This is a genomic window from Sediminibacterium sp. (assembly GCF_030695065.1).
Classification (GTDB): domain Bacteria; phylum Bacteroidota; class Bacteroidia; order Chitinophagales; family Chitinophagaceae; genus Sediminibacterium.
Map to the genome: position 1 here is coordinate 115343 of NZ_JAUYTR010000016.1, position 57671 is coordinate 173013.

General features: G+C 35.0%; 52 protein-coding genes and 1 tRNA gene (2 of these 53 running past the window's edge). 38 read left to right on the forward strand and 15 right to left on the reverse strand.

The genetic code is table 11. The features are described 5' to 3' along the window. On the reverse strand, positions 1-1148 hold the 5' portion of the coding sequence (locus Q8S25_RS07405) for a DUF1343 domain-containing protein (RefSeq protein WP_305536334.1). Its footprint begins 25 nt before the window's first position; 1148 of the gene's 1173 nt are visible here — the first part of the coding sequence; its start codon is at positions 1146-1148; its stop codon lies off the left edge, out of view. A gap of 13 nt (positions 1149-1161) precedes the next feature. Beyond that, positions 1162-1689, reverse strand: coding sequence for a YkgJ family cysteine cluster protein (locus Q8S25_RS07410; protein WP_305536336.1), 528 nt, complete (start codon positions 1687-1689; stop codon positions 1162-1164). A gap of 146 nt (positions 1690-1835) precedes the next feature. On the opposite strand from Q8S25_RS07410, the gene Q8S25_RS07415 reads away from it, so the two are divergent. Genes Q8S25_RS07415 through Q8S25_RS07440 form a run of 6 tightly spaced genes read left to right on the forward strand, consistent with a single transcriptional unit; the run spans position 1836 to position 9531 of the window. Then, on the forward strand, positions 1836-3716 hold the full coding sequence (locus Q8S25_RS07415) for a DNA topoisomerase IV subunit B (RefSeq protein ID WP_305536338.1): 1881 nt from the start codon (positions 1836-1838) through the stop codon (positions 3714-3716). An 11-nt stretch (positions 3717-3727) separates the two neighbouring features. Beyond that, positions 3728-4537, forward strand: coding sequence for a DUF1835 domain-containing protein (locus tag Q8S25_RS07420; protein WP_305536340.1), 810 nt, complete (start codon positions 3728-3730; stop codon positions 4535-4537). Between the two features lie 10 nt (positions 4538-4547). Next, complete coding sequence (locus tag Q8S25_RS07425) at positions 4548-4913, forward strand: hypothetical protein (RefSeq protein WP_305536342.1); 366 nt, start codon at positions 4548-4550, stop codon at positions 4911-4913. A 15-nt stretch (positions 4914-4928) separates the two neighbouring features. Further along, positions 4929-7442, forward strand: a complete 2514-nt coding sequence (locus Q8S25_RS07430; protein ID WP_305536344.1) for a DNA gyrase/topoisomerase IV subunit A — start codon at positions 4929-4931, stop codon at positions 7440-7442. A 9-nt stretch (positions 7443-7451) separates the two neighbouring features. Beyond that, positions 7452-8291, forward strand: coding sequence for a S1 RNA-binding domain-containing protein (locus Q8S25_RS07435; protein WP_305536346.1), 840 nt, complete (start codon positions 7452-7454; stop codon positions 8289-8291). A 55-nt stretch (positions 8292-8346) separates the two neighbouring features. Further along, complete coding sequence (locus Q8S25_RS07440) at positions 8347-9531, forward strand: acetyl-CoA C-acyltransferase (protein WP_305536348.1); 1185 nt, start codon at positions 8347-8349, stop codon at positions 9529-9531. Here the strand turns inward: Q8S25_RS07440 and Q8S25_RS07445 are convergent. Both Q8S25_RS07445 and ytxJ read right to left on the reverse strand, forming a co-directional pair. After that, positions 9528-10166 carry an NAD(P)-dependent oxidoreductase gene (locus tag Q8S25_RS07445; RefSeq protein ID WP_305536350.1) on the reverse strand — a complete coding sequence of 213 codons (639 nt, stop codon included), beginning with the start codon at positions 10164-10166 and terminating at the stop codon, positions 9528-9530. The genes Q8S25_RS07440 and Q8S25_RS07445 overlap by 4 nt on opposite strands. A gap of 21 nt (positions 10167-10187) precedes the next feature. Further along, positions 10188-10517: a bacillithiol system redox-active protein YtxJ gene (gene ytxJ, locus Q8S25_RS07450; protein ID WP_305536352.1), complete on the reverse strand. Its 330-nt coding sequence runs from the start codon at positions 10515-10517 to the stop codon at positions 10188-10190. 278 nt (positions 10518-10795) lie between these two features. On the opposite strand from ytxJ, the gene murC reads away from it, so the two are divergent. From murC to Q8S25_RS07470, 4 genes are read left to right on the forward strand one after another with little or no spacing between them, the layout of a single operon-like run. Further along, a complete protein-coding gene (gene murC, locus Q8S25_RS07455; protein ID WP_305536354.1) occupies positions 10796-12163 on the forward strand; it encodes a UDP-N-acetylmuramate--L-alanine ligase in 1368 nt (455 codons plus the stop codon). Positions 12164-12171: 8 nt separating this feature from the next. Then, positions 12172-12939: a 3'-5' exonuclease gene (locus Q8S25_RS07460; RefSeq protein ID WP_305536356.1), complete on the forward strand. Its 768-nt coding sequence runs from the start codon at positions 12172-12174 to the stop codon at positions 12937-12939. A 2-nt stretch (positions 12940-12941) separates the two neighbouring features. Then, the gene (locus Q8S25_RS07465; RefSeq protein ID WP_305536358.1) at positions 12942-13685 is read left to right on the forward strand and encodes a polyprenol monophosphomannose synthase; all 744 of its coding nucleotides are present in this window, start codon (positions 12942-12944) and stop codon (positions 13683-13685) included. An 8-nt stretch (positions 13686-13693) separates the two neighbouring features. Continuing rightward, a complete protein-coding gene (locus tag Q8S25_RS07470) occupies positions 13694-14575 on the forward strand; it encodes a DMT family transporter (RefSeq protein ID WP_305536361.1) in 882 nt (293 codons plus the stop codon). Here Q8S25_RS07470 and Q8S25_RS07475 read toward each other — a convergent pair. Continuing rightward, positions 14562-17012 carry a TonB-dependent receptor gene (locus Q8S25_RS07475; RefSeq protein WP_305536363.1) on the reverse strand — a complete coding sequence of 817 codons (2451 nt, stop codon included), beginning with the start codon at positions 17010-17012 and terminating at the stop codon, positions 14562-14564. The genes Q8S25_RS07470 and Q8S25_RS07475 overlap by 14 nt on opposite strands. Positions 17013-17100: 88 nt before the next feature. On the opposite strand from Q8S25_RS07475, the gene Q8S25_RS07480 reads away from it, so the two are divergent. Together Q8S25_RS07480 and Q8S25_RS07485 are read left to right on the forward strand one after the other, a co-directional pair. Beyond that, on the forward strand, positions 17101-19956 hold the full coding sequence (locus Q8S25_RS07480; protein WP_305536365.1) for a S9 family peptidase: 2856 nt from the start codon (positions 17101-17103) through the stop codon (positions 19954-19956). A gap of 74 nt (positions 19957-20030) precedes the next feature. Then, positions 20031-20858 carry a CHASE domain-containing protein gene (locus Q8S25_RS07485; RefSeq protein ID WP_305536367.1) on the forward strand — a complete coding sequence of 276 codons (828 nt, stop codon included), beginning with the start codon at positions 20031-20033 and terminating at the stop codon, positions 20856-20858. Between the two features lie 50 nt (positions 20859-20908). Here Q8S25_RS07485 and Q8S25_RS07490 read toward each other — a convergent pair whose 3' ends face one another. Both Q8S25_RS07490 and Q8S25_RS07495 read right to left on the reverse strand, forming a co-directional pair. Then, positions 20909-23326 (reverse strand): prolyl oligopeptidase family serine peptidase, encoded by a 2418-nt coding sequence (locus Q8S25_RS07490; protein WP_305536369.1) that lies wholly within the window; start codon positions 23324-23326, stop codon positions 20909-20911. A gap of 11 nt (positions 23327-23337) precedes the next feature. Then, the gene (locus tag Q8S25_RS07495) at positions 23338-23511 is read right to left on the reverse strand and encodes a hypothetical protein (RefSeq protein WP_305536371.1); all 174 of its coding nucleotides are present in this window, start codon (positions 23509-23511) and stop codon (positions 23338-23340) included. Positions 23512-23598: 87 nt separating this feature from the next. Between Q8S25_RS07495 and hisG the strand changes: the two genes are divergently transcribed. From hisG to hisB, 6 genes are read left to right on the forward strand one after another with little or no spacing between them, the layout of a single operon-like run. After that, the gene (hisG, locus tag Q8S25_RS07500) at positions 23599-24474 is read left to right on the forward strand and encodes an ATP phosphoribosyltransferase (protein ID WP_305536373.1); all 876 of its coding nucleotides are present in this window, start codon (positions 23599-23601) and stop codon (positions 24472-24474) included. 3 nt (positions 24475-24477) lie between these two features. After that, entirely contained in the window at positions 24478-25755 is a 1278-nt protein-coding gene (gene hisD, locus Q8S25_RS07505; RefSeq protein ID WP_371131585.1) for a histidinol dehydrogenase, read from the forward strand. 6 nt (positions 25756-25761) lie between these two features. Then, positions 25762-26823, forward strand: a complete 1062-nt coding sequence (gene hisC, locus Q8S25_RS07510) for a histidinol-phosphate transaminase (RefSeq protein ID WP_305536375.1) — start codon at positions 25762-25764, stop codon at positions 26821-26823. A gap of 25 nt (positions 26824-26848) precedes the next feature. Beyond that, the gene (locus tag Q8S25_RS07515) at positions 26849-28093 is read left to right on the forward strand and encodes a sorbosone dehydrogenase family protein (protein WP_305536377.1); all 1245 of its coding nucleotides are present in this window, start codon (positions 26849-26851) and stop codon (positions 28091-28093) included. Between the two features lie 12 nt (positions 28094-28105). Further along, complete coding sequence (locus Q8S25_RS07520) at positions 28106-28522, forward strand: cytochrome c (protein WP_305536379.1); 417 nt, start codon at positions 28106-28108, stop codon at positions 28520-28522. A gap of 2 nt (positions 28523-28524) precedes the next feature. After that, complete coding sequence (gene hisB / locus Q8S25_RS07525) at positions 28525-29655, forward strand: bifunctional histidinol-phosphatase/imidazoleglycerol-phosphate dehydratase HisB (RefSeq protein WP_305536381.1); 1131 nt, start codon at positions 28525-28527, stop codon at positions 29653-29655. Here hisB and Q8S25_RS07530 read toward each other — a convergent pair. Further along, positions 29650-30108 (reverse strand): DUF2147 domain-containing protein, encoded by a 459-nt coding sequence (locus Q8S25_RS07530; protein WP_305536383.1) that lies wholly within the window; start codon positions 30106-30108, stop codon positions 29650-29652. The two genes, hisB and Q8S25_RS07530, sit on opposite strands and share 6 nt — an antisense overlap. Before the next feature lie 243 nt (positions 30109-30351). Between Q8S25_RS07530 and Q8S25_RS07535 the strand changes: the two genes are divergently transcribed. From Q8S25_RS07535 to Q8S25_RS07600, 14 genes are read left to right on the forward strand one after another with little or no spacing between them, the layout of a single operon-like run. After that, a complete protein-coding gene (locus Q8S25_RS07535; protein ID WP_305536385.1) occupies positions 30352-31755 on the forward strand; it encodes an anthranilate synthase component I family protein in 1404 nt (467 codons plus the stop codon). A 13-nt stretch (positions 31756-31768) separates the two neighbouring features. Further along, entirely contained in the window at positions 31769-32350 is a 582-nt protein-coding gene (locus Q8S25_RS07540) for an aminodeoxychorismate/anthranilate synthase component II (protein WP_305536387.1), read from the forward strand. A gap of 1 nt (position 32351) precedes the next feature. Continuing rightward, entirely contained in the window at positions 32352-33347 is a 996-nt protein-coding gene (trpD, locus tag Q8S25_RS07545; protein WP_305536389.1) for an anthranilate phosphoribosyltransferase, read from the forward strand. Positions 33348-33365: 18 nt separating this feature from the next. Continuing rightward, positions 33366-34163 (forward strand): indole-3-glycerol phosphate synthase TrpC, encoded by a 798-nt coding sequence (gene trpC / locus Q8S25_RS07550; RefSeq protein ID WP_305536391.1) that lies wholly within the window; start codon positions 33366-33368, stop codon positions 34161-34163. Further along, a complete protein-coding gene (locus Q8S25_RS07555) occupies positions 34153-34794 on the forward strand; it encodes a phosphoribosylanthranilate isomerase (RefSeq protein WP_305536393.1) in 642 nt (213 codons plus the stop codon). Before trpC ends, Q8S25_RS07555 begins: the two co-directional genes overlap by 11 nt. Further along, positions 34791-35303 (forward strand): hypothetical protein, encoded by a 513-nt coding sequence (locus tag Q8S25_RS07560; RefSeq protein WP_305536395.1) that lies wholly within the window; start codon positions 34791-34793, stop codon positions 35301-35303. Before Q8S25_RS07555 ends, Q8S25_RS07560 begins: the two co-directional genes overlap by 4 nt. Next, on the forward strand, positions 35300-36505 hold the full coding sequence (trpB, locus tag Q8S25_RS07565; RefSeq protein WP_305536397.1) for a tryptophan synthase subunit beta: 1206 nt from the start codon (positions 35300-35302) through the stop codon (positions 36503-36505). The genes Q8S25_RS07560 and trpB overlap by 4 nt, the downstream gene beginning before the upstream one ends. A 9-nt stretch (positions 36506-36514) precedes the next feature. Beyond that, positions 36515-37294 (forward strand): tryptophan synthase subunit alpha, encoded by a 780-nt coding sequence (trpA, locus tag Q8S25_RS07570; protein ID WP_305536399.1) that lies wholly within the window; start codon positions 36515-36517, stop codon positions 37292-37294. 10 nt (positions 37295-37304) lie between these two features. Further along, positions 37305-37895, forward strand: coding sequence for an imidazole glycerol phosphate synthase subunit HisH (hisH, locus tag Q8S25_RS07575; protein ID WP_305536401.1), 591 nt, complete (start codon positions 37305-37307; stop codon positions 37893-37895). A gap of 1 nt (position 37896) precedes the next feature. Then, entirely contained in the window at positions 37897-38604 is a 708-nt protein-coding gene (hisA, locus tag Q8S25_RS07580) for a 1-(5-phosphoribosyl)-5-[(5-phosphoribosylamino)methylideneamino]imidazole-4-carboxamide isomerase (RefSeq protein WP_305536403.1), read from the forward strand. Further along, on the forward strand, positions 38598-39356 hold the full coding sequence (gene hisF / locus Q8S25_RS07585) for an imidazole glycerol phosphate synthase subunit HisF (RefSeq protein WP_305536405.1): 759 nt from the start codon (positions 38598-38600) through the stop codon (positions 39354-39356). Before hisA ends, hisF begins: the two co-directional genes overlap by 7 nt. Positions 39357-39366: 10 nt before the next feature. Beyond that, complete coding sequence (gene hisIE, locus Q8S25_RS07590; RefSeq protein ID WP_305536407.1) at positions 39367-39963, forward strand: bifunctional phosphoribosyl-AMP cyclohydrolase/phosphoribosyl-ATP diphosphatase HisIE; 597 nt, start codon at positions 39367-39369, stop codon at positions 39961-39963. A gap of 3 nt (positions 39964-39966) precedes the next feature. After that, positions 39967-41046 (forward strand): TlpA disulfide reductase family protein, encoded by a 1080-nt coding sequence (locus Q8S25_RS07595; protein ID WP_305536409.1) that lies wholly within the window; start codon positions 39967-39969, stop codon positions 41044-41046. Between the two features lie 51 nt (positions 41047-41097). Beyond that, the gene (locus tag Q8S25_RS07600) at positions 41098-43572 is read left to right on the forward strand and encodes a TonB-dependent receptor domain-containing protein (protein ID WP_305536411.1); all 2475 of its coding nucleotides are present in this window, start codon (positions 41098-41100) and stop codon (positions 43570-43572) included. Here Q8S25_RS07600 and Q8S25_RS07605 read toward each other — a convergent pair. From Q8S25_RS07605 to Q8S25_RS07615, 3 genes are read right to left on the reverse strand one after another with little or no spacing between them, the layout of a single operon-like run. Then, a complete protein-coding gene (locus tag Q8S25_RS07605; RefSeq protein ID WP_305536413.1) occupies positions 43569-44087 on the reverse strand; it encodes a hypothetical protein in 519 nt (172 codons plus the stop codon). The two genes, Q8S25_RS07600 and Q8S25_RS07605, sit on opposite strands and share 4 nt — an antisense overlap. 16 nt (positions 44088-44103) lie before the next feature. Further along, positions 44104-44883: a (Fe-S)-binding protein gene (locus Q8S25_RS07610; RefSeq protein ID WP_305536415.1), complete on the reverse strand. Its 780-nt coding sequence runs from the start codon at positions 44881-44883 to the stop codon at positions 44104-44106. A 35-nt stretch (positions 44884-44918) separates the two neighbouring features. Continuing rightward, positions 44919-46232: a (Fe-S)-binding protein gene (locus Q8S25_RS07615; RefSeq protein WP_305536416.1), complete on the reverse strand. Its 1314-nt coding sequence runs from the start codon at positions 46230-46232 to the stop codon at positions 44919-44921. Between the two features lie 96 nt (positions 46233-46328). Between Q8S25_RS07615 and Q8S25_RS07620 the strand changes: the two genes are divergently transcribed. The 3 genes from Q8S25_RS07620 (at position 46329) to Q8S25_RS07630 (ending at position 49310) form a co-directional block, all read left to right on the forward strand. Beyond that, positions 46329-46829 (forward strand): phosphoribosyltransferase family protein, encoded by a 501-nt coding sequence (locus Q8S25_RS07620; RefSeq protein ID WP_305536417.1) that lies wholly within the window; start codon positions 46329-46331, stop codon positions 46827-46829. 64 nt (positions 46830-46893) lie between these two features. After that, positions 46894-48621 (forward strand): phospho-sugar mutase, encoded by a 1728-nt coding sequence (locus Q8S25_RS07625; protein ID WP_305536418.1) that lies wholly within the window; start codon positions 46894-46896, stop codon positions 48619-48621. A 17-nt stretch (positions 48622-48638) separates the two neighbouring features. Beyond that, on the forward strand, positions 48639-49310 hold the full coding sequence (locus Q8S25_RS07630) for a protein-L-isoaspartate(D-aspartate) O-methyltransferase (RefSeq protein WP_305536419.1): 672 nt from the start codon (positions 48639-48641) through the stop codon (positions 49308-49310). Positions 49311-49363: 53 nt separating this feature from the next. Here Q8S25_RS07630 and Q8S25_RS07635 read toward each other — a convergent pair whose 3' ends face one another. The 3 genes from Q8S25_RS07635 to Q8S25_RS07645 form a co-directional block, all read right to left on the reverse strand. Next, complete coding sequence (locus Q8S25_RS07635) at positions 49364-52021, reverse strand: outer membrane beta-barrel family protein (RefSeq protein WP_305536421.1); 2658 nt, start codon at positions 52019-52021, stop codon at positions 49364-49366. Between the two features lie 138 nt (positions 52022-52159). Next, on the reverse strand, positions 52160-52759 hold the full coding sequence (locus Q8S25_RS07640; RefSeq protein ID WP_305536423.1) for a DUF445 domain-containing protein: 600 nt from the start codon (positions 52757-52759) through the stop codon (positions 52160-52162). Between the two features lie 50 nt (positions 52760-52809). Next, a tRNA-His gene (locus tag Q8S25_RS07645) sits at positions 52810-52883 on the reverse strand. Positions 52884-53021: 138 nt separating this feature from the next. Between Q8S25_RS07645 and Q8S25_RS07650 the strand changes: the two genes are divergently transcribed. Beyond that, positions 53022-55169 carry a carboxy terminal-processing peptidase gene (locus Q8S25_RS07650; protein WP_305536425.1) on the forward strand — a complete coding sequence of 716 codons (2148 nt, stop codon included), beginning with the start codon at positions 53022-53024 and terminating at the stop codon, positions 55167-55169. A gap of 35 nt (positions 55170-55204) precedes the next feature. Then, entirely contained in the window at positions 55205-55714 is a 510-nt protein-coding gene (locus tag Q8S25_RS07655) for a UpxY family transcription antiterminator (RefSeq protein ID WP_305536427.1), read from the forward strand. Here Q8S25_RS07655 and mtaB read toward each other — a convergent pair. After that, positions 55707-56984 carry a tRNA (N(6)-L-threonylcarbamoyladenosine(37)-C(2))-methylthiotransferase MtaB gene (gene mtaB, locus Q8S25_RS07660; protein WP_305536430.1) on the reverse strand — a complete coding sequence of 426 codons (1278 nt, stop codon included), beginning with the start codon at positions 56982-56984 and terminating at the stop codon, positions 55707-55709. The genes Q8S25_RS07655 and mtaB overlap by 8 nt on opposite strands. Before the next feature lie 186 nt (positions 56985-57170). On the opposite strand from mtaB, the gene Q8S25_RS07665 reads away from it, so the two are divergent. Then, positions 57171-57671: the beginning of a DUF2723 domain-containing protein gene (locus Q8S25_RS07665; RefSeq protein WP_305536432.1), read on the forward strand. 2742 nt of this gene lie beyond the right edge of the window; only the first 501 of its 3243 coding nucleotides appear in the window; the start codon lies at positions 57171-57173; its stop codon lies off the right edge, out of view.

The window sequence follows — 57671 nt, forward strand, 5'->3', positions numbered from 1 at the left end:
TGCAATTCCCAATCGGCCACTTTGGTTTCCTTGGTGCATTTTTGAATAAAAGTATGCATGGGTAGTTCAAATAATTCCTCTGCATTAAAGATTCCCAATAGTTTAGTTAAATGATTAATTCCTCCTGGATTAACATGTGTTTTATAAGGAGCCCATTCAAATTTTTCGGGGTGTAAGTCTTTGATAATCCTAATTAAAAATAGGCCAAAAAAAACTGGTTTAAATTGACAAGGGTCATTCACTGTAAAATGAACGCCATTGCATTGCTCTCCTGCAAACTTGTTTAGGTATGGTATAAAATGAACTGGCCTACAGCTTAATTCATCGCCAATAAATAAGTTGATCTGTTGAGCTACTGCTTCAGCATTTAGCCAAGGGGATCCAACTGCTTCAAATGAAAAATCAGTTGACCTGCCTTCAGATAAATTAGTTGCTTCTAAAAAACATAAACCCGGATAAAGCAAGGTAGATTCAACCCGCTGAATAGCTGGAGAAGTTGGTACAAAAGGAATTCCCCAATCCAACTGAAACATTGTTCTATTCCAATGTTTGCAGGCAACAATTTCTAGCGTTGCGTTTATATTTCTCTCTGTATTATAATATAAAGCCAATTCTCCTAAAGTGCATCCATGTCTAATAGGCATGGGCCATCTTCCAATAAATGAGGCGCATTGGGGGTCTAACCATGGTCCTTCATTTAAATCCATTGATCCTGATATAGGATTGGGTCTGTCTAAAATGATTAATTGAATTTCATTGCTTGCTGCTGATTCTAATAGATAACTCAAGGTCCACAAGTAAGTATAAAATCGAACCCCTATATCTGGCACATCAAATAGAATAATATCTATGTCTGCTAAGTCTTCTGCTGTAGGAGCCAGCTTTTGTCCGTATAAACTAATTATGGGTAAATCGGTTAATTCATCAACACCATTTAGCATGGGTGCGCCATCGGCCCCTTTTGCTGATATTCCATGCTCGGGCGAAAACAATTTTTTTAAATTGAATCCTGCTTGTTGTAATGCCAATCTAGAAGGAACCAACGATTGAGTGGTTGCGGCTTCATTGGTAACCATTGCTATGCGCTGGTTTTTCCATGGAATTATTTCAGTAGCAAGTAATACATCAACACCAAATAAAACAGACATGGGTATCATTTAATTATTGTGGTAATGCGCGCTCAAAGTTCATTTCTTTCTTGAGTTGCTCCACTACATTAAAAATAATGGGGCATCTATCGTAATGCATGAATGTGGTAAATACCCTTCTTTTAAAATGGGGCAAATGCAAAGCTGGAAATTCTTTACAACCCTCAAATCGATATTCATATACCGTACACTTATTGTTATGCAAAAAATGACAGGGCATTTGATTCATAATCATCATTCCATTGCTGCCCTTCTCTAGGTATTTTTGATCAAAACTTGGTCTGTCCATTTTTAAATGGCTCGATAAATTATCTGCTTCTTGTTCGTTTAAACAAACCATTAAACTTTTACAGCAATTTCCACAGTCGGTGCATGATATAGTAGGGCTGATTAATGCATCTAATTCCTGCACTTTTGCATCAATTGCCTCATCGTTGAATTCTTTAATAAATGCGCTAAACCGATCGTTCTCTGCCTGGTGGGCATTGGCATATGCCGAAATTGCTTTGAGGTCTATTTGGGGTTCAAAAGGGGGCTTCATTACTATAAAGGTACTATTTGACGTATAAAATCCACCAAAAACAGCTATTTATCCACATATAATCGGCATTTGTAGAAAAGTAAAATTGGGCTGCGATTTGAGGGACTTAGATTTGCCATAAGCAAAAAGGATCTTAAAAAGGAAATATGGCAGAAGATAAGAATTTGGTCAGGTACGATGAAGACTCTATTCGGTCATTAGACTGGAAAGAACATATTCGGTTACGCCCTGGAATGTATATTGGTAAACTAGGGGATGGTTCCGCTGCAGACGATGGAATTTATGTACTTATAAAAGAAGTCATAGATAACTGTATTGATGAATATACAATGGGTCATGGTAAACAAGTAGAACTAACCATTGAAGGCCAAACAGTTACTGTAAGAGATTATGGTCGTGGTATACCATTGGGCAAAGTAATTGATGTAGTTAGTAAAATAAATACGGGTGCCAAATACGATAGCAAGGCTTTTCAAAAAAGTGTAGGATTAAATGGAGTTGGTACCAAAGCTGTTAATGCACTCAGTAGTCATTTTTTAGTTACTTCATTTAGAGAGGGTAAGTGCAAGACCGCTGAGTTTGAGAAAGGAGAATTAGTTAAAGACCATAAAGAAGTTAAAACAGATGAGCCCAATGGTACACTGGTGGTATTTACTCCTGATGATACGGTTTTTAGAAATTTCCATTTTATACATGAATACCTAGATAATCAGCTTTGGAATTACTGTTATTTAAATGCCGGGCTTGCCATGCATTTTAATGGTAAAAAATATGTGAGCAAGAATGGGTTGTTAGACCTTTTGCAACGCAAAACCAATCCAGATGAGTTAAGGTATCCCATCATACATTTAAAAGGAGATGATATTGAAGTGGCCATTTCTCATAATAATGATTATGGAGAAGACATTTTCTCTTTTGTAAATGGTCAATATACAACACAGGGTGGAACCCATCAGCATGCTTTTAGAGAAGCATTTGTAAAAGTAATACGAGACTTTTTTAAAAAGGATTATGATGTTTCAGATATAAGAACAAGCATTGTTGCTGCTGTTTCTGTAAGGGTTCAAGAGCCTGTATTTGAGAGCCAAACAAAAACCAAATTGGGTTCTCAAAATGTAGCTGAAGGTGGTCAAAGTATGAAGTCGTTTGTACTAGATTTTTTGGCAAAGGAATTAGACAATTTTTTGCATAGAAATACCGCTACAGCCGATGCATTAAAAAAGCGGATTGAGCAAAACGAAAGAGAAAGAAAGGAGTTAGCTGGGATTAAAAAGTTGGCCAATGAAAGAGCCAAAAAAGCCAATTTGCACAATAAAAAATTGCGCGATTGTAGGGTTCATTTAAATGATGAGCTTCCTGCAAAAAATAAAGAAGCGTTTATTGCAATCCAAAAAGATACTACCATCTTTATTACCGAAGGCGATAGTGCAAGTGGAAGTATTACCAAGAGTAGAAATGTGGATACGCAGGCGGTATTTAGTTTAAGGGGTAAGCCGCTCAACTCATTTGGAGAAACCAAAAAAGTGGTTTACCAAAATGAAGAATTTAATTTATTGCAACATGCATTAAATATAGAAGATGGTTTAGAAGGGCTTCGTTACAATAATATCGTAATTGCTACAGATGCCGATGTGGATGGAATGCATATTCGCTTATTATTGATGACGTTCTTTTTACAGTTTTTTCCTGACCTTGTTAAAAAGGGCCATGTTTATATTTTAGAAACTCCTTTGTTTAGGGTTAGAAATAAACAAGAAACCATTTACTGCTATGATGAAACAGAGAAACAAGCTGCTTCAAAAAAGTTGGGGAATAAACCTGAAATAACTCGATTCAAAGGTTTAGGTGAAATTTCTCCTGAAGAGTTTGGACGGTTTATTGGAAGAGATATTAGATTGCAACCTGTTATTTTAGAGCAAGGAGATCATATTCAGGATTTCTTAGAATATTATATGGGTAAAAATACCATGGAAAGACAAGAGTTCATTATTAACAACCTTAGAGTTGAATTAGATTTAATTGATTAAAAAAGATATAGATGATTCATATTGTTTTTGAAACAGCCAATGTAAAAGCTTTGCAAACAGCCATGGAAATGGATGAATTGTTGCAAGGTGAAATATTGGAAATAAAAGATGATTTTGCAGTTGGGCCAATTGAGCGAATTTTTGAAACCGAAGGGTATCAGCAGCGTAGAGATTGGTGGAAAGAAGTTGTTCAGTATTCCCCTTATGAAAATCAAGTAGACATTGTAGATGATAAATTAACAGTGCATAATTTAACCAATGCGTTAACCCAAAACGAAACCGAAGAAGCCTGGATATGGATGGGGCAAAATGCACATGATGTTTCGGGTTACTACTGGTTGATGAGTCAGTTAGCTGCTTTTGCCGGAAGAATTCAAGTTTTGTATTTAAATAACCTACCTTTTTTTAATGAAAAAGGAAGTATTTTCTATCCAACTCACCTTCATGAAATTCAACCAAGAGAGTTTTTAAAAGCAAAGAAATTGGCAAGACCTATTACATTAAGTGAGTTTGAGTTGGATCCGGATGAATGGAAAAAAATATGTACAGAAAATGCCATGGTTCGTTTTTTAGAAGGGGGTAAAAAATTAGTTGGAAAAGAAGTGACTTATTTTGATAAATCATTGTTGTCTCATATTACTAAAGATGCACAAAAGTTGAATAAGGTAATTGGTTCGGCATTAAATAAAATGACTGTACTAACTGGAGATGCTTTCTTGGTTTGGCGATTGAGAGAATTATCCAAAGAAGGGGTATTGGTTATTAACGGAGAATTTTCAAAGGGATGGAAAGAATTGACTGTTCAGTTGGCAATAGCCTAAAAATATTTAAATGGTAAGGGTAACAAGATTAGATAAAATAGGTGAAGATGAACGGGGCGCAACTCATTATTTTGATATGGATCGGTCGGGTCAATTCATTGTTGCTTACAGAAAAGCGGGTAGCGTGAGTGGTCAACATTATCATAAAGGGATTGCTCCAAAAAAGAATCCTGAAAAAATCATTGTGATGCAGGGTGAAGCTATATTAAATTGGAGAGATGTTCAATCTAATACAGTTGGTTCTGTTGTAATACAAGCACCTGCGTTGGTTGAAATTGATCCGTACGCATGGCATGAAGTAATTTCTAAAACCGATATCATCATTTTTGAGATGAACGGATTAGAAGATGCCAAAGAAGACACTTTTAGATTGTAGTATTAAGTAAAAAGCATGGCTAAAGAGAAAATAGATAGAAGGGTTTTTGAAAACGAAACCGGAGTTCAGGGGCAGTATAAAAACTGGTTCTTAGAGTATGCATCCTATGTAATACTCGAAAGGGCTGTGCCTGCATTAGAGGATGGCCTTAAGCCAGTTCAGAGAAGAATACTTCATTCCATGAAAGAAATGGATGATGGTAGATTCAATAAAGTGGCCAATATTATTGGTCAAAGCATGCAATACCATCCTCACGGGGATGCCAGTATTGGAGACGCTTTGGTTAATTTGGGCCAAAAGGATTTATTAATTGAAACTCAGGGTAACTGGGGAGATGTTAGAACGGGAGATGCAGCCGCTGCTTCTCGTTATATTGAAGCCAGATTATCAAAGTTTGCTTTAGAAGTGGCATTTAATGCCAAAACTACTGAGTGGCAATTAAGTTATGATGGACGAAAAAATGAGCCGGTAAACTTGCCTATGAAATTCCCTTTGTTATTGGCTCAGGGAGCAGATGGTATTGCAGTTGGATTGTCTACTAAAATTTTACCCCATAATTTTTGTGAATTAATTGATGCATCTATTAAATATTTAAGAGGCAAAAAATTTGAATTATTCCCCGATTTTCAAACAGGTGGAATGATTGATGTTTCAGCATACAATGAAGGTAAAAGAGGTGGGAAAGTTCGCGTGAGAGCGCATGTAGAGGAGTTGGATAAAAAAACATTGGTTATTAGAGATGTACCTTACGGCGTTACTACTACCCAGTTAATGGAAAGTATTACCAAAGCCAATGATCAAGGTAAGATCAAGATTAAAAAAGTAGTTGATGTTACTGCTAAGGAAGTAGAAATTCAAATTGACTTAGCACCTGGTATATCACCAGATATTACAATTGATGCTTTGTATGCATTTACCGATTGTGAAGTAAGTATTTCACCTAATGCTTGTGTAATTGAAAATCATAAACCTAGGTTTATGGGTGTTCAAGATTTATTGCGTTGTTCTGTAGACAATACCAAGCATTTGTTGAAGCGAGAATTAGAGATTAGACTTAGTGAATTAGAAGACAAATGGCATTATACTTCTTTAGAAAAAATATTCTTCGAAGAAAAAATATACAAAGAGTTAGAGCAAAAACATGAAACCTGGGAACATGTTATTGAAGCTATAGATAAAGGGTTCGCTCCATTCAAAAAGAAATTGAAAAGACCCATTGAAAGAGAAGATATTTTAAAATTGACCGAAAAGCCCGTTAGAAGAATCTATCGTTTAGATATTAACGAGTTGAATCAACAAATAAAAGGGATAGAGGCAGATATTATAGAAGTGAACCACCATTTGGAACATTTAACAGATTATGCGGTGGCTTATTACGATAGTTTACTAAAGAAGTTTGGTAAAGGAAGGGAGCGTAGAACGGAGATTAAAGAGTTTGATACCATTCAAGTAAAACAGGTTGCCATTGCCAATACCAAATTGTATATTAATAGGGCCGAAGGTTTTATTGGAACAGGACTAAAGAAAGATGAGTTTTTATGCGAGTGTTCCGATTACGATGACATTATTGCATTTACCAAAACTGGTACAATGAAAGTGGTTAAAGTGTCTGATAAAACATTTATTGGCAAAGACATTATACATGCGGCCATTTTTGAGAAAAATGATGAACGTACTACCTATAATATGATTTACTTGGATGGTAAATCTGGAGTTAGCTACGCTAAACGTTTTAATGTAACTGGAGTTACCCGAGAAAAAGAATACGATTTAACAAAAGGGTCAGAAAAAAGCAAAGTACATTATTTAACTGCAAATCCAAATGGCGAAGCTGAAACATTAAAAATTATTTTGAGTCCCAATTGTACAGCCCGAATTAAAGAACTTGATTTTTATTTTGAAGAATTAGAAATCAAAGGAAGAAGCAGTATGGGTAATCAGGTTACCAAATACCCTATTAAAACGGTTAAATTAAAAGAAGCTGGTAAGAGCACATTAGCAGGCAGAAAACTTTGGTTTGACGATAAATTTGGAAGATTAAATACCGAAGAGAAAGGGCAATACCTTGGAATGTTTGAAGATGAAAAAATTGTTGTTATTTATAATGATGGTTCCTATGAATTAACAGATACAGAAATCACTCAAAGATTTGAACCTGAAAAAGTTGCTTTGGTTGAGCAATTCAATCCAGAAAAAACCATCACTGCAGTTTATTTAGATGCCGATAAAGGGCAGTACAATATAAAGCGTTTCAAAATAGAAACGACTACTTTGAAAACCCAGTTTGTGTTTATAAAAGAAGGGAAAGACAATCGATTAGAAGCAGTAACTACAGAACAAGAACCCATATTAGTGGTGCAAACAGGACGAGGACAACAGGTAAGAAAAGCCAAGTTTAAAGTGGCTAAAATGGTAGAAGTTATGGGTTGGAAGGCTGTAGGAGCTAAATTAACTGATTTTAATAAGAGCATTGAAATGGAGTGGGAAGTAAGGCCAGTTTCAGACACAGCTCAAACAGAATTATTTTAAACATCAATTATGGAAACAGTTAAGGTTGGTCAATTCAATACATTAAGGGTTAGTAGGAAAGTGGAATTTGGCTTCTATTTAGAAGACGGGGCAGAAGGAATTCTTTTACCCAAAAGATTTGCTCCCAACCACTTGAATATTGATGATGAAATTGAAGTTTTTGTTTACCATGATTCAGATAATCGACTCATTGCAACAACCCAAAAACCCAAAGCAGTAGTGGGAGAAATTGCAAAAATGAAAGTGGTATCTGTTACTAAGCAAGGTGCATTTTTAGATTGGGGGCTCATGAAAGATTTATTTGTTCCTGCTTCTAAGCAAGTTTCAGGTATGAGGCTAGGCGGCGAGTATTTAGTAATGCTATATATTGATGAAATGACTGGGCGAGTTGCTGCTACAGAAAAAGTGGAGAACCTGATGAGCAATGATGAGTTAACTGTAAAAGAAATGGAGCAGGTAGACTTATTGGTATATAGAACCTCTGAGTTGGGATATGTAATGATCATCAATAATAAACATATTGGAATTTTACATGGAAATGAAGTATTTCAGCAATTAGAAATTGGCGAAAAAGTGAAAGGGTTTATAAAAAAAATAAGACCCGATAATAAAATTGATTTGATTTTAGGTAAGCCCGGATATACCAAGGTAGAAGATGAGAGCGCTAAAATTTTAAGACTCTTAAATGAAAATAATGGATACCTGCCGTACAACGACAAGTCTGATCCCACCGATATCTATGCTTTTTTTGGAATGAGTAAAAAAGCTTTCAAAATGACTACTGGAAATTTATACAAGCAAAAAAAGATTCAATTTACCCAAACTGGGATTCAATTAATTGAGCAATAATTTAACTAACGCGTGTTAGTTAAATTATTAACTTTGCGCTTCAAAATCATTTACTATGTCTACTAAAGTTGTTTACATTGTTTCTGCTGTAAGAACGCCTATAGGAAGTTTCGGAGGAAGTTTGAAAGATTTTTCTGCTACTCAATTAGGGGCAGTTGCCATTAAAGGTGCAATCAATAAAGCAGGGATAGATGGGGCTTTAGTAAACGAAGTGTTGATGGGTTGCGTAATTCAAGCTAATACTGGTCAAGCTCCTGCCAGACAAGCTGCAAAATTTGCTGGTCTTCCAGACTCAGTAATTGCTACTACTGTAAATAAAGTGTGTGCAAGTGGAATGAAAGCCATTGCGCAAGGAGCGCAAGCCATCTTATTAGGTGATGCCGATATTATTGTTGCCGGCGGTATGGAGAGCATGAGTAATGTTCCTTATTACAGCCCGAATATGCGTTGGGGTAATAAGTATGGCAATGTTCAATTGGTAGATGGATTGTCAAAAGATGGGTTAACAGATGTGTATCATAATTATGCAATGGGAAACTCTGCAGAATTATGTGCCAAAGAGTGCAATATTTCTAGAGCAGACCAAGATGCTTTTGCCATTGAAAGTTATCAGAGAAGTCAATTAGCATGGAACAAAGGTTGGTTTAATGAAGAAATTGTTCCTGTTGAAATTCCTCAAAGAAAAGGGGATCCTATTTTATTTGCTAAAGACGAAGAACCGTTTAATGTTAAGTTCGATAAAATTCCTGAATTAAAACCTGCATTTATTAAAGATGGAACTGTAACTGCTGCAAATGCAAGTACCATGAACGATGGAGCTGCTGCAGTGGTATTAATGAGTAAAGAAAAAGCAGAAGAGTTAGGCATTAAGCCGTTGGCAATTATTAAGTCATATGCAGATGCGGAGCAAGCTCCCGAATGGTTTACCACTACGCCTTCATTGGCGATACCTAAAGCAGTTGCCAAAGCAGGATTATCTATGGGAGATATTGACTTTGTTGAATTAAACGAAGCATTTTCTGTTGTGGGTATTGCCAATACACAAAAATTGGGTTTAAACCCTGCAAAAGTAAATGCACATGGTGGGGCAGTTTCTATTGGGCATCCATTGGGTTGCAGTGGTGCCAGAATTATTGTTACATTAATTAATGTGTTGAAGCAGCAAGGAGGTAAAATAGGAGCGGCTGGTATTTGCAATGGAGGTGGAGGTGCTAGTGCAATGGTGATAGAACTGGCTTAGTAATTACTAATACCCACTCTTTGTTGAATATATTCTTGATTGGTTGCTGCTTTTAGCATGGCCATTGCAAGGTCTCCGGCATTTATTCTAAAATGGTTGGGGTCTGGTGCATAGTTAACACTGGTTATAAAAATGCCTGTTTCGTCTTTATCATGAATATCTGCCGGACAAAAAAAGGTCCAATCTAAATTGCTTTCTAACAAAAGTTCAAATGCTTTTAAGTGTTCCATTCCTACTGCAAGATATTCTTCGGGATAATCTTCGGCGTGTAATAATAAAGTGTTGTCTTCTGCATTTAATATGCCCATTCCTCCCAAAGCAATGATTCTTTTCTTTCCTTTTTTTTGCATCTGTTTGATGATCTGTTTTATTCCTAAACTTCTGGTTTTATCTGAACCATCTGAAGCGCCACCTAAAACAGAGATGATAACGTCTGCTTTGTCTATTGCTTTTGCAACATCTTTTTCATCAAAAAGGTACCCTTTTTGAGCGGTCAATTTTTCATTTATATTGTCTTGATCAATCAATGATTCCACATTTCTTCCAAAGGCAGTTACTTGATTCCCTTGGTTTAATGCCTGTTGAACAATTCTTTTACCCACCTGGCCTGTTGCTCCAAAAACAGTGATATGCATACAATACAATTTAAAAGCAAACTATGCTACTTGTTCCGCAATTTCATTCATGTTAATGCCTTGATGACTCTCGTCGTATATGCATTCTCCATTTTTGATAACTAAGATTTGTGGAGACTCATGATACACATTAAACCGTTCGGCTATTAAACCAGAAATTGTACGAAATTTAATAAGGTCAAGGTAATAAAAATCGATATTAGATGGGGGAGTTTCTCTTTCAAGTCTATTTAAAGCCATAGAACTGATACTGCAACGAGTACTATGTTTAAAAATAACCTGAGGAGCTTCAAATGATTTTTTGCTGATATTATCTAGTTGATCTAATTCTGTTAAAGGAATCCAATTCATGCAAATATTTTTTGCAAAATTAATTCATTTACAGCTTATCCCCTGAAATATCGTGGGTTGGTGGTAGGGCAACCTTTGCCTTTAACAGATGCGCAAGAACTCACAAGTACACTTGTAAAAACGGCAAGTAAAATGATGAAACTAATCTTTTTCATACGTTGGGCTTTGTGTTGGAAGCTGTATTTTGCAGTGAAACAAAGATATTGATTCAGGTTAATATGCAGCCTGTAAATACCATTGAGATTGTTAAAAATATCGATTTCTATAAATATAAACGTATGAAGGTTCATTTTATTTCAATAGGAGGGAGCGTAATGCATCAATTGGCTATTGCATTGAGTAAAAAAGGCTATCAAGTTACAGGAACGGATGATGAGATATTTGAACCTGCATGGGGTAATTTAGAAAATGCAGGGTTGTTGCCTGCACAAATTGGTTGGGATGAAACAAAGATTCAACCCGATTTGGATGCCGTTATTCTAGGCATGCATGCGCGAGCTGATAACCCAGAACTATTGAAAGCCAAAGCTTTAGGATTAAATATCTATTCATTTCCGGAATATATTTATAAAGTGTCTTTGCAAAAAAAGAGAGTAGTAGTAGGAGGTAGTCACGGTAAAACTACCACTACTAGTATGATCATGCATGTACTTAAAAAGCAAAAAATGGCTTTTGATTATTTGGTGGGAGCAAAGCTGTCTGGCTTTGAGCAGTCTGTAAATATTACCAATGCCCCAATTATAGTGTGCGAAGGAGACGAATACCCGGCGAGCGCAATTGAGAAAAAGCCAAAATTCCATTTTTTATATCCTCATATTGCAATATTAACGGGAATAGCATGGGATCATATTAATGTATTTCCCACTTTTGATTTCTATTTAGAACAATTTGTCATTTTTATCAATCGAATTGAGAAGGGTGGCCTTCTAATTTATAATGAGTCTGATAATGTTTTAGCAGACTTGGTTGCTAAAAATAAAAGAGCCGATATTCAATATCAACCTTATCAGGTTCCTCCTTTTAACATTGAAAATGGAATTACCACAATTCAAATAGCTGGTCAAACTGGAACTTTAAGTGTTTTCGGAAATCACAATTTAATGAACTGTTTGGCAGCCTATTATGCCTGTGCAGCTTTAGGTGTTAATGCCAAAGATTTTTTAGAGGCAATGAATGATTTTACTGGTGCTGCTAAAAGATTGGAGTTGCTAGAGGCGAATGATTCCATGTGTATTTATAGAGATTTTGCTCATGCTCCAAGTAAAGTAAAAGCCACTGTTCAAGCTGTTAAACAGCAGTTTCCTAAAAGAAAATTGTATGGAATACTTGAATTGCATACTTATAGTAGTTTGAATGTCAACTTTATGAATGAGTACAGGGGTGCATTAGATGATTTAGATGAGAGTGTGGTTTTTTATGCTAAACACGCATTAGAAATCAAGAAGATGCCTGAACTACCCGCACAAAAAGTAATTGAAGGATTTGCCAAACCCAGACTTATTGTAATGAATGAAAAGAATGACTTAGAAAAATGGTTATTAACCATACCCAACCATGACGCAAATATTCTGTTCATGAGTAGTGGTAATTATGATGGATTAAACATAAATTCGTTGGCTGAAGCAATCATACAAAATCATCCTTAAGGATCACAATGAAATTAAATTTAACCAGACCCATCGCTTTTATTGATCTTGAAACAACTGGTGTTAATATCAGTAACGACAGAATTGTTGAAATAGCTATTGTTAAAATTTTGCCAGATGGCACAAGTCAAGTGAAGCGTAAATTAATCAACCCATTAATACCTATTCCTTCAGGGGCTTCTGATGTTCATGGAATAACAGATGATATGGTTAAAGACGCACCTAGTTTTAAACAGGTTGCTAATGAAATAAAACAATTCATGGACAATTGTGATATGGGTGGCTATAATAGCAATCGATTTGATGTGCCTATGTTAATTGAGGAATTTTTAAGAGCAGGTGTCTCCTTTTCAGTTGATGGTAGAAAGTTGGTAGATGTGCAAAAAGTGTTTCATATGATGGAACAAAGAACCCTTGGGGCAGCATATAAATTTTATTGTAATAAAGTATTAGACGGTGCACATAGCGCCGAAGTAGATGCAACGGCTACCTGGGAGGTTTTAGAAGCACAAATTGAAAGGTATCCTCAAATTGGTGATACAGTAGAAAGCATTGTAAAGTTTACTGGCGAAGATGATATAGTAGACTTTGCAAGAAGATTTGTGAAAGAAAATGGTATTGAGGTTTTTAATTTTGGGAAACATAAAGGGAAGCCAGTTACACAAGTATTAAAAGAAGAGCCACAATACTATGATTGGATGATGAAGGGTGATTTTGCAATGAATACCAAACAAAAACTAACTGAAATTTTAAACAGAACATTACTGAAGAAATAGCATTGGAAAAAATTGTAATCATACCAACTTTTAATGAGAAGGATAATATTGCTTCCATTATTCAAGCAGTTTTTTCCTTGAATCAAGGCTACCATATATTAGTGATAGACGATGGTTCACCTGATGGCACTGCTGAAATTGTAAAACAACTCATTCAATCATACCCCAATTATTTATTTCTAGAAGAACGAAAAGGAAAGCTTGGACTTGGCACTGCGTATATACATGGCTTTAAGTGGTGTTTAAATAGATCTTATCAATATATTTTTGAAATGGATGCAGATTTTTCTCATGATCCTAAAGATTTAGAAAGGTTGTATTTTTCTTGTAAAAATGATGGGGCACAAGTAGCAGTTGGAAGTAGGTATGTAAAAGGAGGGCAAACAGAAAATTGGCCGTTAGACAGGCAATTGTATTCTAGAGGAGGGGCGCTTTATACAAAAATGCTTACTTGGATGCCTGTGCAAGATCCTACTGCGGGCTTTGTTTGTTATAAAAGAGAAGTATTAGAAGCCATCAATTTTGATATGATTTCTTTTGTTGGATATGCTTTTCAAATTGAAATGAAATTTGCTGCTTGGAAACTTGGTTTTATCATCAAAGAAGTGCCCATCATATTTAAAGACCGAAAAATTGGGGTCAGCAAAATGAATAAAGGCATCATTAAAGAAGGTGTTTTAGGGGTTATTAGTATTCAGTGGCAGAGTATGTTTAAAAATTATCGCAAAAGGGTTAAAGCTACCTAAATTGTATTGTGAAACAAGCACTCATTAAATTACATATCTCCGTTTTCTTAGCAGGCTTTACTGGCATATTAGGGGTGTTGATTAGTTTGAATGAAATGAGTTTGGTTTGGTATAGAATTATGATTACCGTTGTTAGTTTATCTGTATTATTCAAGATAACTGGCAAGTCTGCTCAACTTCCAAAGACTACAGTAATACGATTTTTATTAATTGGTTGTTTAATTGCATTGCATTGGGTGGCTTTTTATGGAAGTATTAAGTTGTCGAATGTGTCTATTGGATTGGTTTGTTTTTCTGCAACCGGATTATTCACTGCTTTATTAGAACCATTATTGGTTACTAAAAAAATTCAATGGGCCGAAGTGGGGTTGGGGTTAATTAGTTTGCTGGGCATTTATTTAATTTTTCATTTTGATCAGCAATACCAAACGGGAATTATTGTAGGAATTCTTTCTGCATTTTTAGCTGCTTTGTTTTCAGTGCTTAACAAAAAACAAGTGAATAAAGCGGAGCCCTTGGTTATTATGCTATACGAATTAACAGGAGGCTTATTGGTACTTACCCTTTTGATGCCCCTTTATGGCTATTTTTTTCCTGAAATGAGTTTAATTCCAACTTTATCAGACTGGGGATGGTTATTGGTTTTAAGTTGGCTTTGCACCATTGTAGCAATGCAACTAATGTTAGACTCTCTAAAAAAAGTATCTGCTTTTACCCAAAACCTAAGTTTAAATTTAGAGCCGGTATATGCCATCATTATGGCATTCATTTTATTTGATGAAAACAAACACCTCTCTAATAGCTTTTATTATGGGGTAACATTAATCATTTTATCTGTGGTATTACAAATGATTAGACTTATTTATAATAAAAAAATTAAAACTCAATAATGAATCCAATTGTTGGGGTAACATTTCTATCATTATTTCTAAGTAAAAAGGGTTCTGCATTACTTCCGTTCGATTGAATAGGTTGCCCATTGGTTGTTATGAATCCTGTATTGTCTGCATTCCTTTGAAAAGTATATACGTCTTGAGCAGGACTACTTGCTAAATACCAATTAGTAATATCTACAAATAAGTCTAAAGTAAATCTTTTGTAATACCATTTTTTATCTATTCTGATATCACTACTATTAAAAGCATTTAAGCGTTGTGTATTAATATTATTATAATCAAGTGTTCCTGTCCCTAATGCTAAATAGTTTTGTCTACTTGCATTTAAATCATAAGGGGTAAATGGTACTCCGCCTTGGTAACGGAACTTAAGCCCAATTTCCCAGTTTCTTTTCATTTTATAACCTATCACTGCGCTCAATAAATGTCTATTATCCCATGAACTTGGGGCATAAGTATTATTTGCATTGGTGTATTTACTAACAAACCAAGTATAACTTAAGACACCGTAAAAACGTTGAGTCAATTTTTGCTGTGCAAAGAACTCAAATCCATAAGCTTTACCTCTGCCAGTTGTACTTACTGCTTCATTTCCTAATACATTAAAGTCTGCCCCTTGGTTGGATAAGCTAATGCCATTTCTAACGCTGATGGGTACATTATTGTATTGTTTGTAAAAGCCTTCAAAAGTAAATCGGGTAGCAGATGAAGGTAAATATTCAAACCCTGCAACATAGTGGGTACTCCTTGTGTAATCGGTGTTTTTATTAATCAATTCATTGTTGTTGTTTCTATATCCCAGTGCAGTATAAGGAAGCATTTTAAAGTAGGTTCCTATAGAAGCGTTGAAAGTAAGTTTATCTGTTATAACGTAACTGGCAGCAATTCTGGGTGATAATGTTTTAAATGGGTTCATACCGCTTTGTGTAAACGTATTCTGATCGAATCTTATACCTGCACTTAGCCCTAATTTATTTTCTAAAAAACGTTTCCCTATTTGTGTAAACGCACCCATCCTTGCAAATTGTATTTTACTATTGAAGTTGTACACCACTGCGGGTTGAACAATATTATTGTTGTTGTCTACAATGGCATTGCTGATTAGTTGATTGGTATTATTGCTAAAAGAAACCAATTGAGCCACAAAGCCATAGCTTAATTTGAAACCATTGATGTTTTGGTTAACATCAAATCGCAGCTTGTTTTCTACTTCAGATGAATTTAATGCAATTGTTCTAATGCCTCTAATTGGGCCAAGGTTATTCTCGTATTTTTCCAATTGGTTATTGAAAGCGTTTCTGCTAATAGCTAAATTCCAATAGCCATTGATTAATTGACGTCTAATGGAAGCCCCAACGGTATAATTCCATTGTTGAATGGATGGATTGCTATTTAATACATATAACTTTTCAGGGGTAGCTTCTTTAGGCGCAGCAAAATTAAATTCATCAATGGCACCTACTCCTAATAATGTTAGGGTAGTTTTTTTATTTAACTGATGCGTAATTTTATATTGAAAATCCCAATAATTGGGCCTGATGGGTAAGTCAATTGCTTTGAAAAGTAATTGTAAGTAACTTCTTCTAGCCGATGCCAAGAAAGTGGTTTTGCCTGATTTGCCTATTGGCCCATCAAAAGTAGTTGCTAGCTCAGTCCCACTCAATCTAATATTACCCTGTACTCGGTTATTGTTACCTCGCTTTTGTTTAAACTCAAATACCGAGGAAAGCGTATTGTCAAATCTTGCGTCGAAAGCAGAGGACGACAATTTTACTTCTTCAATAAAACTCACGTTTAATATTCCAGTTGGGCCTCCTGCACTTCCTTGAGTGGCAAAATGGTTTATTACTGGTATCTCTATTCCATCTAAATAAAATACATTTTCATTGGGTGCGCCCCCTCTAATAATGATATCGTTTCTGAATCCAGCAGTACTAGAAGAACCTCCCACACCTGGCAATGCTTGTATTACCCTTGATATATCAAAATTGCCTCCTGGATTGGCTTTTATTTCTTCGCTGGTTAATCTTTGTACACTTAGTGGTGTTTCTAAAGTAGCGGCTTTAGCAGACTTATTTCTATTGGTGCTGTTAACAGTTACTGCGGCTAGCTCTTGAACCGTTGATTCTAGTTCAATCACCATAGTATTTTCGTTTCCGCTCGCAATGGTTACATTGAATTTTGATTGAGTTGAGTATCCTAAGGCGCTGAAAATGAATGTATAGTAGCCAGATTTGATTCGATTAAACTGAAATTTCCCTGCACTATCTGTTACAACTGATTGGTCTACTTGTACCAACTTAACTACAGCCCCTTGAATGGGTTTTTGTAGTTGTTTATCTAAAATAATACCAGAAAATACACCTGTATTTTGTGCTTTTGTCTGCAAAAAAGAAAACGATACAATTAGTAAAAAAAGTAAATACCTCATAGTTCATCCATTTATCAAATACCTATCATCAACAATAGGTTTTGACTATTGTTTAATTATCTTCGGAATACCCAAAATTATTATGAACATGAGAATCACCACATTTATTGTTTTGTTATTTCTTAGTATAGCTAGCTATGCCCAAAAAAAACCATTGGACCATAGTGTATATGACGGTTGGCAAAATATTGCAGAACGTTTAATTAGCGATGATGGAAACTATGTTGCTTTTACGGTTACCCCACAAGAAGGAGATGGTCATTTGTACATCAAGAAGAAAGATGGAATTAATGTGGCAGAGATTGCTAGAGGATACAATGCCAATATAACCGACAATAGTCGTTTTTTAATTTGTAGAATTAAACCCTTTTTTAAAGACACCAGAGATGCCAAAATTAAAAAGAAGCGTCCTGAAGAAATGCCAAAAGATTCTTTAGCAGTGGTAGATTTACTATCAGGAAAAATTACCAAAATTGCTCAGGTAAAGAGTTTTAAAATTGCAGATGAACAAGCGCAATTTTTGGCCTATCATCTAGAGAAAAAACCGGCCATTCCTGCGCCAAAGACTGGTCAAACAGATAGTACTACTAAGCCCGCAGCGCCCGTTGCTCCCCCCACACCAAGAGCTGCTGCAGATCCTTTTGAAGAGGGAACAAATTTGATAGTTCATAATTTACTAACAGGAGATACACTTGTATACAATCTAGTTAGTGAGTATTTTTTCAATAAAAAAGGAAATATTTTATTAATTGAAACCACTAAAAAAACAGGAGATGCCAAAATTAAACCACAGGTAATTAAAATTGATTTAGTCAATAAAAAATCGGCGGTTGTATTTACTGGATTTAATGATGCAAAGGGATATAGAATGGATGAGTCTGGGTCTCAATTGGCTTTTATAGCAGAGAGAGATAGCAGTGCTAAATCGTTACAGAAATTTTACAAACTATTTTATCATAAAAACGGAGCTGACAGTGCTGTATTATTAGTTCAAAAAAATACAAGTGGAATGCCCGCTAATTTTACTTTAAGTGAGAATGCACAAGCAATTAGCTTTAGTAAATCGGGAAGTCGTTTGTTTTTTGGCACTGCTCCAATTTTGCCAATAAAAGATACAATAACGCCTGACTTTGAAAGAGTAAGTGTAGATGTTTGGCATTATAAGGATGATTATTTACAACCCTTACAATTGCGTAATCTTCAGCAAGAATTAAATAGGGCTTATTTGGCTAGATTCGATTTTAATAATGGTTCAGTAGTACAAATTGGTAGCCCTACTTTTAGAAATATTATACAAACCAATGAAGGAGATGGAGCTGTCTTTTATGGCGTTGCCGACGAGGGTAAAAGAATTGCTTCTCAGTGGCAAGGTGCATCATTTTCTGATTTGTTTGCTATCAACTCATTAACGGGACAAAAGCAATTAATCTTGCAAAATTTTAAAGGGAATACTTATCCTTCTTCTACAGGAAAATATTTGGTCGTTTATGATGAGATAAAAAAGAAGTATAGTGCTTACAATAGCGAATCTCAAAAAATGATCTCCATAGCTGCTGATATTAAAGTGCCATTGTTTGATGTTGAGAATGATGTTCCAGATGATCCCAATGCTTATGGTTTAGTTGGATGGTTAGAAAATGATGAGACTTTATTACTTTACGATCAGTATGATATTTGGCAAATTGATCCATTAGGAACCAAACCCTCTATCAATATTACTGGTGGTTTAGGCAGAAAAAACAATCTTGTTTTAAGGAATATTACTTTAGATAGAGAGGCAAGATTTATTAAAAAGAATCAGACTTTACTTTTAAACGTACTCAATAAAAAAAATAAGGGTAGTGGATTGAAGTCTCATATAATGGGAACATTATTTGAAATAAATACTTCTAATGCAACTTTGCCTTTAAGAATCTCTGCTGTGGCTAAAGCTAAAGATGCAGCTGTAATTAGTTTTGGTACCGAGACTTTTCAACGTTCTACTAATATTTCTGTGATTGATTGGAAAACCAATTCTATTTTACAAGATGTGCAAAACGCACAATCATTGCATCAGCCCAATCCTCAACAAAATCAATACAATTGGGGTACAGCTGAATTGTTTACTTGGAAAGCGTATACTGGTAAAACAGCTGAAGGCATTGTTTACAAACCAGAAAACTTTGATCCAAATAAAAAGTATCCAATGATTGCTTATTTCTATGAAAGAAGCAGTGATGGGTTATACGGATACAGTGCTCCTGCGCCTACGCCATCTAGATTAAATATTCCTTTTTTTGTAAGTAGGGGGTATATTGTTTTTGTTCCAGATATCTGGTATAAAACGGGTTATCCTGGCCAAAGTGCTTATGATTACATTGTAAGCGGAACAAGGGCATTGGTTGCAAAAGGATATGTAGATAGTACCAAATTAGGATTGCAGGGCCAAAGTTGGGGAGGATATCAAATTGCGCATTTAATCACCCGCACCAATTTATATGCGGCTGCTTGGGCTGGTGCGCCGGTTGCAAATATGACCAGTGCTTATGGTGGAATCCGTTGGGGTACTGGTTTGAACAGACAGTTTCAATACGAAAAAACGCAAAGTAGAATTGGAGCAACCTTATGGGAGAAGCCTAATTTGTATATAGAAAACTCGCCGTTGTTTCATTTCCCTAAAGTTAAAACACCTGTTGTGATTATGCACAATGATGCAGATGGAGCAGTTCCATGGTATCAGGGTATTGAAATGTTTACGGCCCTTCGCAGATTAGGGAAACCTGTTTGGATGTTGAATTACAATAACGAAGACCATAATTTAGTAGAGCGAAGAAATAGAAAAGATATTCAAATTCGTGAACAGCAATTTTTTGATTATTTATTAAAGGGAGATAAGCCTGCTAAGTGGATTGCTGAAGGCGTTCCTGCAGTTCTTAAGGGAAGAGATTGGGGGTTAGGTTATTAATAATTGCAGTTATTTAATTTTTTTTGCATAACTTTTTGCTGAACTAATTAGATGTAAAACCTGCATTATCATACATGTTAACTTTCTTAAAACAGAAATATGCTGCTATTTGGGTATTTGTAATTTTTATTGCAATTACTCAAATAGCTTCTTTTCAAATTTATAAAATTGAAAAGAAGCGGGAATTTAACATGGTGCAGAATGAGTCTACTCATGTTAAACAAAGAATAGAATCTGCATTGAGTCAAAGTAATAATGCTACAAGCTTACTGGCCGTTCTAATTGAGCATGATTTGTTGAAAGACCATTTTGAAGAAGTGGCTAAAGAGCTACTAATTCATAACCAGTACTTAGATGCCATACAGTTGGTTCAAGACATGGTAATTATCAATACTTATCCTTTAAAAGGGAATGAACAAACCATAGGCTACGATTTAAGAACTGATAATGAACATGTTCGTGAAATCATGTTGTCATCTAGTTTAAATAGCCTTCATTTTGAGGGGCCTTTTAATTTAAAACAAGGTGGTGTAGGTTTTGTTGGTAGATACCCAATTATTCAGCATGATTCTTTATGGGGGTACTCTGCTGTGGTTATTAAAAAGCAAAGTTTTATTCGTTTGCTTGGACTAGATAGTACTGGTATAAATGAAACCTACTTTTATCAGGTGAAAAAGCAACAAGAAGGAAAAAAGTATATTCCCTTATTTAGTAATAACAGAACTGATTTCTCAACAGGTATTTCGCACGAACAATATATGCCTATTGGAGATTGGATCATACAAGTTAAGTTGCGAAAGCCAGTTTACTTATCTAGAACTATTGTGTTTTCAATAGGAGGGATTGTTGTTTCGTTGGTTTTTAGCTTGCTTATACAATGTAAAAGACTGAGATTAGATTAAGTTAAAATGGGTCCTGAATTCAGGACCCATTTTGCTTCAACTTTAAAGTATTATTTTGAATTCTTAACGTACTTTTCCAACCATTGGAATTGCTCCCACAATGTATGTAAAACATTTTCTTTGCCCCTGTATCCGTGTGCTTCATAGGGCAAGTATATAAACCTCACAGTTCCTCCATTTCCTTTGATAGCAGCAAATAAGCGTTCGCTGTTAATTGGATAAGTACCTGTATTATCGTCGGCTTCTCCATGTATTAATAAAATAGGTGTTTTAATTTTATCTGCATAGCTAAAAGGGCTCATATTGTGATACAATTCTGGTGCTTGCCAATAAGTTCTGTCTTCATTTTGAAACCCAAATGGAGTAAGGGTTCTGTTGTAAGCACCACTTCTAGCAATACCAGCCTTGAACCAATTGGTATGTGCCAATAAATTGGCAGTCATGAATGCGCCATAACTATGCCCTCCTACAGCAATTCTGTTTTTATCTGCGATGCCCAATCCTGATAAATATTCTATAGCAGAAGCTGCATTCAATTTTAATTGTTCAATAAAGTTGTCATTCGGCTTCTTGTCTTTTCCTGCAGCAACAATAGGCATTTCTGCATTGTCTAAAACTGCATAACCTTGTGTTGCATAGTAAATAGGTGACCCCCAACTTAATGTAGTAAACCTGTCCTTACTACCTCTTATTTGAGCCGCATCTGCAGCAGAGTTGAATTCTCTGGGATAAGCCCAAATAATTAATGGAAGAGGACCTTTGTCTTTGCTGTATCCACTAGGTAAATAAAGATCACCTGTTAAGTCTACACCGTCTGCTCTTTTATATTTTATTTTTTCTTTACTAATGCTTTCTAATGCAGGATAAGGATTGGTAAAGTTGGTAATTGCTTTGTCTGCAATTCTTAATTGTAGATTTTTGATAAAATAATTGGGTACTTGTTTTTGAGACTCTTTTCTACTTAATAAAGTCAAATTATTTGCATCTAGTACTTCTACTATATATTCAAAAGCGCCAACATTTGATCTCCAGATAATTTCATTTTGTTTGGTTGTTAAATCAAACTTTGCTAAAAATGGTAAATCACCATTTGGAGAAGATCCAGTAGTATTATTCATTAGTAGTTTGGTCCCATTTTCAATAGTTGTAATTACATTGCGACCATATTTGTTTTTACTAGTAACTGGAGAGCCAGGGTTTCCATAAGCATCTGTTTGGTTTCGCTCTAAGAGTAGTTCTAAGCTTCCTTTACTTGAATTAAATAAGTTTACTCTTATCAACTGTTTGCTTCTAGATATTTCATTCACTAATGCAATATTTTCGTTTCCCCAAGTAGTACCTCCATATCTTAACTTAGTTTTAAATAGCAGGGTGGCATTACCTGAAAATGGCGCACTTAAAGCATATACAGCGTCTCTAAATTCTACTTGTTTTTTAATTAATCCACTGTCTAAAGGTTCTGCCCAAGTAATGGTTGCTGCTTCATCATCTCTCCAGTCAAAACTTCTAGGAACATTTTGTGTATTGTCGTAACCTGAAGGGGTGCCTTCTGTTGAAGGTAATTCGGCTAAAACCTTTACAGGTTTACCTGATAGGTCGGTTACAATCATTTTAGAAGGGAAACCATTTGCTGTTACTAAATAGGAGAATGGTTGCTGTAGTTGTTTTTGTAACAAATATTTTTTATCTGGCGATAAGCTAAAATTACTCAAAATACAAGGCTTGCCAGATAGGGTTTCTACTCCATTTTTGTTCATTACTAACTGTGATGTTGCATAGAACTGAAACAATTGTTCGTCGTATGGACTTTTTATTAAGTCTTGATAAGTAGGGCTTGGGGCTGCTTTCCCAAGGTTTTGCTGAATGGTAGGCCCTTTAGGAGTAATGGGTCTTTTGGGTGCATTTGCAGCATTTGCAGTTGCTGATTTGTATAGAATAGTGTTGTCGTCAACCCAGGTATAGGGGCTGCCTAAAACTGAATTAAGTGCCTTTTTGCTCACTAAGCTGGCTTTTTTTGTTGCAATATCAATAATGTATAACTCTACCTTATTGTTGCTGGTATGTGTAAAAGCAATTTTATTTTCTGAAGGACTCCAACTAACAGCTCCAGCTAAAAGGTTTGCAGGTAATCCTGCAATTGAATATATTTTATCTTCTTTTAGATTTTTAAGCTGAAAGTTGTTGATAAAAGTTTGTCTGCTTGGCGAAAAGTTATTGGGGTTTAATCTTAATCCAGCAACCCTTATTTCTGGTTGTCCTAATTCTTCCACAGTTGGGTAAGAGTTTCTTTCTGAAAGCAACATCCATACTGCTTTTCCATCAATACTAACAGATGGTGTTGGCTTAGCAAGCAATAAATCTTCAATAACTTTAGGTGGATTTTGGTAACTGGCGGCATCTTGGCCAATGGCCATTGTGGCACTAACAATTACAGTTAATACGGTAAAGAAATGTTTAATCATTTTCATTTTAGCATTATTTAATTGGGCAATTCAATGATGCTCAAATTACCAATAAATAGTCTAGTAAATACAGGGATATGTTGAACTTGAAAAAATATTTGTAGATATTGAAATAGGGGCTTAGTTTTGCAATCTAATGTTACAGAATCTACATATACATCACCATCATATGCATCCCAAAGGGTAGGCATCGGTGTATTTGTACTAATATATTGAATTCTAGCTTACCAGACGGTAGGCTTTTTTTTTGCTTTAATGTTAAGAATAAATAATGGATCATGAAAAATAACAATGTGAACAACAAATTGAGATTAGCTATTCAAAAAAGTGGAAGATTACACGACGATTCTATGCGTTTGTTGAAGGAATGTGGTATTGATATCAGTAACGGAGTAAACAAGTTGAAAGCAGACGCAACTAATTTTCCAATAGAAGTGTTTTTCTTGAGAGACGATGATATTCCTCAATACGTAGAAGATGGAGTAGCCGATATTGGATTTGTAGGAGAGAATGTGGTATTTGAAAAAAACAAAAAAGTAGAAATTGAAGAAAAGCTGGGTTTTGGTAAATGTAGGCTCAGTATGGCAGTTCAAAGAAATGAATTGTATGAAAATGCACAGTTTTTGCAGAACAAAAAAATTGCTACTAGTTACCCAGTGATTGTGTCCAATTTTTTGAAAACCAAAGGAATTGATGCTGAAATTCACGAAATCAGTGGTAGCGTTGAAATTGCTCCAGGAATTGGCTTGGCAGATGCAATTTGTGATTTAGTTAGTAGTGGGTCTACTTTGTTTATGAATGGATTAAAAGAAGTGGAAGTTATTTTTGAGTCGCAAGCAGTATTAATCAAAAACAACTCATTGAATGAAGTGCAACAGCAATTATTGCAAAGACTCATTTTTAGAATTCAGTCGGTTAAGAAAGCAAAGAATAATAAGTACATACTTCTAAATGCCCCCAATAATAAATTGGATGAAATTATTGGATTATTGCCAGGAATGAAAAGTCCTACTGTTTTACCCTTAGCAACAGAAGGTTGGAGCAGTGTACACAGTGTTTTAAATGAAAATGATTTTTGGAATATTATTGAGCAATTGAAAGCAGCAGGTGCCGAAGGCATTTTAGTAGTTCCAATTGAAAAAATGATTATTTAAGTTATGATGAATATTCTTGAATTTCCTGAAAGAGCAAACTGGGCTTCTATTATTAAAAGACCAGTTGCAGATTATATTTCCCTGAATGAAAAAGTTTCTACTGTTTTAAATGGGGTTAAATTGGGTGGAGATAAAGCTGTTAAGCAATACACCAAGGAGTTTGATGGGGTAAACCTAGACCATTTACTAGTAACCGACGCTGAAATGCAAGAAGCCCAAACCTTGCTTAGTGTTGAATTAAAAATAGCAATTGAAACTGCGGCGTCTAATATTCGTAAGTTTCACTTAACGCAAATTAATAAAGAACGCCCTGTAGAAACAATGCCAGGTATAACCTGCTGGCGTAAATGGGTTGGGATAGATAAAGTAGGCTTGTATATACCTGGTGGTTCTGCTCCTTTGTTTTCAACTATTTTAATGTTGGGTATTCCAGCTGAAATAGCCCGTTGTAAACAAGTAATTCTTTGCTCGCCTCCAGATAAAACCGGGAAATTGCACCCTGCAATCATTTATGCAGCCAATTTGGTTGGGATAAAGCAATTGTATAAAATTGGGGGTGTTCAGGCAATTGCTGCAATGGCATATGGAACAGAAACTGTTCCTGCTGTGTACAAAATTTTCGGTCCAGGTAATCAATATGTAACAGCAGCCAAACAAATGGTTCAGCAGCACGGTGTAGCCATTGATATGCCTGCAGGACCTAGTGAAGTTTGCGTATTGTCCGATGAAACAGCTGTGCCTGAATTTGTTGCTGCAGATTTATTAAGTCAAGCAGAACATGGCCCAGACAGTCAAGTATTATTGGTTAGTACTTCTAAACAATTAATAGATAAAGTAAATTTAGCCTTAACAAGTCAACTATCATTATTGCCACGGAAAGAATTGGCATCAAAAGCGCTTCAAAATAGTCGGGCTGTATTGATGAACAGTTTGTCTGATGCAGTTGATCTAGTGAATGAATATGCAGCAGAGCACTTAATTATTGCTTGCAATAATGCCAATGAAATTGCCGATCAAATTTCTAATGCAGGCTCTGTATTTATTGGTAATTATTCTCCGGAAGCAGTAGGAGATTATGCTAGCGGAACCAATCATACATTGCCTACTAATGCTTATGCCAGAATGTATAGTGGAGTAAGTGTAGATAGCTTTATCAAAAAAATTACATTTCAGCAATTGACCAAAGAAGGATTAACCGCAATAGCAAATACAGTTGAAACTATGGCAGAAGCAGAAGGGTTAAAAGCCCATGCTGAAGCAGTAAGAGTTAGATTAAAATAAAATTCTATGTTGTTTAATTTAAATAACCTTGTTCGTCCCAATATTGCCCAATTAACACCTTACTCATCTGCAAGAGATGAGTTTAGTGGGGAGGCAAAAGTATTTTTAGATGCCAATGAAAATAGTTTAGGCTCACCTTTATCTAAATGGTATAATCGTTACCCAGACCCTCACCAGGTTGCAATAAAAAATAAGCTAGCAGTTGTAAAAGGGATTGCAGCGGAACATATTTTCTTGGGTAATGGAAGTGATGAATGCATAGACCTGTTATACAGAAGCTTTTGTGTTCCATCTAAAGACAATGTGATTATTTGTCCTCCCACCTATGGCATGTATGAGGTAAGTGCGCATATTAATGATATTGAGCTAAAAAAAATCCCTTTATTGCCCAATTTTCAACTGAACTTAATTGAAATAGAGCAGGCCATTGATGTCAATACTAAGTTGATTTGGATTTGTTCACCTAATAATCCAACTGGAAATTCAATTAATCGTTTAGACATAGAAACCATCCTAAATAATTTTAATGGGATTGTTGTTATAGATGAAGCCTATATAAATTTTTCTAAGCAAAAATCATTTGTACAAGAGCTTACCGAATATCCCAATTTGGTTGTACTGCAAACATTCAGTAAAGCTTGGGGTTTGGCAGGATTGAGGCTGGGTATGGCTTTTGCTTCAACTGCTATTATTGAAGTACTTAATAGAGTTAAGCCTCCATATAATATTAATCAATCTACACAAGAGTTGGTTTTAAAGGCATTAGAAGAAGTTGGCCAAGTAAATGATATGATTCGTTTATTGGTAGATATGCGCGATGCATTAGCAGAAGTGTTTACTACAATGCCTACCGTGCAAACTGTATATCCTTCAGACGCCAATTTTTTATTGATTAAAATAAACGATGCCAGAAAAGTGTATGAATTTTTATTAACTAAAGGAATTGTATTAAGAGACAGAAGCAATGTGCAACTATGCAATGATTGCTTAAGAATTACAGTAGGTTCAGAACAAGATAATACCAGCTTAGTAGAAGCAATGCAAGATTGGTATCAATTGAATGCATAAATTCATGTTTTAATATTATACATATATGCAAAAAATAAAATTAGTTGTTGCAATGTTAATGCTCTTGAATGTTGCTGCTGCACAACCGAAGCTTCAAGTTGCCATACAATTACCTACTGGGTTTACAAGTAAAGTTGTTGCCAACGACTTGGGTAGAGTAAGACATATTGCAGTAAATAGCAATGGAGACTTATATATGAAGTTAGATCGCTTGGTTAATGGAAAGGGGATTTATAGACTTCGCGACAATAACGGTGATGGTGTTATGGAAGACACATTAGCATTTGGTAATTATACCGGAACGGGTATTGGTATTAACAATGGATATTTGTATGCTACTTCTGATCAAACTATTTATCGTTACAAATTTGATGCGAACCAAAATATTGTTAATCTAGATCAACCTGAAATTGTAGTTGATGGATTAATGAATAAAAGACAGCATGCATCCAAGTCAATTACTTTTGATAAAGTAGGAAACCTTTATGTAAATATTGGTGCTCCTTCTAATGTTTGCCAAGAACAAGATAGGCAAAAGGGCTCTCCAGGTTTAACCCCATGTCCAATATTAGAAAATGCGGGAGGAATTTGGCAGTTTAATACAAGTAAAACCAATCAAACATTAAGTGATGGCATAAGATATGCAACTGGTATGAGAAATGCACTAGGGATTGATTGGAACAATGAAGTGAATGATTTATTTGTAACTATTCACGGTAGAGATATGTTGTATCAATATTTTCCAGAAATGTACAATCAAAAACGTGGTGCTGAACTACCATCGGAAACTTTCTACAGAGTAAAGAAAGGGGATGATTGTGGTTGGCCTTATATTCACTGGGATCATTTTCAGAATAAAAAAATATTGAATCCTGAATATGGAGGTGATGGTAAAAAAGAAGGTGCTCCAAATGCCATTTCTCCATTGGTAGGATTCCCTGGTCATATGGCACCTAATGCTTTATTAATTTATTCTGGGAATCAATTTCCAGCAAAATACAAGAACGGCGCGTTCATTGCTTTTCATGGTAGTTGGAATAGAACACCAGAACCTCAAGAAGGTTTTTATGTAGTATTTGTTCCAATGAAAAATGGACTGCCTACTGGAAAGTGGGAAGTGTTTGCAGATGGGTTCTCAGGCATGTCACCAGTTACCAATTTATCTGCAGCTAAGCATCGTCCAACTGGATTAGCCCAAGGTGAAGATGGGTCTCTTTATGTTTCTGATGATAAAGCTGGCTATGTTTGGAAAATTTCTTACAATAAATAATTGCAATAATTAATGAGAATAAAACTTGCCATATTTGGATTAGGGTTGATTTTGCTCTCTAATTTTTCAAATGCTCAAACATCTGTACAAGGGAAGTCTAAGCAAATGCTGAATGGGAAAAAAGTGTACGATATGTATTGTCAGGCTTGTCATCAGGCCGATGGGAATGGAGTGCCCAGATTAAACCCTCCATTAGCTGGAACAGTTTATGTTACTGGAAGTAAAACAAGATTAATTGATATTGTTTTAAACGGCTTGACCGATCCAATAGAAATTAATGGAGAAGAGTATAATAATCCAATGGCAGCTCATTCTTTCTTAACCGACCAACAAATTGCTGATGTGTTAACTTATATCAGAAATAGTTTTGGAAATAAAGCAGGTGCGGTTTCTGTTGCTGAAGTTAAAAAACAAAGGGCAAAAAAATAATCATGAAACGAATTTTATTCATAGATAGAGACGGTGTGGTATTAGAAGAGCCACCGGTTGATTTTCAAATTGATACAATTGCTAAAACAAATTTTGTTAAAGGGGCACTTACTAATTTATCTAGGATTGCTTCCCATTTTGATTTTTATAAAGTGATGGTGACCAATCAAGATGGATTAGGAACAACATCTTATCCTGAAGAACAGTTTTATCCTTACCATGATTTAATGATTAGAACCCTCGATTCTGTTGGGTTTCAATTTGATGAAATGATAATTGATAAAACATTTGCATCTGAAAACTTGCCTACCCGCAAGCCAGGTACTGGGTTGTTAAAACATTTGATGGGGAATGATCATTTTGATTTGTCTAATTCATTTGTTATTGGTGATAGATGGAGTGATATTCAGCTAGCCATTAATTTGGGTGCTAAAGCAATTTATTTTAAATCTGGATTACATGAGTTAACTGCTGACCAATATTTGGCTTTTAAAGATGTTATTGTTTTAGAAACCAATTCTTGGGAGGAAATATATTCATTTCTAAAACTAGGCTTAAGAATTGTTCATCATGAACGTAATACCAACGAAACAAAAATTTCGATTGATGTAAATATGGATGGGGCTGGAAAGGCGACCATAAATACAGGATTGGGTTTTTTTGATCATATGTTAGACCAAATTGCTCGTCATGGCAAAATTGATCTAGCCATTACTACCCATGGTGATTTACATATAGATGAACACCATACAATTGAAGATACCGGAATTGCTTTAGGTGAAGCATTCGCAAAAGCATTGGTTGATAAGCGAGGAATGGAGAGATATGGGTTTGCTTTGCCTATGGACGAAGCAGATGCAAAAGTATTAATTGATTTTGGAGGTAGAAATTGGTTGGTTTGGAATGCTGAATTTAAAAGAGAAAAAATTGGTGATATGCCTACTGAAATGTTTTATCACTTTTTTAAGTCGTTCAGTGATGGGGCCAAATGCAATTTAAATATATCATGCAAAGGAGATAATGAGCACCATAAAATTGAAGTTATTTTTAAGGCATTTGCAAAAGCAATTCGGATGGCTGTTAAAAGAGATCCAATTAGTAATTACTTGCCTTCTACTAAAGGAGTATTATAAGTTAGATTGTCTTTTCCAAACATCTGTTCTGCCTAATAACGAAATGCCAATATAACCACGTACCTCAATGGTATTAGGGTCTTTCATGGTTATTTTGCAGCTATAATCGTCTCCAGATTTTGGGTCATATATCTTGCCATCCTTCCATGAATTATTTTTATGAAAGCTGAAGTTTCTTAAATTAACTAAACCTAGTAATGGGGAGTTTCTTTTTGCAGGGTCACTGTTTTTTGCATCCACTCTTGGTTTGCCAGTAGTTGGATTGTTGGGTTCTTTTAGCCAAACAATTTTACCATAATAATTATTCCCCTGTTTATAAATCTGAACCACTGCAGTTCCTTCACTAGTTTTCCAATTTCCAAGAATTGCATCAGGATTATTATTTGAAATGGGTGCGCTGTAAGCTGGTAATATGTATAAAGCACATAACAATAGGGTATATAGTATTTTCATTATTTATTATGTTGTTTGTTTAATGAAATTGCGCTATTGGTGGTATAGTATCAAATTATTTTTTGTTAATTCATTACTAAACTTCATATTTGTACAATGATTATCATAAATAAGCATTGGTGGTGGCATTCTAACTCTTTACGGGGATAGTAATGGTATAACCAATACTCATTGAATATATTCAAAGCCCCGGATTAATCTGGGGCTTTTTTTATGGATTATAATTGACAAAAAATGAATAAAATGCATTTAGTTACCACAGGCAAAAAAATACTGGGTGATATTTATACGCCTGTAGGCATTTATTTAAGACTAAGAGATCGTTTTAGAGACACCATCTTACTAGAAAGTACCGATCATCATGCAAATGAAAACAGTTATTCGTTTATATGCATCAACGCAATTGGCGGTATTGAAGTAAAAAATAATTCAACACTAGAATATAAATTACCAGGGGATGATGCTGTAAAGTTGGCGTTAGGTAACAAATTAAATGTGCCCCAGTATTTGTGGGATTTCATGAACAAGTTTGAAGTAGAGAAATCATTGGATAGTCAATTCCAATTTGCACAAGGATTGTTTGGCTACACTTGTTTTGATGCCGTATCTTTTTTTGATACTGCAATTCCTTCAGAACAAACAATGCCACTAATTCCACTTATACGATATCGTTTATACCAATATGTAATTGCATTTAATCATTTTAAAGATGAACTGATTATATGTGAAAATAAAATTGCAGGATTAGCCGGAGATTTGCAAGTAATTGAAACGCTAATCCGTAGTAAAGATGTGCCTGTTTATCCCTTCAGTTTAGAAGGTACTGAAAGGTCTAATATGACCAATGAAGCTTATATTGAATTGGTTCAAAAAGGCATTAAAAGATGTTTACGAGGAGATGTTTTTCAAATAGTATTGAGTAGACAGTTTGAACATTCTTTCACTGGAGATGAGTTCAATGTTTATAGGGCTTTGCGAAGTATCAATCCGTCTCCTTATTTGTTTTTCTTTGATTATGGCGATTATAAAATCATGGGGTCTTCGCCAGAAGCGCAATTGGTTATAAAAAACGGCAAAGCAATTGTGCATCCCATAGCCGGAACTTTTAAAAGAACTGGAGATGATGCAACTGATCAGTTGGCTGCCGAAGAACTATTAAAAGACAAAAAAGAAAACGCAGAACATGTAATGCTGGTTGATTTAGCAAGAAATGATTTGAGCAGGGTATGTGATGAAGTGAAAGTAGCACATTATAGACAGGTTCAATACTATAGTCATGTAATTCATTTAGTAAGTGAGGTGGAGGGAATACTAAGACCAGAACATAATCCATTTGAAATTTTTGCAGGAACTTTTCCTGCTGGAACACTTAGTGGTGCTCCCAAATTAAAGGCTTTGGAAATTATATCATCTTATGAGCCAACACCTAGGAGCTTTTATGGTGGCGCAATTGGATTTGTTGGTTTTGATGGAAGCTTTAATCATGCCATTATGATTAGAACATTTCTAAGCAAAAACAACCAGTTAATTTGTCAAGCAGGTGCCGGTGTTGTGGCAGCAAGCATTCCTGAGAATGAGTTACAGGAAGTGAACAATAAACTGAATGCATTAAAACAAGCTGCTGCATTTGCTGCACAGGTTCATTAATTAAAACAACTGTATGAAAATTTTGGTTTTTGATAATTACGATTCGTTTACCTATAATCTGGTTCATTTAATTTCACAGATAAGTGGTACCCATCCAGTAGTGTGTAGGAATGATGAAATTGAGTTGTCTCAAATAAATCAATACGATAAAATATTGCTTTCTCCAGGACCGGGTATTCCATCTGAAGCAGGACTCTTACAACCATTAATTAAAGCCTATGCTGCAAGCAAAAGTATATTGGGCGTGTGTTTAGGGCATCAAGCTATTGGCGAAGTATTTGGCGCTAAGCTGACCAATCTAGCTAATGTTTTCCATGGTGTAGCAACACCTATACAAATTGAGAAAACAACCAATGGTAAACCCTCTACATTGTATGATGGATTGCCTAGCCAAATAGAAGTAGGGCGTTATCATAGTTGGGTGGTAAGTGATAGCAATTTCCCTGATTGTTTAAATATCACCGCTAAGGATGACAATGGGTTCATTATGGGATTGGCTCATACTACTTACGATGTAGAGGGGGTTCAGTTTCACCCTGAAAGCATTTTAACTCCTGATGGAGAAACAATTATCAAAAATTGGTTAAAAAGATAAGATGAAAAAAATATTACAATACTTATTTGAATATAAAACACTTACTAGGGTTAAAGCCTATGAAGTGATGGTAAATATGGCAAAGGGCCAATACAATGATGCGGAAATTGCCTCGTTTATAACGGTTTATTTAATGAGAAGTGTTACCATTGAAGAGCTCAATGGATTTAGAGATGCTTTGTTAGAACTGTGCATTAAAACTGAATTAGGTACAACTGATTTGGTAGATATTGTAGGAACGGGTGGTGATGGAAAGAACTCATTTAATATTTCTACATTATCATGCTTTATTGTTGCAGGAGCTGGGCAAAAAGTTGCAAAGCATGGAAATTATGGAGCTTCAACCATAAGTGGAGCATCAAATGTGATGGAGCAATTAGGATACCGTTTTAAACAAGATGGAAGTGCGCTAAAAAATGAAATTGACCAGGCCAATATTTGTTTTATGCATGCTCCTCTTTTTCATCCTGCTCTAAAAGTAGTAGGACCCATTCGAAAACAATTAGGCGTAAGAACATTTTTTAATATGCTTGGCCCAATGGTGAATCCTGCAAACCCCGATTATCAATTGGTAGGAGTGTATAATTTGGAAATGGCTAGAATATATAATTATCTGCTACAGCAAACGGGTAAGTCATTTACTATCATACATAGTTTAGACGGATATGATGAAATATCTTTAACTAGCGACACTAAAGTAATTACCAAAGAAGGAGAATCCATTTTTTCTGCTATTGAATTAGGGAAAAAAATAGTGATGCCAGAAGCAATATATGGAGGGAATACTGTTGAAGAGTCTGCAGCAATTTTTATTAAAATTATTAAAGGGGAAGGAAGTTGGTCACAAAATGCAGTGGTATTAGCCAATGCGGCAATGGCCTTAAACTGCACAGGTAAATTCAATAATTACCAGTCTGCCTATCAAGCCGCAGTAGAAAGCTTAGAATCAGGGGCTGCATTAAATTCATTCAATAAATTGATTGCCTTACAAGGCTAGTATTTTCAATTATTCATTATGACCATTTTAGATACCATAGTAGCACAAAAAAAGATAGAAGTAGCCGCCAAACAGTCAATAAAATCAATTGCTCAATTAGAGCAATCTATTTTTTTTAAGTTGCCTTGTTTGTCTTTAAAATCATCGTTGCTTGATAGTAATAAAACAGGAATCATAGCAGAATATAAAAGAAAGTCTCCAAGCAAAGGAATCATTAATAATACCGCCACTATTAAAGAGGTAACGAAGGCTTATACCCAATTTGGTGCAGCTGGAATTTCTGTTTTAACAGATGAACCATTTTTTGGAGGTAGATTATCCGACTTGGAAGAAGCTACTTTTAATAAAATTCCGCTGCTAAGAAAGGATTTTATGATTAGCGAATATCAGATTATTGAAGCCAAAGCTAGTGGTGCTTCAGTTATTTTGTTAATTGCTGCTTGCCTAAGCCCTCAACAAGTAAAAACTATGACCAAATTGGCGCATGACTTAGGTTTAGAAGTATTGCTCGAGATTCATAACCAAGAAGAATTGGCTCATATTAATGAAGCTGTTGACTTAGTAGGGGTAAATAATAGGAACTTGAAAAATTTTGAAGTGAGTATCAATATTTCTTTAGATCTTATTCAGCAAATACCATCTTCTATACCTGCAATTGCAGAAAGTGGGATAGATAATCCTAATACCATTGTAACTTTACAAAAAGCAGGTTTTGCCGGCTTTTTAATAGGAGAGCGTTTCATGAAAGAATCGAATCCGTCAATTGCTTTTGCCAATTTTGTAAATGAATTAAAATTAAAACAAAATGCGGGCTAAAGTATGTGGGTTAAACAGTGTGAATCAAATGATGCAGTTGGATGAAGTAGGGGTAGACTTTGCTGGTTTTATTTTCTATCCTAAATCGCCTAGATATGTCTTGAATACTGTTTCTAAAACTGACTTAAAAAAAGCAAGGGGATCCAATATTAATAAAGTTGGTGTTTTTGTAAATGAAGACCCTGACCAATTATTGGCTTTGGTAGACGATTGTGGTTTGTACTTGGCACAATTACATGGCGACGAAACTCCAAGGTATTGCGAAAAGATTGCTGATTATATTTCTGTAATTAAGGCATTCAGATTAAGGGATGATGATGATGTGCTATGGAAAATCAAAGATTACCAAGATATAGTAGATATGTTTTTATTTGATACGGCTGGGGCTGAATATGGTGGAACTGGAAAGCGATTCAATTGGGAAATATTACAGTCTCTAAATATCAACAAACCTTTTTTTCTTAGTGGCGGAATTGGGCCCTCTGATATAGATGCATTAAAAGCATTCTCAAATACACCTGTTGCAAAAGACTTATTTGCGATTGATGTAAATAGCCAATTTGAAATAACACCCGGTATTAAGGATATGGCAAAAGTTAAACCCTTTATAAAAGAATTAAACAATATATGAAAAAACAGTATTTTCTCCTTTGTTTTTTTATTTGTGCAACAATAAATTCGCATTCGCAACAATTGGTGAATGTATTACTTACAACCAATGGAAAAGCTACTTATAAAATTGCAGCGGGCAAGTTTGTTATTTTATTAAGCGATCAAGGCAAAATACAAACCATTGATGCTGATGCCTCAGGCGAAATTGTCTTTAATAAAAATTTACTCCCACAACAAATTGGGGAATTGGGCTTAGGGTTCAATTATGAGGGTTGGTTAAGTAAAATAGGAGATGTAACAATAATGTACGATTATACTGGAAGAATTGATCGGGTAGGTAATTTAGTATTTAGATACAATTATAATCAACAAATAGGATCAATTGGCGGTTATACAATTACCTATAATTCAAATAAAACAATTGATCAAATTGGGCAGTATAAGATTTATTACAATTATAGTGGCAGTGTATTTAGAATTGATCAGAGTAAGGGTCTTATTTTATTACAATTAAATTTTTCAAAATGATTAAAGAGGCAGTCAACTATCAAGTGCCTGATTTGCATGGATACTATGGTGACTTTGGAGGTGCCTATATTCCAGAAATGTTACAGCAAAATGTTGCAGAGCTTAAGGAACAGTATTTGAAAATAATGGCTGAACCTGCTTTTCTTCAAGAATTTGATTTGTTATTAAAAGATTATGTAGGAAGACCTACCCCTTTGTTTAAAGCAGAAAGATTAAGTGCAGAGTTTAATACCAATATTTATTTGAAACGCGAAGATTTATGCCATACTGGTGCACACAAAATCAATAATACAATTGGTCAAATTTTATTGGCACAACGATTGGGGAAAACCAGAATAATTGCCGAAACTGGGGCTGGACAACATGGGGTTGCAACTGCTACTGTTTGTGCTCTAAAGGGGATGGAGTGCATTGTTTATATGGGTGAAAAAGACATTGAAAGACAAGCCCCAAATGTTGCTAGAATGCAAATGTTAGGCGCAAAAGTAGTACCAGCAACAAGTGGAAGTAAAACCCTTAAAGATGCTACCAATGAAGCAATAAGAGATTGGATTAATCATCCAAACGATACGCATTATATTATTGGAAGCGTAGTAGGGCCTCATCCTTATCCTGATATGGTTGCTAAGTTTCAAAGTGTTATTAGTAAAGAAATAAGAATACAATTAAAGGAAAAGACCAATAGCGAATTGCCTACGCATATTATTGCTTGTGTAGGTGGAGGAAGCAATGCTGCAGGAGCATTTTATCATTTCTTAAATGAGCCATCTGTAAAGATTGTTGCTGTTGAAGCTGCGGGAATGGGCGTTCATTCTGGAATGAGTGCTGCTACTACACAATTAGGAAAGCAAGGGATTTTGCATGGAAGCAAAAGTTTATTAATGCAAACTGCTGATGGACAAGTAGTAGAGCCACATAGTATTTCTGCAGGATTAGATTATCCAGGTATTGGACCAATGCATGCTAATTTGTATTCAAGCGGAAGAGGTCATTTTATAAGTGCTACAGATGATGAAGCTTTAGACGCCGCCTTTCATTTGAGCAAAACAGAGGGGATTATTCCAGCACTAGAAACGGCTCATGCTTTTGCTGTTTTGGGTCAATTAAATTTAACTCCTTCAGATACCGTGGTGGTTTGCTTAAGTGGCCGTGGCGACAAAGATTTAGCCACTTACATGAAAAGTATTCAAACGCATCCTTAATTTGATTTTATGAGTAGAATTCAATCCATTTTTTCCACTACTAAGCAGCCAGTACTAAATATCTATTTTACTGCTGGTTACCCAACATTAGATAGTACGTTAACTGTGATGGATTTGTTGGCCAATGCAGGAGTGGATATTATTGAAATAGGGATGCCCTATAGTGACCCTTTGGCAGATGGGCCTGTTATTCAAGAAAGCAGTAGTATAGCTATTGCCAATGGTATGACTATAGAGTTATTGTTTAGTCAATTAAAGGCTTGTAGATCTCAACCATCTTTGTCTAAAACAGGAATAGTGTTAATGGGGTATATGAACCCCGTTCTTCAATATGGATTTAATCGATTTTGTGCTGATGCAGCAAATGCAGGAGTAGATGGCTTAATTTTACCTGATTTGCCTGAATATGAATTTGAGAAAGAATATGGGCAAATCATTAAAGCATATGGTCTCGATTTTATTTTTCTAGTTACACCTGAAACTTCCGAAGAGAGAGTTAGAAAGTTAGACAGTTTGAGCACTGGTTTTTTATATGCAGTAAGTTCTTCTGCTACTACAGGCGGAGAAACCAGTTTTAATCTTGTATTAAATTACCTTCAAAAGCTACAGTCTTATCAACTAAAAAATCCTGTAATGGTTGGGTTTGGAATAAAAGATAAAGCAAGTTTTGATGCAGTTGCTGCCAATTCACAAGGGGCAATTATTGGTAGTGCCTTTATTAAAGCACTTTCTAATAATGATTCTTTAAATGAACTCGTACCGTCTTTCGTTAAATCTATAAGACCATAATTTTAAATCAGTGAAAACAGTTATAATACAATACAATGCAGGCAATATTCAATCGGTGCTTTTTGCACTTGATCGAATAGGGGTTGAGGCAATTGTTACCGATGATGAAGAACAAATTCTGCAAGCAGATAAAGTGATTTTTCCTGGTGTTGGCGAAGCAAGTACAGCAATGCAATACTTGAAAAAAAGAAAGCTGGATCAATTGATTATTCAGCTAAAACAACCTGTATTAGGTATATGTTTGGGTATGCAATTGATGTGTAAGTTTAGTGAAGAAAATAATACTCAATGTTTGGGAATATTTGATGAGCAGGTAGCTAAGTTTAAGCCAGTTGAGGAACAGTTGAAAATACCACAAATTGGATGGAATAATATTTATGATTTGCAATCCAACTTGTTTAAAGGCATTGAAAATAATGCATACTGTTATTTTGTTCATGGGTATTTTGCCACAAAGGGCAAGCATACTATTGCTTCAACAGATTATGGAATAGCTTATAGTTCGGCATTGCATAAGGATAATTTTTATGGAGTGCAATTTCATCCTGAAAAAAGTGCATTAGTGGGAGAGCAAATTCTTAAAAACTTTATTGAATTATAATATGGAAATTATTCCCGCAATAGATATTATTGATGGCAAATGTGTAAGACTTACTGAAGGTGATTATACACAAAAAACCGTGTACAATGAAAACCCATTGGAAGTAGCAAAGTCGTTTGAAGACGCTGGAATTAAGCGCCTTCATTTGGTAGATTTAGATGGAGCAAAAGCGGGTAAAGTGACCAATTGGAAAGTATTGGAATCTATAGCCAAAAATACCCAATTGGTGATTGATTTTGGTGGAGGAATTAAAAAAGAGTCCGATTTAAAAATAGTATTCGAGTCTGGCGCTGAATTGGCCACAATTGGCAGTTTGGCTGTAAAAGAGCCAGCTCTATTTGAAACATGGTTAAAACAATATGGAGAAAGTCGGTTTTTATTAGGTGCAGATGTTAAGGGCGAAAATATTGCCATTGGGGGATGGCTTGAAACTACCAATGAAACAATTATTGAGTTTATTCACAAATATATTTCTAAGGGAGTTACCCAGCTATTCTGCACAGATATTAGTAAGGATGGTAAATTAGAGGGACCTTCCATTGAATTATATAAAAAAATTATTCAACAATTTCCTGAATTATATTTTATTGCAAGTGGTGGTGTGAGTTCTATGCACGATATAGATGAATTGAGATTAATTGGTTGTAGTGGAGTGATTGTGGGGAAAGCTATTTATGAAGGAAGAATTAAAATTAGTGAGTTGTGTTAACAAAAAGAATTATACCCTGCTTAGACATTAAAGAGGGTAGAACCGTAAAGGGAGTTAATTTTGAGCAAATAAGAGATGCAGGTGATCCTGTAGAGCTGGCAACTATTTATGCAAATGAAGGTGCTGATGAATTGGTCTTTTTAGATATTACTGCTACCAATGAACGTAGAAAAACCTTAAGTGAATTGGTAAATAAAATTGCACATCATATTAATATACCTTTCACAGTTGGTGGTGGTATTTCTTCTATTGAAGATGTTCAATTGCTTTTAAAAAATGGAGCAGATAAAATTTCTATTAATACCTCCGCATTTAAAAATCCTATTTTGATAGACCAGTTGGCCTTGGAATTTGGAACACAGTGTGTTGTTTTGGCCATTGATACCAAAAAAGAATCGGATGGTAATTGGTATGTCTATTTAAATGGGGGTAGAGTAAAAACAAACATGCTATGTATTGATTGGGCTAAGGAAGCAGTTGGTAGAGGAGCAGGTGAAATTCTATTAACCTCTATGAACAATGACGGCACGAAGAAGGGTTTTGCTTTAGATATAACCCATCAATTGTCCACACAATTAAGTGTGCCAGTTATTGCTTCTGGAGGAGCTGGAACCATGCAAGATTTTGCCGATGTATTTAATACTGCTAAGGCGGATGCCGCTTTAGCAGCTAGTATTTTCCATTTTAAAGAAATTGCTGTACCATCGTTGAAACAATTTTTATTGAACAAAGGAATTCCAATAAGGATATAAAATTAGTATTATGAATATTGATTATAATAAATACCAGGATGGATTAGTGCCTGCAGTAATACAAGATCATCAAACCAATAAAGTACTCATGCTTGGTTTCATGAACAAAGAAGCACTCGATAAAACTTTAGAAACCCAAAAAGTCACTTTTTTTAGCAGAACAAAAAATCGTTTATGGACCAAGGGTGAAGAAAGTGGACATTTTCTGAATTTAAAGTCAATTCAATTAGACTGTGACAATGATACTTTATTAATAAAAGTTCATCCTATTGGGCCTACTTGTCATACTGGTTCAGATACCTGTTTTAGTGAAACCAATCATTCAGGTAATTTTTTAGAATACCTAGAGCAAATAATTGAGTTGAGAAAACAGGGGGATCCCAAAGATTCTTATGTAGCCAGCATGTTCGAAAAAGGCCTTAATAAAATTGCGCAGAAAGTGGGCGAAGAAGCCGTTGAAATGGTTATTGAAGCCAAAGACAATAACAAAGAATTGTTTTTAAATGAATCAGCGGACCTGCTTTTCCATTATTTGCTTTTGCTTAACGCTAAAGGTCATAATTTAGCAGAAGTATTAAACATTTTACAATTACGTCACGCCAAATAAACCATGAAAACCAATTTTTTCTTACTCCTTTTATTGACTTTTTTTTCAGTTTCTGCGCAAACAGGATTTCAAATATCCGGTAATATCAGTAATACTAAACCCAATATGCTGGTTTTCTTGATGAATGGAACCGATGGGAAAACAATTGCCACTGATACAGTGAGAGACGGTAAGTTTATTTTAAAAGGAATCATTTCAGAACCTGATATTTTTCAGCTGGGTTTTGTAGGCTACAAAGAAGCATTAGATATCTTTCTTTTTAATGATCAAGTAACTATTACTGCCGACTTTAATAATATTGCAGCTGCTAGTATTATTGGATCTTCTGTAGAAACAGACTACCAGCAGTTTAAAGCATCTTTTAATCCCATAAGAGAAAGACTTAATTACCTGGTGCAACAAATTAATCCAGAAAAAAACAGGTTTAAAAGGGATTCGTTAATTCTGTTATACGAACAAGCGAAGGGTAAAGTATTGCAAGAGGCAACCAAATTTGCGAAAGAAAAAACTGCTTCACCCGTAAGCTCATTTGTTTTGTTTGCTATTAGCCCTTTATTAAATGGTACAGAAGATTTAGAAAATCGTTATAATGCCTTAGATCCTGCTGCAAAAAAAGGTTCATTTGCAAGAATGATTGAGCAAACAATTGCAGAAGCCAATATTAATAAAATTGGAACTGAAGCGTTAGATTTTAGTCAAAAAGATACTTTGGGTAAGTTAGTATCATTAAAATCATTTAGAGGTAAATATGTCTTAATTGATTTCTGGGCTAGTTGGTGTGGGCCATGTAGAGCAGAGAACCCTAATTTGGTTAACGCTTTCAATAAATATGCGAATAAGAATTTTACCGTGCTGGGTGTTTCTTTAGACGACAACAAAGCAAGTTGGATGAATGCAATTCGTAAAGACAAATTAACCTGGACTCAAGTAAGCGATTTGCAAAGCTGGAATAATAAGGTAGCTCAATTGTATAAAATACAAAGTATACCCGCCAATTACTTATTAGACCCTTCTGGGAAGATCATTGCGAAAGATTTACGAGGGAACGAATTACAAGTTAAGCTGAAAGAATTGCTTCAATAGCCAATCATCCATCTTTTGCCTTAAACAAAAGGGTAATAGTTAAATTGCAAGATGTTTATATATAGGGCTGCCCCAATCTTATTCTTTTTTTTTGCCAGTATTGGGGTGATTGCTCAAACCAACCAGAATAAGGATAAGCTGAACTTAGGAATCATTATGGGTAGTATTTTAGATGCTACTAAAGGGGATGCTGTTCCTTTTGCAAGAATAGATTTAAATAGATTATCAATTGACTCCTTAAAGCGGACTACTTTATCTGACAAGAATGGAAGTTTTGAATTTAATAAGCTTCCTTTAGGGTATTATTCACTAAAAATAAGTTCAATGGGTTTTGTGCTAACTCAGTTGGACAGTGTTTTTTTAAGAGAAGAAAGATACGACTTCAATTTAGGCGATATTAAATTAAAGCCTGCCTCCGATTTATCACTTTCTGAAGTAATTGTTTACGCCGAGAAACCTTTGTTTGAAAATAAAGATGATAAACTCACTTATAATATAGGGGAGAGTGCGCTTAGTAGTGGTTCTAGTACTGCTGAATTATTAAAAAATATTCCTTTAGTAAACAACGACCCCAATGGCAGACTGTTGCTTAAAGGTAGGGAACCCAAAATCTTAATTGATGATAAGCCAACTGAATTAAACGCACAACAGCTTCAAGATTTATTAGAAAGCTTGCCTGGTAGTAGTATTGAAAAAATTGAAATCATGACCAATCCGCCACCTCAGTTTGCAACAGAAACAGGTGGAGTAATTAACATCATTACAAAGAAAGGAAAAATTGGATGGGTGGGAAGATTGAATATTAGTGCTGGAACCAGGGGGGAAGGCAATTTTTCTGGTAATATAAGTTATCGAAACAAAAAGTTCACATATAACCAAACCGTTGGTTTGGGGGCTAGTCAATTGATGGGGAATAGCTATAATAATCGTACGAATATTTATACAGACTCCATTAATCGTTTATATAGTACAGCTAATTATACCAATAAAAATACTAGACCAAACTTAAGGAGTCAGCTTGATTACGAATTTTCTAAATCACATTTAATTGGTCTGGTATACCAAGGCAATATGAACTTCTTTAACAATATTAGTAATAATAGTTTTACTAATTATAATCGATTTAATGAAGCATATAAAATAAGTAATCGGGAGAATAGAAGTGAAGGGGAAGGGTATACCCATAGTGTTCAAGGTTCTTATATATATAAAGCGCCCAAGAATTTAGCAGAACAGCTTAGATTTTTTATTTCTGCGAATACAAGTAAAAACGACAATGATCGTGATTTTTATCAACAGTTTTTAAGCGCCGGTATGGTGCCTACTGGTGTAGATTCTACACAATCACAATTCTTTAATAATTTAAATAAAAGTTTTTCAACAAGAGTTGAATATATTAAACCATTAAAATTTAAAAATAGTCAATTTACAACTGGCGCCACTTACTATTCTTCTTGGTTTCATAATACTCTAAACACCAATTTCCTAAGGAAATCGGATGGTGTCATGATTACCAATGATTTATTAAGCAATGACTTTTATTTTAAACAGCAGATTCTCACTTTTAGGGCTGGATTCAGCTTGTGGTTTAAAAAAGACTTCAGACTAACTTTTGGAGCCCAAGCCGAACAAACCAATATTGGATTTGATTTTGTAAAAGGAAATGTGTCTAATACACAAAGTAATTACTGGAATGTTTTACCTAATCTTACATTAAGAAGAGATTTTAATAAAGTATTTAATACTTCTTTAATTTATAGAGCTACTATACGTAGGCCTGGAATTGGGGAATTGAATCCGAATATAGACTATTCTGACCCATATAATTTGCGTTATGGTAACCCAGATTTGCAACCTACTTTATCTCATAATTTCGACTTGAATTTCAATTACACTAAGGGGAAATATTATTTCAATACATCTATTGGTTATAATAAAGTTTCACAGGTATTTAATACAATTAGAACCCTTGGTGAAGCTGGTAAAACTAATGTTACTTGGTTGAATATTGCCGACCGAAATGAGTATGAAGCAAGTGCATTTGGGGGCTATACATTCAGTAAACAGTTTAGAATGAATGGAAGTGTTGGCTTTACCTATAACCAATACGGGGAGAGTGAAAAAAAGCTTTATTTATACCAAGATGGAGGTTCATTTTATTCCAACCTAAACTATACTTATACGCCTAATAGCGTTTGGACTTTTGAGGGCACTGCTCGATACAATCGTTATGCCAATCCACAAGGTATCAGTAGAACCAATATCAATACCAATATTGGCGTTCAACATAAATTATTTAACAGGAGGCTAATCGTTTCTTTCAATGCCATTGATCCTTTTACGCCACAAGAATTAAGCACAATTACGAATGGGCCAAGGTTTCAATTAGAAAGTTTTAGTACCACAAGAAGTAGAAACTATAGAATTTCCATTAGTTATCAATTAAACCGAATGGTTCAAAAAAGTAGTTTAAGCGAAAAAGAGAAAAATAAACTATTGAATCAGGTTAAAAAATCGAAAGCTTAAGCAAAAGACAGTGCCTTAATTTTTGATTTCAACCAACTTGACTTTAAGGGGATTAACCAGTCATTTAAAAAACGCTCTTTCGTAGTTACTGTATTATTAAAGTATATCGTTTCTCCATTTATAAAATTATTTTCCCAGGCGTAGTTTATTTGAGCAAGGGGCAATAATTGAACTTTCTCTTTTATATAAAAAGCAAGGTTTTGTCTGTTAAATAAATCTACTTTAAATAACTGCTCTATTTTTTTAATTACATGAACTGAACTATCTGTACTGCAACCGCCTACCGTAGTGTTTGTTTCATCGGCCATTAATACTATAAATTGGCCAAAGAATAAATTGGCGAAACCCTTAACAGGGGCTCCATGACTTTGCCAATTGGATACGAACTCACTTAATATTGCTTCAATTTCAAATGCTTCGCTAATGCTAAATAAACGATTACTCTGGTATATCCATACTTTAGACTGGTTACTAAAATTGGCAGGGCAATGTAATTGATAGTCTGTTAAGTTCATACCGCAAATTTACAAATTAAACCATGCTTTCTGCTATCATTTCAGCAATATCCAAAACAGCCACTTCGTTTTCTTTTTCTCTATTTTTAACCCCATCAGACATCATGGTATTACAAAAGGGGCAGGCTGCAGCAATAAATTTTGCACCAGTTTCAAGTGCTTCATCTGCTCTATCCATATTAATTCTAGAAGTTCCTGGTTCATCTTCCTTAAACATTTGAGCTCCACCTGCTCCACAGCAAAGCCCATTTGTTCTACAGCGTTTCATTTCTATTAATTCAGCATCTAAAGCTTCTAGTACCTTTCTTGGTGCTTCATAAATATCATTTGCCCTACCTAAATAACAACTATCGTGATAAGATATTTTTTTACCTTTAAAACTACCCCCTTCCTTCATAATGATTTTTCCTTCATTAATTAATTCTTGTAATAAGGTAGTATGATGAATCACTTCATAAGTACCCCCCAATTCAGGATACTCATTTTTAAGTGTATTAAAACAATGGGGGCAAGTGGTAACAATTTTTTTGATATTATAGCCATTTAATACCTGAATATTCTGGTAAGCCATCATTTGAAATAAGAATTCATTGCCGGCTCTTCTTGCAGGGTCTCCAGTGCATGCTTCTTCCTTTCCTAGTATTGCAAATTTCACTCCCACTTTGGTTAGAATTGTAGCAAATGCTTTGGTGATTTTTTGTGCACGTAAATCAAAGCTTCCTGCACATCCAACCCAAAAAAGGATTTCAGGGGTTTCGCCATTTGCTATCATTTCAGCCATTGTATTAATTTTCATCTCAATATTTTTAGTAGTTAAGTTTAAGGTAATTATTAAGCCATTTCCGATACCCAATTATCTCTATCGTCTGGAGAAAATTTCCACGGAGCAAAATTGTTTTCGATATTACTAAATGTACTATTCCATTCTTGTGGAGCATTACTTTCTTCCATTATTAATGATCTCCTTAATTCTACAATAATGTCTAAGGGAGATATACTAACCGGACAAGCTTCTACGCAGGCGTTGCAAGTAGTACAAGCTCTTAATTCTTCAACAGAAATATAATCGTGTAATAAGGATTTGTTGTCTTGAATAAATGATTGGTTTTGGTTGATATTTTTTCCTACTTCTTCTAAACGATCCCTAGTAGCCATCATTATTTTTCTTGGGCTCAATAATTTGCCGGTTATATTAGCAGGGCATTCATCTGTACATCTTCCACATTCTGTGCAACTATATGCATCTAATAAGTTCTTCCAACTTAAATCAAAAACATCTTTGGCGCCAAAGCTTGCAGGTGGTGCGGCATTTGCAGGTGCTAATTCGGGTTGCATTGCATATAATACTTCATTTTGCACTTCAGGCATATTCTTCATTTTACCAATTGAGTCCAATTTTGCATAATATGCATTGGGGAATGCTAGGGCAATATGTAAATGTTTGGAATAAGGTAGGTAATTCAAAAATGCAAAAATGCCGCCAATATGAATCCACCACGCTGTTCTTTCAATACCAATTAATGTTGAAGTACTTAAACCTTCAAATAAAGGCATTAATGAAGAGGAAACAATAAATGAACCAGTACTAGAATAATGAGCTGCTCCGTTTTGTTGAAGCAACTGATCTGTTGCATTCATAACTAAAAACAAGCTCATTAAAATAATCTCTGTTATTAAAATAAAATTGGCATCTGTTTTTGGCCAACCATTCAAATCTTTACTAATAAATCTTTTTAATTTTAACCAATTTCTTCTCGCTAAAAATATGACGCAAACAACTAAAACACCCAAGGCCAATATTTCAAAAATATTGATTAGCCAATTATAAACCTTGCTTAATAGCGGTAAGAACAATCGATGGGTACCTAAAATTCCATCCAATACAATTTCAAGGACCTCTATATTGATAATGATGAATCCAGCATATATGATAAAATGCATCAATGCTACGGGGATGTTTTTAAACATTTTTTTCTGACCCATGGCCAATAATAGAACGTTTTTCCACCGGATTGCAGTGTTGTCTGAGAGGTCAAGGGATTTGCCTAAAAAGATGTTCCGTCTAATTTCACCTACTTTTTTGGCAAATAAATAAATGGCAGAAATGGCCATTAGCACAAAAAGGGCTTGTTGTAAATACTGCATAAACAAAGTTATACGCTAAGATAATAGTTTTAATAGCAGCTGAATGCAATTGTGTAATGCAATTTATTGTTGTTAATTTGGGGTATAATTAATTTTATGTCAGAAAAAAAATATATTCTAAGTGAAAGCGAAGCGCAACAAAAACTGAAGCGTATGAGCTTGGAAATTGCCGAAAGCTTGAGTGGTCAAGAGGGTCCTATTTTATTGATTGGGGTTCAAAATAGCGGCGTTGTGATTGCAGAAGCAATAGGGGGCTTATTAAGACCTTTTCTAGATAAAAAAATTGATATTGTATCTGTAAAATTAAACAAACATCATCCAGAGAATGTAGAGTTAAGCGATATGGTGCCATTGAACGGGGTTAATATTATTTTGATTGATGACGTTACCAATAGCGGTAAAACTTTATTATATGCCTTGAAGCCACTTCTCAATTGGCATCCAAGGACCATTCAAACTTTGGTAATGGTAGAAAGAATGCACAAAATGTATCCAGTAAAGCCCGACTTTGTAGGGTTATCCATTTCTACAACACTAGAAGAGCATATTCAAGTGGAAACAATAGATGGAAAAATTGTTGGGGCATATGTAGTATAAATAAATCGCCTATTTTTCTTATATTGAATTGATTTTGTAAACATTATAAAAGCAAATAAATAATATGGACGCTGTTATACAGGAAAGAGTAAATATCTGGCTAAATGGTAATTACGACCAAGAAACCAAGAATACAATAAAAAAACAACAAGAAAATAATCCCGAAGAATTAGCCGATGCTTTTTATAGAAATTTAGAGTTTGGAACTGGTGGTTTAAGGGGATTAATGGGTGTAGGAACCAATAGGGTTAACAAATACACCATTGGTATGGCTACTCAAGGATTTGCCAATTATTTAAAGAAAACCTATCCTGGTGTTGAAATTAAGTTGGCAATTGCCCATGATAGCAGAAATAATAGCCGATTTTTCGCAGAAACAACCGCCAATGTATTTGCTGCAAATGGTATTCAAGTTTTTCTTTTTGAAGCTTTAAGACCAACGCCAGAATTGAGTTTTGCAATCAGATATTTAGGTTGCAAAGCTGGAGTAGTATGTACTGCATCTCACAATCCCAAAGAATACAATGGGTATAAAGCTTATTGGAATGACGGTGGGCAATTGGTTCCACCACACGATAAGAATGTAATCACCGAAGTTGAAGCCATTCAAAGTGTAGATGATGTAAAATGGAGTGGTGGCGAATCCAATATCACCATCCTTGGAGCCGATTTAGATCAAGCCTATCTAGAAATGGTAAAGGGTTTAAGTGTTTATCCAGATGTAATTGCTGCACAGAAAGATTTAAAAATAGTATATACCCCCATACATGGAACAGGTATCACATTGGTTCCTCAGGTTTTGGAAAAATTTGGATTTAATAATGTTCATATTGTTGAAGAGCAATCTACCCCAGACGGAAATTTCCCTACTGTTAAATATCCCAATCCAGAAGAAAGTGAAACCATGAGTATTGGCTTAAAGAAAGCCCAACAATTAGATGCGGATATTTTATTAGGCACAGATCCTGATGCCGACCGTGTTGGAATTGGTGTTAAAAATCACAAAGGTGAGTGGGTATTAATGAATGGGAATCAAACAGCAGTTTTAGCTTTTGCCTACATGATGGAAGCTAGAAAAGCGAAAGGAATTGCTCAGCCCAACGATATGGTTATTTCAACAATTGTAACTACTGAAATGATTAATGAAGTTGCGAAGCAAAACAATGTAGCCTGTTACAATGTATTAACCGGATTTAAATGGATAGCAGAGAAAATCAAGGAATTGGAAGGCAAAGAAAATTACGTAATAGGTGGCGAAGAAAGTTTTGGATTAATGATTGGAGATCAAATTAGAGATAAAGATGCGGTAAGTGCTGTTGCATTAATGTGTGAAATGGCTGCTTACGAGAAGAATAAGGGTAAAACCTTATTTGATAAAATGATTGAATTATACATACAGTATGGATTCTATTACGAAAACTTAATCAGCATCACAAAAAAAGGAATGAATGGCCAAAAAGAAATTGCAGCTATGATGGAAGGGTATAGAAACAATCCGCCAGCTGAAATTAATGGGTCTGCTGTTGTTACATTATTAGACTATCAATTACAAACTGGCACCAATTTACAAACTGGTGAAACATGGACCATTCAACTTCCAAAAAGTAATGTATTGCAGTTTATTACTGCAGATGGTAGTAAGATTTCTGCAAGGCCATCAGGTACAGAACCAAAAATCAAATTTTATTTTAGTGTAAATACAAGCTTGAGCAGTAAGGCTGAATTTGATACAAAGCAAATGGAGTTAGAGAATAGAATAAATGGAATTATCAGTAGTATGAACCTAAAATAGATTCCTATATTCGCAATATGCGAAAGGATAGAGATTACAATGATGGCTTTACCCATAAAGGGATGCGCAAGATATTAGTAGATACATTGCGTGAGAAAGGAATTACGGACGAAGCAGTTTTGGATGCAATAAATACCATTCCAAGGCATTTTTTTCTAGAATCAGCATTTGAAAAAATTGCTTACGAAAATCGTGCTTTCCCAATTTCTGCAGATCAAACAATTTCTCATCCTTATACTGTAGCATATCAAACACAGTTGTTACAAATAAAAAAAGGGGATAAGGTATTAGAAATTGGAACGGGTAGTATTTATCAAACCACCATTCTTGCTGCTTTGGGAGCACAATGGGTTTATACAATTGAAAGGCAAAAGAAACTGTTTGATGAACAAAAGGAATATTATCATTTTAAAAAACAGTATCCGAATATCAAGTTTTTTTATGGGGATGGATTTAAAGGGTTGCCTACATACGCACCCTTTGATAAAATTTTAATTACTGCTGCAGCTCCTTTTGTTCCACCATTATTGCTTGAACAATTAAAGCCTGGTGGGTTTATGGTTATTCCAGTAGACGAAGGTGAAGCGCAAAGAATGATGCGGATTACTAAAAATATAGATGGCACACTTCAGGAAGAATTATTTGAAGAATTCTCTTTCGTTCCAATGCTCCAAGGTAAAAATGTTTAAAAAAAAGGGCCCCGATTAAATAATCGAGGCCCAACTCTTAAACTAAAACTTTTCTATTGTTGCATCATATCCATTCCACCGCTTTGATCTGCTTTTGTATTCTTTCTCTTGAATAAACTTGCGTCAAATTTTCCGAAACGGTAACTGAAGTTTAACCTTAAAACTTGTGGATCTCTTCTTCTTTGGTTAGTTTGGTTAAAGAAAGAGCTTTCAGAATAACTTTGGAATAACTGCGTTCTGAAAATATCGTTCATGCTCAATGTTAAGTTTCCTGAACGACCATTCTTCCATGTAAATTCTTTGCGAATAGCTAAGTCAAAACCATATCTAGGTAAGTTGTAACCTTGAGCGCCTGATTGAGGTCCACCTCCCCACATCATACCGCCGCGTCCACCGCCACCACTACTTTGCGGTAGTACTGTTTTAGCTTGATAATCTCCACTTAATTGGATAGATAATCCTTTAGCTACCTTAAATGTATTGTTCATTTTAGTGAACCAACTCCATTGTTCTTGAACTAAGTCTGGCTGACCAGGAACGGTTGCATTAATTCTTGAGTTAAAAATATTTAAGTTCACCGTCATTTCCCACCAACTAGTTACAGACATTTTATTGGTTAATTCTAAACCAAATGATCTTGCACTATTGGCATTGATAAATGTGCTAAAGAATGCACTATCCCCTGGAACTAATGCGTTTGCATCTCTGTAAACATATCTGGTAATTAAATTAGTTGAATGCTTAAAGAATGCGGTTGCAAGAAAATTAGCTCCTTTTTTATAGGCATTGTTCCAACTCATTTCAAAAGAATTGGTGAATTCAGGTTTAAGTCCTGCATTACCCATGTTGATGTTTTGAGGATCTGAATAATCTGGGAAAGGCATTAACTGAAAGAAATTAGGCCTATTCACTCTTCTAGAATAGTTAATTTGAAAGTCTTGCTTCTCATCAATTTTATAAGTAATGAAAGCACTAGGGAACAAACTCAAGGGGAATTTTACCGAGAAGGAAGCAGAATCAGCTCCTTTTGAATTCAATAAAGTTCCAGTGTAATTAGAGCTTTCTGCTCTAAGTCCTAATTGATAACTCCATTTGTTAACTCTAAAGCTATAAGTACTGTAAGCTGCATAAACTGCATCGGTGTATTTATATCTACTACTGATTAATGGAACCAGCTCGTACTGTCCAGTTAAGCTATTGAATCTAAACTGGTCTAGTTTATTATTGAAATCTCTAATTGCAACTCTACCACCTGCTTCAAATTTTTTATCGTCCGTTAGCGGATTTTCATAATCAATTTGGAAAGTATGGTTGGTGGTACTTCCTTCGCCAATACCTCTTTGTAAAATAGGAATACCTTTTTGTGTGCCATCTAAATTATAAGTATAGTTGTTAATATTAGATAGGTTGTCGTTACTGCTTTTATTATAGTTGTAATCAGAAGAAATATTGTGACCATTCTTCATGAAATTGTGCTTATAACTCAACTGTGTACCCACATTTCTAAAATTACTGGTAGACTGGGTTCCAATATTAGAATAGGAGCTTTTGATTCCCTTAATAGTTGAATCTACTCTTTGTGTTTGATCGTTGTCAAATTGTCCTCTGTTAAAGTTTGCTGTAACAGATAATGTATTTCTATTGTCTACAAAATAATCTAATCCACCTCTAAAAAATCCAAAATAACCTTGGTTGGTAGAATTTTGTAGGTTGTAAATATTACTAGGGATTGCTAAAATATTATTTCTGTCTGTAATACCCTCTGAAATTGATTTTCGCTGATTTAATACCCCACTTCCTGTGAAGTTTAATTTATTCTGACGAATATTGATATCGCCTCCTCCATTAATTCTTCCTCGAGAGTCTATACCCATTCTTAATCCACCATTGTAACCAACTTTCTTGTTCTTCTTAAGCACAATATTTAATATACCGGCATTTCCGCCAGAAGCATCAAATTTTGCAGAAGGATTGGTGATTAATTCTACTCTATCAATAATGTCCGAAGGAATTTGATCTAAAGTAATAGTGGTTGGCCTACCATCAATAAACAAAGTAGGAGCTGCGTTTCTTAAAGTAACATTACCGTCAATATCTACATTTAACGCAGGAATATTTCTCATTAATTCTGTTGCTGTTTGCCCTGACCCCATTAGGTTCTTGTCAACATTAAATATCTTTCTGTCTATACCTAATTCAAACTGGGGTTTAGTAGATGCAGTTACTGTAACATTACCCAAATTGGTGGCATCTTCTTCCATTTTAATATTACCCAAATCTTTATCTGCCATTCCAAGCATTTGCTGCATATTACCACCATTTGCTCCACCTGAAGGCATTTTAATACCAAAACTGATGGTTTGGTCTACCGTTTTATAGGCCAATGCTGTAGCATTTAATTTGAAATTTCCAAATAAAGAAAGGTTTTCAAAACTAAAATCTCCGTTTGTTTTCGTAATAATGGTACCAAGAATGGCTTCTTTCATTTTTTTTGTGACTGTATCGAATTTGTTTCCTCTCAATTGAACAGTTACTCCTTCAATTCCTTTGTTTGTTTTACTATCTACTATTTTACCATAAAAATGGCCAATATTCATGTTTTGTCCTGCTCCAGCAGCACCTCCACGACCACCTGCCATTGCAGGCATTTGAGCCGAGGTAGTTGCAACGAAAAGGGTTAAAAACCCAATTAATCCTAAAAATTTACGCATATTCATCTTTATTAATAAGTGCAAAGTTGGTTTACGCTATGCTCGAATGGTTCTTGCATTTTATAAGCGGTAATATGACAAGCCTGAGTGGATAAAGTTTAACTAAATCGGCGAATAGGCTGTTTAATCCGTCGGTGACTATGAAACAAGGGTTAAAATCACTTGAATAATTCCAATTAAAAACCCTAGAACGCCTCCAAGGATTTCAATAAATCGGAATTCTTTAGACATGATATCATTTAAGATTTGTTCTAATTTATCTGTTGAAAATCCCTTTACTTTTTCTATTACTATTTTTTCTAAATCTAGCTCTCTTTGTAAATTACCCATATAAGACTTCATAATGCCTGGGAACAACTCTTTTAACTCTGTCATGAACACCAATTTCATTTGCTGAATGGTTTTGTCTCCAATAAACATACTGATGACAGGCATTTGGTCAGCAAGTTTTACCCTCAGAAAATGGTCAATATGAGCATCAATTTGTGGCATTAATTGATCAATATTGGCTGGATTGATAATTTTTGATTCAATATCTTGAAAAGATAAAAGTTCATCACTTACCAACTTCCCTAATTTTTCGGCAAATTGTACTTGTCTTTTTGGAAATATACCAATGAACGTGATTCCAAGGATTTTTACAGGTTTTTTTGGATGAAACAACATTTTGATGGCTACCCAATTGGTAAACCAACCAATAAAAGCAGAAATAATAGGAATGAGATATAAAAGCTTCATGTATTTAAGTTAAAAAACCTATAAAACATACGCTTTATAGGTTTTAAGTGGGAGAACGAGGGGTCTCGAACCCCCGGCCTTCAGTGCCACAAACTGACGCTCTAACCAACTGAGCTACGCCCTCCGTTTTTGTGGATGGCAAAAGTAGTAAATATTTTTTAAAAAAACTTCATCCAAACCTTTGTTAATTGGTTTTATACATGCAATTGAAAACTATATTTAGATTATTTTTGGAAAGATCATGCAAAAATTCAAGCAATTTATGAAGAGTAGAAAAGGATTAGTGCTAACGGCCTTGGTATTATTTGGTTCATTATTTATTGCATTTCGCAGTATCAATGGGGCAGATTCTAATGAAAAAATAGCCCAACAACAAAAACTATTGAATACAGTAGGGGCGCTTTTAGAACAGCAACATTATAGCCCCCAAAAAATCAATGATGATTTTTCAAGAAAAATATTTAAAGCTTATTTAAGTCAATTGGATGGAGATAAAAGTATTTTCACTTCTGCAGATGTAAATGCTGTTAAAAAATTTGAAACAAGCATTGACGATGAAATTCATGGTTCTTCTATTCAATTTCAGCCAGCAGTTAGTGCTATTTATGAAAAACGTGTTTCAGAGACAATGCTTTATTATAAAGATATATTGTCTAAACCATTCGACTACAGCATTAACGAGTCTGTTCAATTAGATGGAGATCAATTAAGTTATTCCAACTCAGAATCGGAAAGAAAAGATCGTTGGAGAAAAAAGTTGAAATATTATTCTTTGGAGCGTTTCATAGATTTACAAGAGGAGCGAGAAAAGAATAAGGGGAAAGACAGTTTTAGGGTATTGCCCGATGATAGTTTAGAATTAGCTGCCAGAACCAGTGTGTTAAAAATGATGGATCGAACTTTTAATCGTATCAAAACTACATTTACCGAAGAGCAGCGATTCAATTCTTTTATAAATGTAATCACCAATACAATGGATCCGCATACCGATTACTATCCACCCATAGAAAAAAGAGCATTTGACGAAAGAATGAGTAATCAATTCTATGGCATTGGTGCACAATTGCAACAAGATGATAATGGAATAAAGATTGCTAGTGTTGTAACAGGAGGACCTGCTTGGAAATCTGGTACAATAGTAGCTGGTGATATTATTATAAAAGTAGCGCAAGGTGCAAATGAGCCAGTTGATGTAAGCGGATATGGTACAGAAGATGCAGTTAAATTAATTAGAGGAGATAAGGGAACAGAAGTTAGAATTACTTTTAAAAAGCAAGATGGTACAACTAAAACAGTGTCATTAATCAGAGAAAAAATTGAGCAGGATGAAGGTCTTGCTAGAAGTGCAGTAATCATGCAAGGAAAAGATAAAATTGGGTACATAGCACTGCCTGATTTCTACGCAAATTTTGAAGATAAAAATGGTTTTAAGTGTTCTGAAGATGTTGCTGCTGAAGTTAAAAAATTGAAGGCAGAAAATGTAAAGGGAATTGTAATAGATTTAAGAAATAATGGGGGTGGATCTTTGCTTGAAGTAGTAAAGATGGTAGGACTATTCATTAAAACAGGGCCCGTTGTTCAAGTAAAAGAAAGAGATGGGAGAGTAGATCAACAAACTTGGAGAGACAATGATGAGTCTGTATTATATGATGGTCCTTTAACGGTTATGGTAAATGAGCTTAGCGCTTCTGCTAGTGAAATATTTGCTGCAGCAATTCAAGATTATAAAAGAGGTATTGTAATAGGAAGTAGTTCAACTTATGGAAAAGGAACAGTTCAAAGACCCATACCATTTGGAAGACCTATTGATTTTTACAGTAGTAGAACTGAATTTGGAGCTGTTAGTTTAACTTTTCAAAAATTCTATAGAGTAAATGGCGGAAGTACCCAGCTAAAAGGGGTTGTGCCAGATATTATTATGCCTGATACTTATGAGTATTTAAAAATTAGAGAAAAAGACAACCCCAATTCCTTGCCTTGGGATGCCATACCTCAAACAGCTTACCAGCCATGGCAAGGAATTGAGTCTAATAACTTAACCCAAATAATCAAAAAAGAACAAACTAGAATTTCTTCGGATGCAAATTTGAATTTATTGCAAGACAACTTAAAATGGCTATCTAAAAACAGTGAAAACCCCATCAATTTGCAAATTGATCAGTTTAAACAAATGCAAAAGCAAATCACCAACACAGTTAATCAAAATAATAACTTGTTGAAACTTAAATCTGAAATGAGCGTGCAAACCCTTGAAGCAGACAAAGACAAATTTTACAACAATCCAGATAAAAATAAAGGAATCAGATACCAAGAATGGTTAAAGCTGTTAAAGCAAGACTTACAAATTGATGCAAGTACTAAAATTATACAAGAGTTAGCTACTCAGCAATATAATACTGCTAAAAATTAAACTACTTTTTTATATTGAACGATTACTAGCACATTATGGAAAAGAAGTTAGAAAAGAAATGGTATGCCGTTTATACCAAGCCAAGATGGGAAAAAAAGATTGATACGGTACTTGTTAGAAAAGGTATAGAAAGTTGGTGCCCACTTCAAAAAGTAGAGCGCCAATGGACCGATAGGAAAAAAATAATTGAAGAACCTCTCTTCAAATCTTATGTGTTTGTATATATAGATGATACCGAAAGATCTAAAGTGTTAATGACTGATGGCGCATTAAATTTTGTTTATTATTTGGGCAAACCTGCTGTTATTAAAGAAGACGAAATAAACAATATTAAAGCTTATTTATCGGAGAAAGATGCAAAAATATCCATCATTTCAGACCAGGGCTTTTCAAGTGGAGATTTAATAAAAGTTAATTACGGTGTATTTATGGATAAGGAAGGAACTGTAATTAGAGGCGGCAAGAAAAAAGTATATGTAGAATTACAAAGTCTTGGACAAGTAATGATTGTAGAATTTCCTGCTGTTTTCCTAACCTCTAAATAATCCAATCAATTAGTTGGTTGGCCCATTCATTTCTATAAGGAGTACTAATTCTAATGTAATTATCGGTATATCCTTCCATCATGCCTTCTTTATTATAGGCTTCAAATAGAACAGGTCTAGTTTTTCCACTATGCTGTTGTGAAAAATATTGTTGCTTCATGTAAGAAAGATTCCGCAATATTTTATTGCGCTCATTTCGAATATGGATGGGAACAATTGGAGTGATTTCTAAAGCTTTTGTATTATCTCTTTCAGAATAGGTGAATACGTGTAAGTAAGATACATCTAATGAATGTATGAAATCAAAAGTTTCTTTAAAGTCTTCATCTGATTCGCCAGGAAATCCTACTATTACGTCAACACCTATAGAAGCATATGGCATTAATTGTTTAATTAAAGCAACACGTTCTGCATACAATTCTCTTTTATATCTCCTTCGCATTAGTCCCAATATTTTATTAGACCCACTTTGCAATGGGATATGAAAATGGGGCATGAATTGATCACTACTCGAAACCCATTCAATTAATTCATTGGTGATTAAGTTGGGTTCTATAGAGGAGATGCGATATCTATTAATTCCAGAAACAGCATCTAAAGCTTTAACCAGGTCTAAAAAAGATTCTCCATGCACTTTGTCTCCATGTGCTCCTTTGCCAAAATCTCCCAAATTAACACCGGTCAAAACAATTTCTTTAACGCCTTCCGATGCCAAATGAGCTGCGTTTGTAACCACATTGTCAATGGTATCACTTCTGCTTTTTCCGCGTGCCATTGGAATAGTGCAAAATGAACAGTTGTAATCGCAGCCATCTTGCACTTTCAAAAATGTTCGGGTTCTGTCGTGTTGAGAAAAAGAAGCATTAAATCCAGTTACATCAGCAATATCGCAACTACAAATTTTGGCAGGGTCGTTTGTTTTGGTAAGCGCTTTAATATGATCAGTAATATTAAACTTTTCAGCTGCGCCTAAAACGAGGTCTACCCCTGGAATGGAAGCAATTTCAGCAGGTTTTAGTTGCGCATAACAGCCTGTGATAATAACGAAGCTATCTGGTGATTTTCGTTGAATTCTTCTAACCAACTGCCTACATTCTTTGTCGGCGTTATCAGTTACTGAGCAAGTATTAATTACATAAACATCCGCAGAGTCGGTGAAATCCCTCTTTTCGAAACCTTCTTTTTCCATAATCCTAGATAGGGTAGAGGTTTCCGAAAAGTTAAGTTTACAGCCAAGTGTATGAAATGCTACTGTTTGTTTCTGATTCATGCAAATGCAAAGTTAATACAGCTACCCCAAAAATCATTCATTGAAGCATCTTATGACTGTTATAACTTTAAATAAGGCCATTTTACAGCTGTAAAAACTTTCTTAAATCTGCGGAAACAGCCCTTTGTATTTCAAATTTTACCTATAATCAACTATGTTTGCCAGTCTTTAAAAACCAAAACAAATATGCAGTTTAATAAGATCAATAACATTACGGGCTGGCTGGTTTTCATTGTTGCCAGCGCAGTGTATACCCTTACTGCCGAAGCTGGTGGAAGCTTATGGGATTGTGGTGAGTTTGTAAGTAGTTGTTTTAAATTACAAATACCCCATCCTCCAGGTGCCCCTTTGTTTGTAATTTTAGGTAGAATATTTATTATTTTATTTGGAGATGATCCAATGAGTGCTGCAAAAGCAGTTAATATGATGAGTGCTATTGCAAGTGCATTCACCATTTTGTTTCTTTTCTGGACTATTACCCATTTTGCCCGCAGAATTATCAATATAAAAACAACCGATACGCCCAATAGTTATCAAATTTGGAGTATAATGGGTGCAGGAGTGGTAGGTGCACTGGCCTATACATTTAGCGATTCCTTTTGGTATAGTGCTGTTGAAGGTGAAGTATATGCTTTGTCTTCTTTTTTTACTGCAATTGTTTTTTGGGCTATACTTAAATGGGAAAAC

What these genes read in the sequence shown, in the direction of transcription:
- Q8S25_RS07410 (WP_305536336.1), bottom strand. Translation starts at nt 1,689, where the DNA reads ATGAAGCCCCCTTTTGAACCCCAAATAGACCTCAAAGCAATTTCGGCA.
- Q8S25_RS07415 (WP_305536338.1), top strand. Translation starts at nt 1,836, where the DNA reads ATGGCAGAAGATAAGAATTTGGTCAGGTACGATGAAGACTCTATTCGG.
- Q8S25_RS07420 (WP_305536340.1), top strand. Translation starts at nt 3,728, where the DNA reads ATGATTCATATTGTTTTTGAAACAGCCAATGTAAAAGCTTTGCAAACA.
- Q8S25_RS07425 (WP_305536342.1), top strand. Translation starts at nt 4,548, where the DNA reads ATGGTAAGGGTAACAAGATTAGATAAAATAGGTGAAGATGAACGGGGC.
- Q8S25_RS07430 (WP_305536344.1), top strand. Translation starts at nt 4,929, where the DNA reads ATGGCTAAAGAGAAAATAGATAGAAGGGTTTTTGAAAACGAAACCGGA.
- Q8S25_RS07435 (WP_305536346.1), top strand. Translation starts at nt 7,452, where the DNA reads ATGGAAACAGTTAAGGTTGGTCAATTCAATACATTAAGGGTTAGTAGG.
- Q8S25_RS07440 (WP_305536348.1), top strand. Translation starts at nt 8,347, where the DNA reads ATGTCTACTAAAGTTGTTTACATTGTTTCTGCTGTAAGAACGCCTATA.
- Q8S25_RS07445 (WP_305536350.1), bottom strand. Translation starts at nt 10,166, where the DNA reads ATGCATATCACTGTTTTTGGAGCAACAGGCCAGGTGGGTAAAAGAATT.
- ytxJ (WP_305536352.1), bottom strand. Translation starts at nt 10,517, where the DNA reads ATGAATTGGATTCCTTTAACAGAATTAGATCAACTAGATAATATCAGC.
- murC (WP_305536354.1), top strand. Translation starts at nt 10,796, where the DNA reads ATGAAGGTTCATTTTATTTCAATAGGAGGGAGCGTAATGCATCAATTG.
- Q8S25_RS07460 (WP_305536356.1), top strand. Translation starts at nt 12,172, where the DNA reads ATGAAATTAAATTTAACCAGACCCATCGCTTTTATTGATCTTGAAACA.
- Q8S25_RS07475 (WP_305536363.1), bottom strand. Translation starts at nt 17,012, where the DNA reads ATGAGGTATTTACTTTTTTTACTAATTGTATCGTTTTCTTTTTTGCAG.
- Q8S25_RS07480 (WP_305536365.1), top strand. Translation starts at nt 17,101, where the DNA reads ATGAGAATCACCACATTTATTGTTTTGTTATTTCTTAGTATAGCTAGC.
- Q8S25_RS07485 (WP_305536367.1), top strand. Translation starts at nt 20,031, where the DNA reads ATGTTAACTTTCTTAAAACAGAAATATGCTGCTATTTGGGTATTTGTA.
- Q8S25_RS07490 (WP_305536369.1), bottom strand. Translation starts at nt 23,326, where the DNA reads ATGAAAATGATTAAACATTTCTTTACCGTATTAACTGTAATTGTTAGT.
- Q8S25_RS07495 (WP_305536371.1), bottom strand. Translation starts at nt 23,511, where the DNA reads ATGCCTACCCTTTGGGATGCATATGATGGTGATGTATATGTAGATTCT.
- hisG (WP_305536373.1), top strand. Translation starts at nt 23,599, where the DNA reads ATGAAAAATAACAATGTGAACAACAAATTGAGATTAGCTATTCAAAAA.
- hisD (WP_371131585.1), top strand. Translation starts at nt 24,478, where the DNA reads ATGATGAATATTCTTGAATTTCCTGAAAGAGCAAACTGGGCTTCTATT.
- hisC (WP_305536375.1), top strand. Translation starts at nt 25,762, where the DNA reads ATGTTGTTTAATTTAAATAACCTTGTTCGTCCCAATATTGCCCAATTA.
- Q8S25_RS07515 (WP_305536377.1), top strand. Translation starts at nt 26,849, where the DNA reads ATGCAAAAAATAAAATTAGTTGTTGCAATGTTAATGCTCTTGAATGTT.
- Q8S25_RS07520 (WP_305536379.1), top strand. Translation starts at nt 28,106, where the DNA reads ATGAGAATAAAACTTGCCATATTTGGATTAGGGTTGATTTTGCTCTCT.
- hisB (WP_305536381.1), top strand. Translation starts at nt 28,525, where the DNA reads ATGAAACGAATTTTATTCATAGATAGAGACGGTGTGGTATTAGAAGAG.
- Q8S25_RS07530 (WP_305536383.1), bottom strand. Translation starts at nt 30,108, where the DNA reads ATGAAAATACTATATACCCTATTGTTATGTGCTTTATACATATTACCA.
- Q8S25_RS07535 (WP_305536385.1), top strand. Translation starts at nt 30,352, where the DNA reads ATGCATTTAGTTACCACAGGCAAAAAAATACTGGGTGATATTTATACG.
- Q8S25_RS07540 (WP_305536387.1), top strand. Translation starts at nt 31,769, where the DNA reads ATGAAAATTTTGGTTTTTGATAATTACGATTCGTTTACCTATAATCTG.
- trpD (WP_305536389.1), top strand. Translation starts at nt 32,352, where the DNA reads ATGAAAAAAATATTACAATACTTATTTGAATATAAAACACTTACTAGG.
- trpC (WP_305536391.1), top strand. Translation starts at nt 33,366, where the DNA reads ATGACCATTTTAGATACCATAGTAGCACAAAAAAAGATAGAAGTAGCC.
- Q8S25_RS07555 (WP_305536393.1), top strand. Translation starts at nt 34,153, where the DNA reads ATGCGGGCTAAAGTATGTGGGTTAAACAGTGTGAATCAAATGATGCAG.
- Q8S25_RS07560 (WP_305536395.1), top strand. Translation starts at nt 34,791, where the DNA reads ATGAAAAAACAGTATTTTCTCCTTTGTTTTTTTATTTGTGCAACAATA.
- trpB (WP_305536397.1), top strand. Translation starts at nt 35,300, where the DNA reads ATGATTAAAGAGGCAGTCAACTATCAAGTGCCTGATTTGCATGGATAC.
- trpA (WP_305536399.1), top strand. Translation starts at nt 36,515, where the DNA reads ATGAGTAGAATTCAATCCATTTTTTCCACTACTAAGCAGCCAGTACTA.
- hisA (WP_305536403.1), top strand. Translation starts at nt 37,897, where the DNA reads ATGGAAATTATTCCCGCAATAGATATTATTGATGGCAAATGTGTAAGA.
- hisIE (WP_305536407.1), top strand. Translation starts at nt 39,367, where the DNA reads ATGAATATTGATTATAATAAATACCAGGATGGATTAGTGCCTGCAGTA.
- Q8S25_RS07595 (WP_305536409.1), top strand. Translation starts at nt 39,967, where the DNA reads ATGAAAACCAATTTTTTCTTACTCCTTTTATTGACTTTTTTTTCAGTT.
- Q8S25_RS07600 (WP_305536411.1), top strand. Translation starts at nt 41,098, where the DNA reads ATGTTTATATATAGGGCTGCCCCAATCTTATTCTTTTTTTTTGCCAGT.
- Q8S25_RS07605 (WP_305536413.1), bottom strand. Translation starts at nt 44,087, where the DNA reads ATGAACTTAACAGACTATCAATTACATTGCCCTGCCAATTTTAGTAAC.
- Q8S25_RS07610 (WP_305536415.1), bottom strand. Translation starts at nt 44,883, where the DNA reads ATGAAAATTAATACAATGGCTGAAATGATAGCAAATGGCGAAACCCCT.
- Q8S25_RS07615 (WP_305536416.1), bottom strand. Translation starts at nt 46,232, where the DNA reads ATGCAGTATTTACAACAAGCCCTTTTTGTGCTAATGGCCATTTCTGCC.
- Q8S25_RS07620 (WP_305536417.1), top strand. Translation starts at nt 46,329, where the DNA reads ATGTCAGAAAAAAAATATATTCTAAGTGAAAGCGAAGCGCAACAAAAA.
- Q8S25_RS07625 (WP_305536418.1), top strand. Translation starts at nt 46,894, where the DNA reads ATGGACGCTGTTATACAGGAAAGAGTAAATATCTGGCTAAATGGTAAT.
- Q8S25_RS07630 (WP_305536419.1), top strand. Translation starts at nt 48,639, where the DNA reads ATGCGAAAGGATAGAGATTACAATGATGGCTTTACCCATAAAGGGATG.
- Q8S25_RS07635 (WP_305536421.1), bottom strand. Translation starts at nt 52,021, where the DNA reads ATGCGTAAATTTTTAGGATTAATTGGGTTTTTAACCCTTTTCGTTGCA.
- Q8S25_RS07640 (WP_305536423.1), bottom strand. Translation starts at nt 52,759, where the DNA reads ATGAAGCTTTTATATCTCATTCCTATTATTTCTGCTTTTATTGGTTGG.
- Q8S25_RS07650 (WP_305536425.1), top strand. Translation starts at nt 53,022, where the DNA reads ATGAAGAGTAGAAAAGGATTAGTGCTAACGGCCTTGGTATTATTTGGT.
- Q8S25_RS07655 (WP_305536427.1), top strand. Translation starts at nt 55,205, where the DNA reads ATGGAAAAGAAGTTAGAAAAGAAATGGTATGCCGTTTATACCAAGCCA.
- mtaB (WP_305536430.1), bottom strand. Translation starts at nt 56,984, where the DNA reads ATGAATCAGAAACAAACAGTAGCATTTCATACACTTGGCTGTAAACTT.